The following is a 55991-nucleotide window of genomic DNA, read 5'->3' as shown; positions in this document are numbered from 1 at the left end:
GGCGGTGATGATGTCTTTCCTGCGGCAGATCGGCGTCGATGCGGTGCTGGAAGACAGCTCGGGCAACGGCGGCGCGGCGATTGCAGCGGCCGGCGCGGCGGCGGGCATGCGCGTGAAGGTGCTCGCTCCGAGCTACACGCCCGCGCCGAAGGTGGCGCAGATCCGTGCCTTCGGCGCCGAGGTGCAGCTGGTGCCGGGGCCGCGAGAAGAGTCCGAATACGAGGCGGTGCGCCAGTCGGAATCGATCTTCTATGCGAGCCACAACTGGCATCCGTTCTTCCTGCAGGGCACGAAGACGCTGGCCTACGAGCTGTGGGAAGACCTGGGCTTCACCGCGCCCGACAACGTCGTGATTCCGACCGGCGCGGGCAGCAATGTGCTCGGCTGCTGGATCGGCTTCAAGGAGCTGCTGGCGGCGGGGCAGATCGCGAAGCTGCCCCGCATCTTCGTGGCGCAGCCGCTGAACTGCTCGCCGATCGATGCAAGCTTCATGGCGGGCGCCGACACGCTGGTGGAGCGCATCGTGCAGCCGACGATTGCCGAAGGCACGGCGATCAGGCGGCCCGTGCGGCTGCGGGAAATCCTGCAGGCGCTGCGCGAGACGGATGGCAAGACGGTGGCGCTGACCGAGGAACAGATCGCGGCGGCGGTGCGCCGGCTGGCAGCGAGCGGGCTCTATGCGGAGCCGACGTCCGCCTCGGCCGCGGCGGCCATCGAGGTGCTGGCGCAGCGCGGTGACATCAAAGCCAGCGAGACGACGGTCGCGTTGCTGACCGGCACTGGCCTGAAATCGACGCAGTTCATGACCGAGCTGTTCGGCGGCGCCGTCGCCGCGTAGCCAGCTACCAGGGCCACGCGATGCGTGTGCCCGTTCCTGTTTCGTCAGCGCGCGCGTGCAGCAGGCGCGCAACGGTCAGGTCCTGCAGCGCGAGGCCGGTCATGTCGAAGACGGTGATGTCGGCGGGGGCTCGCACGAAGGGCGTCTTGCCGCTCAGCAGGTCGCCCAGTTCGATGCATGCCGTGTCGGGCGCCCATTGGGTTTCGCCGATCTGCCGTGCCTGCGTCCGGTCGTCGACGAACAGCCGCACGCGCGGCAGCAGGCCGTCGGGAAGTTCGCGCTTGCCCCGGGTGTCCGCGCCGACGCAGTTCAGGTGCGTGCCGGGCTGAACGGCTTCGAGATCGAAGAGCGCGCCGCCGCCTGGGGTGGCGGTGATCACGATGTCGCTCCGGGCGACTGCAGCGTTGCGGTCGGTGGCCGGCGCGATATTGCAGCGGCCGGCGAAATGCGCCTCGAACGCCGCGTTGCGCTGGCCATTCGCGCTCACATAAAGAACCTCGCGCAGCGAGGGCATCAGCCGCAGCGCGAAGTCGAGCTGGATGCGCGCCTGCACGCCGGTGCCGAAGAGGCACAGCCCCGTGCTGTCGGCGCGTGCGAGCTGCTGCAGGCCGAGCCCGCCTGCCGCGCCGGTGCGCACGGTCGTCACCGTGTTGCCGTCGATGACGCACAGCGGCCGGCCGGTCGCGGGGTCGATCAGCAGGATCGTCGCCTGGTGCGGCTCSCCGCCGCGCTGCCGGTTGGCAGGCCAGAAGCCCGCGGCCTTGAAGCCGAGCAGGCCCTGGGCCTGCACGTCGCCGGACTTGATGCCGAACACCCCGCCCGTGCGCAGCGGCTCGCGCACGACCGGAAAGACGCGGCCCTCGCGCTCGCTGTGCAGCACGAAGGCCTCGCGCACGGCCTGCAGCACGTCGTCGGGGGAGAGGAGGGTGTCGACCTGGTGCTTGTCGAGCAGCAGGAGCTGGGCATTGAAAGGCGCGATCGCGGATGTCATCTGGAAATATTATCTACTTCCAGACAAAACATCAAACTTCGACGCATTGGCGGAACTGTCAGCGTCCGGTGTGAACCTTGATCCGGATGGTCGCCACGTCCCATCCCCGGTTCTTGAGCCGCGTCACCAGCATCGGCGACAGCTGGCGCAGCTTGGCGGCCGCGGCGCTGCCCTTGACCAGCAGGCACCAGACGTCGCCCTCTGCCGGGCCGGCCTGGATGGCGCTGCGCATGGCCGGCGGGATCAAACCCTCGACAGCCTTGAGCCGCTCCGCAGCGTCGCGCGCGCGCGCCATCAGGCTGCCCAGGGTGGGCGAGCCTTCCGCTGCGTCCTGCAGCGAGATGGGAGGGGGCGTGCGGCGATACATGGGTAATCCAGGGGTTAGAAACAAGACAGCTAAAATGCCCGGTTTGCCGGCGTTCGCGCCGGAAAAAGGCCGCTTGCTTCAAGCTTGATTTTGAAGCGGGTGCGCCCAACTGCTTTCACCATATCTTAGGGAATCCGGTCGCAGTGCCTGCCGTATCAGGCGCCCGCCCATCTCCACCCAATGGCAACCAACTTCCTGACCCAGATCTTCGGCAGTCGCAACGACCGGCTCCTCAAGCAGTATCGCAAGACGGTGGAACGCATCAATGCGCTCGAACCCGAGTTCGAGAAGCTCAGCGACGATGCGCTGCGCGCCAAGACACAGGAGTTCAAGGACCGCATCGCCAAGGGCGAAACGCTCGACGACCTGCTGCCGGAAGCCTTCGCCACCGTGCGCGAAGGCTCCAAGCGCGTCATGAAGATGCGCCACTTCGACGTCCAGCTGCTCGGCGGCATGGCGCTGCACAACGGCAAGATCTCCGAAATGCGCACCGGCGAAGGCAAGACGCTGACCGCCACGCTGCCGGTGTACCTGAATGCGCTGTCGGGCCAGGGCGTGCACGTGGTCACGGTGAACGACTACCTGGCCAACCGCGACGCGACCTGGATGGGCCGCCTCTACAACTTCCTCGGCCTCTCGGTGGGCATCAACCTGCCGCAGATGCCGCGCGAGGAAAAGCAGGAGGCCTACCGCAGCGACATCACGTACGGCACGAACAACGAATACGGCTTCGACTACCTGCGCGACAACATGGTCTACGAGCCCGGCGACCGGGTTCAGCGCGGGCTGAACTACGCGATCGTCGACGAAGTGGACTCGATCCTGATCGACGAGGCCCGCACGCCGCTGATCATCAGCGGCCAGGCCGAAGACCACACCGACCTCTACCTGGCCATCAACAAGGTGGTGCCGCTGCTCACCAAGCAGGAAGGCGAAGCCGATCCGCGCACGGGCGAGGGCGTCACGGTGCCCGGCGACTTCACGGTCGACGAGAAGACGCACCAGGTGTTCCTGACCGAAGACGGCCACGAGAACGCCGAGCGCATCCTGGGTGAGCTCAAGCTGATTCCCGAGGGCGCATCGCTCTACGACCCGGCCAACATCACGCTGATGCATCACCTGAATGCGGCGCTGCGTGCACGCCACCTGTACCACCGCGACCAGCACTACGTGGTGCAGCAGGGCGAAGTGGTCATCGTCGACGAATTCACCGGCCGCCTGATGACGGGCCGCCGCTGGAGCGACGGCCTGCACCAGGCAGTGGAAGCCAAGGAAGGCGTGGAGATCCAGGCCGAGAACCAGACGCTGGCTTCCATTACCTTCCAGAATTACTTCCGCCTGTACGGCAAGCTGGCCGGCATGACCGGCACGGCCGACACCGAAGCCTACGAGTTCCAGGAAATCTATGGTCTGGAGACCATGATCATTCCGCCGAACCGCATCAGCAAGCGCGACGACCAGCTCGACCGCGTCTACAAGACGACGCGCGAGAAGTACGAGGCGGCCATCCAGGACATCCGCGAGTGCTACGAGCGCGGCCAGCCGGTGCTGGTGGGCACCTCGTCCATCGAGAACTCGGAAATCATCGACGGCCTGCTCGAGAAGGCGGGCCTGCCGCACCAGGTGCTGAACGCCAAGCAGCACGCGCGCGAAGCCGACATCGTGGCGCAGGCCGGCCGCACGAAGATGATCACCATCGCGACCAACATGGCCGGCCGCGGCACCGACATCGTGCTGGGCGGCAACATCGAGAAGATGATCGAGGCGATCGAGGCCGACGAAGGCCGCGATGAAGCCACCAGGCAGGCCGACATCGAGCACGTGCGTGCCGAGTGGACCAAGGACCACGAGTTCGTCAAGTCGCTCGGCGGCCTGCGCATCATCGCGACCGAGCGCCACGAGTCGCGCCGCATCGACAACCAGCTGCGCGGGCGTTCGGGCCGCCAGGGCGATCCGGGCTCCTCGCGCTTCTACCTGAGCCTGGACGATCCGCTGATGCGCATCTTCGCGGGCGACCGCGTGAAGGCGATCATGGACCGCCTGAAGATGCCCGACGGCGAAGCCATCGAGGCCGGCATCGTCACGCGCAGCATCGAGAGCGCGCAGCGCAAGGTCGAGGCGCGCAACTTCGACATCCGCAAGCAGCTGCTCGAATACGACGACGTGTCGAACGACCAGCGCAAGGTGATCTACCAGCAGCGCAACGACATCCTCGACGCGGGCGACCTCACGGCGCAGATCGCGGCGCTGCGCGAAGGCTGCTTCACCGACCTCGTGCGCCAGTACGTGCCGAGCGAATCGGTCGAAGAGCAGTGGGACCTGGACGCGCTCGAGAAGAGCCTGTTCAACGAGTGGGGCATCGACATGCCGCTCAAGAAGGAAGTCGAGGCCTCGGACGCCATCGCCGACGAGGACATCGTCGAGAAGGTGCTCAAGAACGCCAACGAAACCTTCGACGCCAAGGTCGCGCTGATCGGCCAGGAGAACTTCACGCAGTTCGAGCGCATGGTGCTGCTGCAGAGCATCGACACCCACTGGCGCGAACACCTGGCCTCGCTCGACTACCTGCGCCAGGGCATCCACCTGCGCGGCTATGCGCAGAAGCAGCCCAAGCAGGAATACAAGCGCGAAGCCTTCGAGCTCTTCGGCCAGCTGCTCGACTCGGTGAAGAACGAAGTCACGCGCCAGCTGATGACGGTGCGCGTGCAGTCGGGCGAGCAGCTCGAAGAAGCCGCGGAAGCGATGGAAAGCCGTGGCGAGAACGTCTCGAACATCACCTACTCGGCGCCAACCGAGACGGGCGAGGTCGAGATCCGCGTCGACGAGGAAAACCAGCGCCGCATCGCCGCTGCCGGCCTGGGCGCGCTCAGCGTGGAGGCCGCGGCTTTCGCGCGCGTCGGCCGCAACGATCCGTGCCCCTGCGGCAGTGGCAAGAAGTACAAGCAGTGCCACGGCAAGCTCAACTGACCCCGCAACCCATTCGCTAGAGAAATCGCCATGCCCGTGAACCTGTCCGCTCCCGATCCTGCCGCCTTGTTCGCGGTGCCCGGCGTCCGAATCGGCGTGGCCGAAGCGGGCGTGCGAAAGGCCAACCGCAAGGACCTGACGGTCGTGCTGATCGACGAAGGCTCGGCGGTCGGCGGGGTGTTCACCCAGAACCGTTTCTGCGCCGCACCGGTGCAGGTCTGCCGCGACCATCTGGCCGCGAACTACGGCATCCGCGCAATGGTGATCAACACCGGCAATGCGAACGCCGGCACGGGCGAAGACGGCCTGATGCGCACGCGCTCCACCTGCATCGCGCTCGCGCGCCAACTGGAGATCGCGCCCGAGCAGATCCTGCCGTTCTCCACCGGCGTGATCATGGAGCCGCTGCCGGTCGACCGCATCGAGGCGGGCCTGCCGGCCGCGCTGGCCGACGCCGACGCGAACCACTGGGCGCGCGCGGCCGAGGGCATCATGACCACCGACACGATCCCCAAGGCCTTCAGCCAACAGGTGCAGATCGGCGGTGCCACGGTCACCATCACCGGCATCAGCAAGGGCGCCGGCATGATCCGCCCGAACATGGCGACCATGCTGGGCTTCATGGCGACCGACGCGAAGATCGACCCGTCGCTGATCCAGCCGCTGGCCAGGCTGCTGGCCGACGCATCGTTCAACCGCGTGACCATCGACGGCGACACCTCGACCAACGATTCGTTCGTGGTCATCGCCACGCAGAAGGCGGCGCACGCGCCCATCGCCTCGCTCGACTCGGCCGACGGCCGGGCGCTGGTGGCCGCGATGCAGGACGTGGCGCGCCAGCTGGCGCAAGCCATCGTGCGCGACGGCGAAGGCGCGACCAAGTTCATCACCATCCAGGTCGATGGCGGCAAGGACGCTGCCGAGTGCAGGCAGGTGGCGTACGCCGTGGCGCACTCGCCGCTGGTCAAGACGGCTTTCTACGCCAGCGACCCGAACCTGGGCCGCATCCTCGCGGCTGTCGGCTATGCGGGCATTGCCGACCTCGACCAGACCGGCATCGATCTGTTTCTCGACGACGTGCACGTGGCCGTCAAGGGCGGGCGCAACCCGTCGTACCGCGAGGAAGACGGCCAGCGCGTGATGAAGCAGAGCGAGATCACGGTGCGCATCGGCCTGGGCCGTGGCAACGCCAGCGAGACGGTGTGGACCTGCGACTTCAGCCACGAGTACGTGACGATCAACGCCGATTACAGATCCTGATGGCCCCCACGCTCCGCACTTCGTGTCGTCGCTGCCCCCCGAGGGGGGGCTCAACGCCCTTCGGGCGGCCGGGCGGGCGCAGATGAACGAGCAGTTCCAGAAGCTGCTCGAGCGCGCCGAACAACTGATCGGCCGCATCGAGTCGATCCTGCCGCAACCGCTGGCTGCGCCCGCCGACTGGAGCGCGTCGATCGCCTGGCGTTACCGCCGCCGCAGCTCGGGCCATGGCGTGCTCGAGCCCGTGAGGCACGTGGCCGCGATGGCGCTCGACAGCCTGAAGGAAATCGACCTCCAGAAGGAAAAGATCGAGCGCAACACGCGCCAGTTCGTCGAAGGCAAGCCGGCCAACAACGTGCTTCTGACTGGCGCGCGTGGTACGGGCAAGTCGTCGCTGATCCGCGCCTGCCTGCAGGCCTACGCGCCGCAGGGCCTGCGGTTGATCGAGGTCGACAAGGCCGAGCTGACCGACCTGCCCGACATCGTCGAGGTGGTCTCGCAGCGGCCCGAGAAATTCATCGTGTTCAGCGACGACCTGAGCTTCGACGAGGGCGAGCCGGGCTACAAGGCGCTCAAGTCGATCCTCGACGGCTCGATTGCGGCCTCGACGCCCAACGTGCTGATCTACGCGACCAGTAACCGGCGCCACCTGCTGCCCGAGTACATGAAGGACAACCTCTCGTACACCCACACCGAGGATGGCGAGGTGCATCCAGGCGAAGTGATCGAGGAAAAGATCTCCCTGTCGGAGCGCTTCGGCCTCTGGGTGAGTTTCTATCCCTTCAGCCAGAACGAATACCTGGCGATCGTCGCGCAGTGGCTCTCGTCGTTCGGCGTGGACAAGGCTGCCATCGAGGCCGCGCGGCCCGAGGCGCTGGTCTGGGCGCTGGAGCGCGGTTCGCGCAGCGGCCGCGTGGCCTACCAGTTCGCGCGGGACTACGCAGGCCGGAGCAACGCGTGACCGCAGCGCGCAAGCACACCGAGGTCGCGGTTGGCGTGCTGATCCGCCTGTCCGACGACGCACTGCTGCTCTCGACCCGGCCGGAAGGCAAGGCCTATGCGGGCTACTGGGAGTTTCCCGGCGGCAAGATCGAGGCGGGCGAGACGGTCGAGCAGGCATTGCGGCGCGAACTGCACGAAGAACTCGGCATCACCATCGACGGCGCCGAAGTCTGGAAAGTCACGGAGCACGACTACCCACACGCGCTGGTGCGCCTGCACTGGTGCAAGGTCACGGCCTGGAGCGGCGAGTTCGAGATGCGCGAGGGCCAGCAGATGGCCTGGCAACAGCTGCCGCTGGAGGTGACGCCGGTGCTGCCGGGTGCCTTCCCGGTGCTGCAGTGGCTGTGCGAAGAGCGCGGCCTGCCGTTCGTGGCGCCGCCGGCAGTGGCGTCCGTCATTGCGCCGGCCAACTGATTGATGCACCCCAAGTACCGTCCGGACATCGACGGGCTGCGCGCGATCGCGGTGGGCTCCGTGCTGGTCTACCACGCCTTCCCGAAGGCGCTGATGGGCGGCTTCGTCGGGGTCGACATCTTCTTCGTGATCTCGGGCTTCCTGATCACGACCATCATTCTCCAGAGCCTTGCGGCGGGCGATTTCACCTACCGCGACTTCTACGAGCGGCGCATCCGGCGGATCTTTCCGGCGCTGATCGTGGTGCTGCTGGCAACGCTGCTTGCCGGCTGGTACCTGCTGCTGTCCGACGAGTTCGCCGAGCTGGGCAAGCAGACCGTGGGCGGCACGGCGTTCGTCGCCAACCTGGTGTTCTGGGGTGAAGCGGGCTACTTCGACACGGCCGCCGAGACCAAGCCGTTGCTGCACCTGTGGTCGCTGGGCATCGAGGAGCAGTTCTACATCTTCTGGCCGCTGCTGCTCGGGTTCGCATGGCGCAAGCGCTGGCCGATCGTGCGCGTGGTGCTGGCGGTGGCGGCGGTCTCGTTCGTGGTGAACGTGGCGACGGTGCACCCGCTGCCGGCGGCGTCGTTCTACTCGCCGGCCTCCCGTTTCTGGGAGCTGATGGTGGGCGGCATCCTGGCCTGCATGCGGCTGAAGCCGCCAGCGCCGAGCGCATGGCGCAGCCATGTGCAATCGGTGCTGGGCGTCGGGCTGATCGTGCTCGGGCTGGTGATGATCCGCAGCAACAAGGCGTTCCCGGGCTGGTGGGCGCTGTTGCCCACGCTGGGCGCGGTGAGCTGCATCGCCGCGGGGCCGGCCGGGGTGCTGAACAGGTACCTGCTGTCGAACCGCGTGATGGTGTGGGTCGGGCTCATCAGCTATCCGCTGTACCTGTGGCACTGGCCGCTGCTGGCGTTCGTGCGCATCGTGGAGGCCGATCCGCTGCATCCGGTGCCGGCCTACCGTGCCGCCGCGATGGTGGCGAGCGTGCTGCTTGCCTGGGCGACGTACCGCTTCGTGGAGCGCTTCGCGAGGAATCGTCCGGGTGCAGGCACGTTGAAGGCGCTGGGCGCCGGCATGGTGCTGGTGGCCGTGGCGGGCGCCGCGATCTTCCTGGGCGTGCCCGAGCCGCGCAACAGCAGCCCCAAGCTGCAGACAGTGGCCAACGCCACGCTGGACGCCGATTACTACGGGGGCTTCAAGCTCGACCAGATCGGCGAGCAGCTGATCTACAAGGTCGGTGGCGGGCCCAGGCGAGTGCTGTTCCTGGGCGACAGCCACGTGCAGCAGTACGCGCCGCGCGTGATGGAGCTGGCGCGCACGCTGTCGATGGAAGGCACGTCGGCCTGGTTCGCGACCCAGGGCGCCTGCCCGGCGGTGCCCGGTGTGCATGCGGACAAGAACATCGGCTGCGCCGAGCGGCGCGACGCGATGCTGGCCTATGCGCTGGGCCCCGAGGTCGACTCGGTGGTGATCGGCGGCTGCTGGAACTGCTACTTCATCGGCCAGGGCGCCACCGATTACTACTTCCGCGACAGCAGCAACAAGGTCCACCCGTTCCAGAACGGCGACGGCATCGAGCGTTCGCTGGCCTCGATGGAGTTCACGCTGCGCGAGCTGGCGCGCCACAAGAAGGTCTACCTGCTGCTCGACAACCCTGCCGGCGCGGAGTTCTCGCCGAAGCGGCTGATCGAGGGCAGCCGCCTGACGCACATGGAGGTCATGACCTCGACGCCGACGGCGCCGCTGCCGGCTGACCAGAAACAGCTCAATGACCGGCTGCGCGCGATCGCGGCCGCGAGCGGGGCCGAAGCCATCGACGCGATGGCGGTGCTGTGCAAGGACGACCAGTGCCTGCGCACGATGCCCGACGGTTCGCCCGCCTACAAGGACGCCGACCACCTGCGCCCGCGCTACACCCGGGAACAGGCGAGCTACTTCGACCGCACGGTGCGCACCGCGCCCGCCGCCCAGCAGCCGTCGCGCTGAGCGGGCCTTCCAACCATGCATCCCAAGTACCGCCCCGACATCGACGGCCTGCGCGCCATCGCGGTGGGTTCGGTGCTGGCGTACCACGCCTTTCCGAGCCTGCTGCCGGGCGGCTTCATTGGGGTCGACATCTTCTTCGTGATCTCGGGCTTCCTGATCACGACCATTCTTCTGCAGAGCCTGGCCGCGGGCGATTTCAGCTACCGCGACTTCTATGCGCGGCGCATCCGGCGCATCTTTCCGGCGCTGGTGCTCGTGCTGCTCGCCACGCTGGCTTTCGGCTGGTACGTGCTGCTGCCGGGCGAGTTCTCGCAGCTCGGCAAGCAGACCACCGGCGGGGCCGCCTTCTTTGCCAACCTCGTCTTCCTGGGCGAGGCCGGGTACTTCGACGCCACGGCCGAGACCAAGCCGCTGCTGCACCTGTGGTCGCTGGGCATCGAGGAGCAGTTCTACATTTTCTGGCCGCTGCTGCTGGGGCTGGCCTGGCGCAAGCGCTGGCCGATGCTGCGCGTGACGCTCGCGGTGGCGGTGATCTCGTTCCTGGTCAACGTGCTGACCGTGCAGCCGCACCGCGCGGCGGCGTTCTATTCGCCGCTGTCGCGTGCGTGGGAGCTGATGGCCGGCGGCCTGCTGGCGGCGATGCGGCTGCAGGCCGCCGGCAATGGTTCGGCGCAGCCGCGTCCGTGGACGAAGCATGTGCAGTCCGTCGTCGGCATGGGCCTGATCGTGCTCGGCCTCTTCATGACGCGCAGCACCAAGGCGTTTCCGGGCTGGTGGGCGCTGCTGCCGGTGCTGGGCGCGGTGAGCTGCATCGCCGCCGGTCCCAACGGCGTGCTCAACCGGTATCTGCTGTCGAACCGCGTCATGGTGTGGATCGGGCTGATCAGCTATCCGCTGTACCTGTGGCACTGGCCGCTGCTTTCGTATGCACGCATCGTGGCGGGCGGGGAGCCGCCGCTGCAGGTGCGCGTCGTGCTGGTGGCGGCGGCGGTCGTGCTGGCCTGGGCGACCTATCGTTTCCTGGAGCGCTTCGTCAAGCTTCATCTCTCGCAGAGCATGCTGCGCGGACTGGCGGGCAGCGGCGCGGCGCTGGCGCTGGCCGGCGCGCTGGTCTTCCTGGGCACGCCTCCTCCGCGCAACGACAGCCAGGCCCTGCAGGCGGTGGCCGACGCAACGCGCGAAGACAACTACTACGGCGGCTTCGAGGAGACCGCGCTGGGCGGGCAGTTCGTCTACCGCACCGGCAGCGGCAGGCACAACGTGCTGCTGATCGGCGACAGCCACGTCGAGCAATACGCTCCGCGCGCGCTCGAACTGGTGCGCACACAGCCCGGCAAGGCGCGCACGGTGTATTTCGCGACCAAGGGCTCGTGTCCGCCCGTGCCGGGCCTGTTCAGCGGCGCCGACACGGGATGCGAAGAGCGGCGCCAGGCCGTGCTCGACCTGGCGCTCAAGCCGGACATCGATTCGGTGGTGATCGGGGCGTGCTGGAGCTGCTACTTCACCGGCGCCGGCCCCACGGTGAACTACTTCGTGGACAGCGGGAAGGCTGTGCACCCCTTCCTCAACGGGGACGGCATCGAGCTGTCGATGAAGTCGCTGGGCGAGGTGCTGAAGCGCCTGTCGGCGCACAAGACGGTCTACCTCGTCCTCGGCAATCCGGTGGGGATGGATTTCGATCCGCTCAAGCAGATCCAGGGAAGCCGGCTCGGGGGCATGACGGCCGCCAGCGGACAGCTCAAGGCCCCGATGCCGCAGGACCAGGCCATGCTCAACGCGCGGCTGAAACAGGTGGCCGAGGCCAGCGGCGCGCGGGTCATCGAGCCTTTTGCGAGCCTGTGCGCCGATGGCCAGTGCATCCGCAGCATGCCCGACGACGGCTCGCCGGCCTACAAGGACATCGGCCACCTCCGGCCCAGGTACGCACGCAGCTTCGCGACCTACATCGACCCCGCATTGCTCGACGAGAACGCCGGCGGCAAGTAGCCCTGCCGGCCGCCTACTGGATCTTCGGGTCGCCGAAAGGCTCGTCGTCCGGCGGCGCTTCGGCCGGCATGCGGAAGTCTTCGCTGGCCCAGGCGCCCAGGTCGACACCCTTGCAGCGTGCGCTGCAGAAGGGCCTGTAGGCGTTGCTCGGCGCGTAGATGCTGTCGCCGCCGCACGTGGGGCAGCGGACGATCCGCTCGCCCTTGCTGTTCAACCGCGTTGTCATGCGCAGAGGGTCAGCTCGAACGGCGCGTCGTCCGAGCTTTGGTGCAGGCGGTCGTCCGCGTCGTGGCGCATCAGGCGCACCGAGACCATGAGGCGGTTGCCGCTGATTTCAGGGATCAGGCCGAGCTTGGGATCAATGCGCAGGCGCAGCAGCTGGAAGCTGCGGCCCTGCGGCAGGTTCTGTTGGAACTGGCCGTTGCTGGCGATCACCTTGTAGGGCACGTCGGCGTCGCGCAGCAGCTTGAGCAGCAGGTAGATCGACGAGGCCAGCGGAGAGAGGGTATTGGACCAGCGCTCGAGATCGGCTCGGCGGCTGGCGGCGGGGCGGTGCTGCCAGGCGTAGTAGGCGGGCAGGTCGAACTCGCAGGTGCCGCCCGGAATGCCGGCGCGGCTGCGGATGCTCATGAGCCACTCGTTCTCCGTCAGCGCCTGCCCGGCCTTGCCGGCCACGCTGTTGAGGGCAGTGAAGTTGCCCTCGAGCTGGCCGACGACCTGGTCGAGCACGGCCTCGGCGATGGCCGGATTGCCCCGGTAGCTGTTGAAGACGTTCTTGTGCTTGTCGAGGTCGCGCAGCACGTCGGCCTTGAGGTCGGCGCGCGCGGCGACGTCCATGATCTCGAAGATCGTGACCAGGGCGTAGTGATGGGACAGCGGCGATTCAGCGGGCACCAGCTCGCCGAGGCGGCGAAACAGGTGCTCCAGCCGCAGGTACGTGCGGATGCGCTCGTTGAAGGGGTACTCGTAGAGGATCACGCGTATCGTTTTTTCACGTCGGGTTCGGGCTCATTGCGATCTGGCCGCCGGTGCGGGCAGCACCTCGCGCACAGCCTGCAGCATACGCTGGCCGAAAAGAATGTAGCCCCGGGTCGAGACGTGGGTCTCGTTGGCGGGGAAAAGATCCTTCACCTTGAATCGGTTCTGCTCGGCCAGCGCAAACAGGTCCGGCCCGATATTTTGCGGGTTGAATGCGGCGCGGAATGCATCGGCATGGTTTTGTTGCAAATACACGGTGGTCTTGTTGGGCACGACCATCCACACCACCTTGTAGGGGGCGGCGGTGCGCTCGAAGCGCTTCATGAATTGCGCGGACTCGGCCGTAAGCGCCGCGTTGACGCGGTCTTCGGCGGTCATCAGCAGCTTGTCGCAGGCGTGGTGGCTGAACTGCTTGCAGCCATCGGGCACCACCCGCGCGTCGATCAGCGGACCCCAGCGCTCGGGCGTGTTGGTCCAGCTGTCGGAAGCCAGGATGGCCTTGGTGTTGTGGTACGTGAACCAGCCGCTGAGCAGCTGGGCGTCCCAGTTGAGCTGGAAGCCGGGGGCGGGCCTGGCCGGGTTCTCGAACGGCGGCGGCGACGGCTTGAAGGCGTGCTTCATCGTCTTGCAGCTCTCGGACTTGTCGATGCGGTCCTGCAGCAGGCGCTCGATGCTCTCGACGATCACGACCTTGCCCTTGAAGCCCGACTTCTCGAGCCAGCTCGGGAAGTCGTCGCACAGTTTGCCGTCGAGATTGTCCCAGTGGGTGGTCGTCATCTTGTAGCCTGCGCCCACGAGGGACGCCTGCCAGGCGTAGCGCACGGAGAAGCTGTCTCCGATCACCAGGATGTCGGATTCGTTGATGGGCCAGGTCTTGACGTCGGCATCGGGGATCGGCGGCGGCGGCGCGTGCCAACCGAACTCGCGCTCCGAGATGCGCCCGATGCGGGTCAGGTCGCCGTAGGGAACCGGGGTGAAGAGGCTGGCGACCAGCAGCGCGCAGCACACCAGGTAGCCCGCGGCGAAGATGCGAAGCCAGATCCTGGCCGATTTCGTGTCTTCCATGTCAGCTCTCCACTGCACTCCGAATGGTCTCCAGCGCATGAACCGGGCGTGCTCCATTCGCGGGACGCCGTGGAACCGGCTTTGCCGGGCCACCGGCGTCGCCCCCGGCGAGGGGGTAGGAGAAGCGACACGGAGTGCGCGAAGCCTGGGGGAGATTCATTTCAGAACTGGAAATAGAGGAACGGGCTGTAGCTGCCGAACTTCGACACGCACAGGCCAAAAAGATAGATGCAGCCCAGCCCCGTGACCCAGGTGGCCAGGCGCTGGAGGTGGGGGCGTCCGGCCAGGCCCGCGACGTTGGGAATCCAGCGGTCGAGCGTGATGGTGGGCGGCAGCGCGAGGCAGATCACCAGGCCGGCGAAGACGGTCTGGAAGAACTCCGGCTTGCGGAACGGCACGCGGAATTCGCTGAAGGCCGACACGGGCGCGCCGTGCAGGCCCAGCATGCCCTTGTAGATTTCGACGGCGGCCGTCATGCTGTCGGCCCGGAACACCACCCAGGCGATCATCACGCACAGGAAGGTGATGAACCAGCCGATCACGCGGCCGTACCAAGTGGTCTTGGTGTTGCCGCGGCGCACCTTGGCGTTCCAGAAGTGGTTGACCATCAGGTACGCGCCGTGCAGCGCGCCCCAGATGACGAAGGTCCAGGCCGCGCCGTGCCACAGGCCGCCCAGCAGCATCGTGAGAAACAGGTTGATGTAGCGCCGCGCCGGGCCCTTGCGGTTGCCGCCGAGCGGCACGTAGAGATAGTCGCGCAGGAAAGTCGACAGCGAGATGTGCCAGCGCCGCCAGAACTCGATCATGTTGGTCGACTTGTAGGGCGACCTGAAGTTGAGCGGCAGCTGCACGCCCACGCACAGCGACAGGCCCACCGCCATGTCGGAGTAGCCCGAGAAGTCGAAGTAGATCTGCAGCGTGTAGGCCAGCACCCCGAACCAGGCCGTGTACAGCGAGGGCATCACGCCTTCGTGCACGCCCTTGAACATCATGTCGGCATATTGCCCCAGCGGGTCGGCGATCAGCATCTTCTTGGCCAGGCCGAAGACGAAGATGCCCAGTCCGAGCGCCACGTTGTTGGCGTTGAACCGGTAGGTGGCCGGATTGTTGAACTGCGGCATCATCTGCGCGTGATGCAGCACCGGGCCCGCGATCAGGTGCGGGAAGTAGGTTACGAACAGCGCGTAGTGGATGAAGCTGCGCTCGTGCACCTTGCCCTGCCAGCAGTCGACCAGGAAGGCGATCTGCGTGAATGTGTAGAACGAGATGCCGATCGGCAGCACGATGTGCACCAGATCGATCTGCGAGAAGCCCGCGGCCGCCAGCCCGGCATCGACGTTTTCCAGGAAGAAGTTGGCGTACTTGAAGACGGCCAGCACCCCGAGGTTGACCACCAGGGCAATGATCAGCAGGGTCTTGCGATGCTTGTCCTCACGGCCCGGGGAAGGCGTCAGCCGCAGCCCGAACCAGTAGTTGATGCAGATCGACCCCAGCAGGAGGGGCAGCGCCTTGACGCTCCACCACCCGTAGAAGAAGAGTGACGCCAGTGCCAGGAAACCCGCCGCCGACCGGGGGCTGCGCGTACCGATCAGGAAGAAGCCGATCAGGACCAGCGGGAAGAAAACGAAGATGAAGGGATACGAATTGAAAAGCATCGTGAGGGGCGCTGAGGCGTGCGCCGTTTGACGTGGTCGTCGTGCAGCCGTCGCGGCGTCAACCCCAAATTATCGCGTGCCTGCCCGAACCCACCGTTCCCAGAGACCCCAGACCTGCTGGCCGAGTTCCTCCAGCGTCAGTGACTCGTTGAAAATGACTGCATCGGCGGCGGCCCGACGTGCCCGGCGCGTGGCTTGCTGGGCAATCACCGCCTTGACTGCTTCGGGTGTCCAGCCCGAGCGGGCGACGACGCGTTTCAACTGCGTTTCCTCGGTGGCGTCGACCACCAGCACGCGGTCGACGAGGGCGCGCCAGCGGCCGGATTCGACGAGCAGGGGAACATCGAATACGACGACCGCATCCTTGCCGGCCGCCGCGGCCAGCCGCCGGGTTTCGGCGCCGATCAAGGGGTGGAGGATGGATTCGAGGCGGGCCTTGGCTCCTGCATCCGCGAACACGATCTGCCGCATGGCGGCCCTGTCCAGGCCGCCGTCCGCGTCGATGACACCGGTCCCGAAAGCGGCTTCGAGGGCCGGCATGGCGATGCCGCCCGGGAGCGCGATGGCCCGCGCGATGGCGTCGGTGTCCACCAGCACCGCCCCTTGGGCCACCAGCAGGCCGGCGACGGTGCTCTTGCCGCTGCCGATGCCGCCCGTCAGGCCGATGCGCCGCACCATGCGGTGTGTCAATGGATCAGTGCGCCGAGGGGAAAGGCGAACGGAATCCATTGCCTCACGATTTCGGGGCCTGCCACGAGGCAGACGAGGCCCGCGCCGGCCAGGAAGGGGCCGAAGGCGATGGGAATGTCCTTGTGCGCCAGCTTGCCGGCGACGCGCAGCGTCACGCCGATCACCGCGCCCACCAGCGAGGAGACGAGGATGATCGCGATGAGATAGTCGGCGCCGAGCCAGGCGCCCAGCGCGGCGAGCAGTTTGAAGTCTCCATAGCCCATGCCTTCCTTGCCCGTGACCAGGCGAAAGCCATGGTACACAAGCCAGAGGCTCAGGTAGCCGAACACGGCACCCCAGACGGCCGAGCTCAGCGGCACGCCGGTCCAGCCCATGGCCGCGCCGACCAGGCCGAGCCAGAGCAGGGGGTAATTGAGCGAATCGGGCAGGAACTGGGTGTCGAAATCGATCAGGAACTGGCAGATCAGCAGGGCGCCGAATGCGGCCCAGAGCACACCGGCCGGCGTGATGCCGAAACGCCAGGCGCAGAGTGCGAACAGCGCGCCCGTGATCAGCTCGACCAGCGGGTAGCGCGGACTGATCGAAGTCTTGCAAGACGCGCAGCGCCCGCGCAGCACCACATAGCTCAGCACGGGGATGTTCTCGTACCAGCGGATCTTGTGCCCACAGTTTCCGCAGCGCGATGCGGGACGGGTCAGGTCGAATGCGGGCTGCGCTTCGAGGACCGCGGCGGCCTTGTCGGCGGCCGCTTCCAGCCCCGCGGGAGGCGACACCTTCGGACCGAAGGCCAGCGACCACAGCGAAGGCGCATCCTTCGAGGGCATGAGGTTGGCAACGGCATCGGCGAGCCAGTCGCGGTACATCATCACCGGCGTGCGGTAGATCACGACGTTCATGAAACTGCCGATCAATAGCCCCAGCACACCGGCGAACGCGGTGTCGAACTCCCTCGAAACGAGCATCAGACGACCTGGCCGAGCTTGAAGATGGGCAGGTACATCGACACCACGATGCCGCCGATGATGGTGCCGAGGAACACGATGATGATAGGTTCCATCAGGCTGGAGAGGCCCGCGACCATGTCGTCCACTTCGGATTCGTAGAAGTCGGCGGCCTTGCCCAGCATGTGGTCGATGGAACCCGATTCCTCGCCGATCGCGGTCATCTGGATCACCATCGATGGGAACAGGTTGGCGTTGGTCATGGCCGAGGTGAGGCTGGTGCCCGTGGACACCTCCTGCTGGATCTTCGCCGTGGCGTCGCCATAGACGCTGTTGCCCGAGGCGCCGCCCACCGAGTCGAGGGCTTCGACGAGGGGGACGCCTGCCGCGAACATCGTCGCAAGCGTTCGTGTCCAGCGCGCAACGCAGGATTTCTCGATCAAGGTGCCGAAGATGGGAATGCGCAGCAGAACGCGATCCATGACTTTCTGGAAACGCTCGTTGCGTTTCCAGGCCTGCATGAAGAAGTAGAGGCCGCCGCCGATGCCGCCGAAGATCAGCCACCAGTACGAGACGAAGAATTCGCTCATGGCCATCACGAACAGCGTTGGCGCAGGAAGGTCGGCCCCGAACGAAGTGAACACCTGCTTGAACGCAGGAATCACGAAGATCATGATGATCGCGACCACCACAAAGGCCACGACCACCACCGAGGTCGGGTACATCAACGCCGACTTGATCTTGGACTTGATCGCCTCGGTCTTCTCCATGTACGTGGCAAGGCGGTCCAGCAGGTCTTCCAGAATACCGGCCGCTTCGCCGGCTTCCACCAGGTTGCAGTAGAGGTTGTCGAAGTACTTCGGGAACTTGCGGAAGGCGGCCGACAGCGAGGTGCCGGTTTCCACGTCGCTGCGGATGTCGTTGAGCAGCTTGGCCACGCTCGCGTTCGCATTGCCGCGCCCGACGATGTCGAAGGACTGCATCAGGGGCACGCCGGCCTTCATCATGGTCGCCAACTGGCGCGTGAAGATCGCGATGTCCTTGGGCTTGATTGCCTTGCCGGAGCGCATGCGGCGCTTCTTGATCTTGGAGGCGAGCACGCCCTGGCGGCGCAGGGCGGCCTGCACCTGGTTTTCGCCGGCGGCCCGAAGTTCGCCGCGCACCGCCTTGCCGTTGCGGTCCTTGCCTTCCCATTCGAAGACAAATTCCTTGTGCGTGGGCTGGGAGCGGTTGGATGCCACTGTTGCCATTCGATCTCCGGTTCTCGGTGTGTGTTCGTTATTCGTTGGTGCAGGCCACCACTTCTTCCAGCGAAGTGAGACCTTGCATGACTTTTCGCAGACCCGACTGGCGCAGCGAACGCACGCCTTCTTTTTCGGACTGCTGAGCGATGTCGAGCGCGCTGCCGTCGCGCAGGATGATTTCCTGGATGGCTTCGGTGATCGGCATCACCTGGTAGATGCCCACGCGGCCCTTGTAGCCGCCGCTGCAGGCGGAGCAGCCGACGGGGCGGTAGGGCTTCCAGGTGCCGTCCAGGTCTTCTTCCCTGAACCCAGCGTCGAGCAGCGTTTCGCGCGGAACGTCGGCCGGCACGCGGCAGACGGTGCACAGCCGCCGGGTCAGGCGCTGCGCGGTGATCAGGATCACGCTCGATGCGATGTTGAACGGCGCGATACCCATGTTGCGCATCCGCGTGAGCGTCGTCGGCGCGTCGTTGGTGTGCAGCGTGGAGAGCACCAGGTGGCCCGTTTGCGCGGCCTTGATCGAGATGTCGGCGGTTTCGAGGTCGCGGATTTCGCCGACCATGATGATGTCCGGATCCTGCCGCAGGAAGGCGCGCAGTGCGGCCGCGAAGGTCAGGCCGGCCCGTTCGTTGACGTTGACCTGGTTGACGCCGGGCAGGTTGATTTCCGACGGATCTTCCGCCGTCGCGATGTTCACGCCCGGCTGGTTCAGCAGGTTCAGGCAGGTGTAGAGCGACACGGTCTTGCCCGAGCCCGTGGGGCCGGTGACGAGCACCATGCCGTACGGTCGGCCGATGGCATGGAGAAGCCGCGCCTTTTCATCCGCGTCGTAACCCAGGGCGTCGATGCCCAGGCGCGCGCTGCTGGGGTCGAGAACACGTATGACGATCTTCTCGCCGAACAGCGTGGGCAAGGTGCTCACGCGGAAGTCGATGACGCGATCGGGCCCGATCTTGAGTTTCATGCGGCCGTCCTGCGGCACGCGCTTTTCCGAGATGTCGAGCCGCGAGATGACCTTGATGCGCGATGCCAGCTTGTCCTTGATGACGGTGGGCGGGCTGGCGATTTCGCGCAGTTCGCCGTCGATCCGGAACCGTACGCGGTACTGGTGCTCGTAGGGCTCGAAATGAATGTCCGATGCGCGCATGCCGATCGCGTCGAGCAGCATCTTGTGGAGAAAACGCACGACCGGTGCGTCTTCGACTTCGGCGACCGCCTGCTCGTTGCTGTCGCCCGAGGTGTCGGCCGTGACGTCGTCGAACTCGAACTCGCTGCCTACGATGTTGTTGATCGTTTCCGCCGCGCTGACGGCGGCGGCTTCGATCATTCGCGACAGCTTGTCGTATTCCGCGATGACCCAGTCGACGCCCATCTGGGAAGCGAACTTGATCTTCTCCGCCGCCTGTTGGTCCGAGGGGTCGGCTGTTGCAACAATCAGACGGTTGTTGCGCTTGCTGAGGACGACGATACGGTACGCGTGGCACAGCTTCGCATCGAGCAGGTCCTTGGGCAGACGCTGGGGATCGATGGCGTCGAGGTCGAGCAGCGGGGCGCCGAAGGCGGTGGAAAGGGTGTGGGCGAGATCGGCGGCCGAGACGGCGCCAGAGCCGGTCAGCTCCGCGATGAAGCTGGTGCGGCCGCTCAGGGACTTCTGGTAGATGTCCTCGGCCGCCCTGGCAGGAAGCTTGCCCGCCGACACCAGGGCGCGGGCGAGCCCTGGGAGGGCAATCTGCGAGGTTTCTTTAACTGGAAGTTCGGCAGCGGCCATTCAACGAATGAAAAAGATGTGAAAAAATGCTTCACGATCATCGCTGAACAGTGCTTTGCTGTAAATCGCTACACAGCAACAGGCATGGCCATTTATTTATGCCAGCCAATGGCTGGTCGGGGTGAGAGGATTCGAACCTCCGGCCTCTACGTCCCGAACGTAGCGCTCTACCAGGCTAAGCTACACCCCGATGGTTGCAAGAAAAAAGTATTCGTCCTAGATGCCAACTCAGGTGAGGTGTTCAGGCACGTCGCTCAAGCAACTGAGCCGCCAATTGTAGCAAACCTGAAGCGTGCAAATTGGACGGGAAGCCCTTCAGCGCATGAATTGCGCGTTGTGCCTCGGCGGCAGCCGCGGCGCGCGAGGCGGCTAGGGCGCCGGTTTCGCGCACGATCTCGACGACCTTGCCCAACTGGGTGGTGTCGCCTGCCTCGATGGCGGCGCGCACCAGTTCGCTTTGCACCGAGGTGCCGCGCTGCATCGCGAAGATGAGCGGCAGCGTGGTCTTGCCTTCGCGCAGGTCGTCGCCGACATTCTTTCCCGTCTCGCTGGCATCGCCCGCGTAATCCAGTACGTCGTCGATCACCTGGAAGGCGGTGCCGAGCGCCTGTCCGTAGGTGGCGCAGGCTTCTTCCACTTCGGGGGGGGCGCCTGCCAGCACGGCCGCCAGGCGGGTGCTGGCTTCGAACAGCTTCGCGGTCTTGGAGCGGATCACGCGCAGATAGGCGGCTTCATCCAGCGATGCGTCGTGCATGTTCATGAGCTGGAGCACCTCGCCCTCGGCGATCACATTGGTTGCTTCGGCCAGGATCTGCATGACGCGCATGTTGTTGGCATCCAACATCATCTGGAACGCGCGCGAATAGAGAAAGTCGCCGACCAGCACACTGGCCGGGTTGCCGAACGATTCGTTGGCGGTCGCCCGGCCGCGCCGAAGGGTCGATTCATCGACCACGTCGTCATGCAGCAGGGTGGCCGTGTGAATGAATTCCACGACGGCCGCCAGATTGAAGCGCTGTTCGCCCGTATAGCCCAAGGCGCCCGACATCAGCAGCAGGAGCGCCGGCCGCAGGCGCTTGCCGCCAGCCGAGATGATGTATTTTGAAACTTGGCTGACCAGCGGCACGCCCGTGTCGAGGCGGCGGGCGATCACACGGTCGACTTCGACCATGTCGCCGGCAATCAGGTCCAGCACGGTGGCGGTGGGGGAGGTGTCGGCGGCGGGAACTGGCAAAGCGGAGGCGCGGAGCGCTGCGGAGGATGAGGGTGACCCAGGCTGGGGAAGGGCCGGAAGGCGCAAATTATAGGGAGCCGCCACGGTTTTCCGGGAGCGCTCCGGGCCGGGAGTGGTTAGCAGGCGCAAACCGCGCTATAATCTTGGGCTCTGCGGAATTCGCTGCGGAGACTCATTTCTAAGAGGTTTACATGTACGCGGTCATAAAAACCGGCGGCAAGCAGTATCGCGTTGCTTCCGGCGAAAAAATTAAAGTAGAACAGATTGCTGCGGACGTAGGCCAGGAAATCGTGATCGACCAGGTTCTGGCCGTCGGAAACGGCGCTGAAATCAAGGTTGGCACGCCCCTGGTGTCCGGCGCAACGGTGACAGTCACGGTACTGTCGCACGGCAAGCACGACAAGGTCGGCATCTTCAAGATGCGCCGTCGCAAGCACTATCAGAAACGTCAAGGCCATCGCCAGCAGTTCACTGAGCTGCAAATCGGCGCGATCGCTGGCTAAGGGGCACATTCCATGGCACAGAAAAAAGGCGGCGGCTCAACGCGAAACGGGCGCGATTCCAAGCCCAAGATGCTCGGCGTGAAGGCCTTCGGCGGCGAACTGATCAGCGCAGGCTCGATCATCGTACGCCAGCGCGGCACCCAGTTCCACCCCGGCGTGAACGTCGGCGTGGGCAAGGACCACACGCTGTTTGCCCTGGTCGACGGCCACGTGTCGTTCGGTCACAAGGGTGCACTCAACAAGCACACGGTCAACGTGACCCCCGCGGCGTAAGCCTCGAGTCACTTCGACCTGCCCGAGGCCCCGCATTGCCGGGGCTTCTTCATTTGTAAACTGGACATCCCATGAAGTTCGTCGACGAAGCCTTCATCGACATCGCCGCCGGCGATGGCGGCAACGGCTGCGTGTCGTTCCGTCATGAGAAGTACAAGGAATTCGGCGGCCCCAACGGCGGCGACGGTGGCCGCGGCGGTCACGTCTTCGCGGTGGCCGATTCGAACCTCAACACCTTGGTCGACTTTCGCTACTCGCGCCGGCATGAAGCCAAGCGTGGCGAGCACGGAATGGGCTCCGACATGTTCGGCGCCGCGGGCGACGACATCACGCTCAGGATGCCCGTCGGCACGATCATCTCCGACGCCGAAACGGGTGAGGTGCTGTTCGAACTGCTGAAGGAAGGCGACGTCATCACCATCGCCAAGGGCGGCGACGGCGGCTTCGGCAACATGCGCTTCAAGAGCGCGATCAACCGTGCGCCGCGCCAGAAGACGCCCGGCTGGCCCGGCGAGAAGCGCAGCCTCAAGCTCGAACTCAAGGTACTGGCCGACGTCGGCCTGCTCGGCATGCCGAACGCCGGCAAGTCGACGCTGATCAGCGCGATCTCGAACGCCCGCCCGCGCATTGCGGACTATCCCTTCACCACGCTGCACCCGAACCTGGGCGTCGTGCGCGTCGGCCCGGAGCAGAGCTTCGTGGTGGCCGACCTTCCCGGCCTGATCGAAGGTGCCTCCGAAGGCGCTGGCCTGGGCCATCTCTTCCTGCGGCACCTGCAGCGCACTCGCCTACTGCTGCATGTGATCGACATGGCGCCGTTCGACGACAACATCGACCCCGTCGCGCAGGCCAAGGCCATCGTCGGCGAGCTCAAGAAGTACGACGCCGCACTCTACGAAAAGCCGCGCTGGCTCGTGCTCAACAAGCTCGACATGGTGCCGGCCGAAGAACGCGCAGCACGCGTCAAGGACTTCGTGAAGCGCTTGCGCTTCAAGGGGCCCGTGTTCGAAATCTCGGCGCTCACGCGCGAAGGCTGCGAACATCTGGTGCAGGCCATCTACCAGCAGGTCAAGGCGCAGCAGGTGGCCGAGCATGCACCGGTCGTGGTCGATCCGCGCTTCACGCCGCTGCCTCCCGAGGGCGCCTGAGCGGCACCGCAGCATCGCCCGTGATGCTGCCAACAGACAGATAGATAGACAGACAAAAGCAACCTCGCAGCATTCAAGACCGCACCGCCCCAAAATGACCTCGAACTCCGGATCCACTGCCTTGCGGGATGCCCGCCGTATCGTCGTCAAGGTGGGCTCCAGCCTCGTGACCAACGAGGGACGCGGCCTCGACGAGGCAGCCATCGGCGAATGGTGCCGGCAACTGGCCGCGCTGGTGCGCGAGGGCCGCGAGGTCGTCATGGTGTCGAGCGGGGCGATTGCCGAGGGCATGAAGCGCCTCGGCTGGCGCACCCGGCCCCACGAAGTTCATGAATTGCAGGCCGCCGCGGCCGTCGGCCAGATGGGCCTGGCCCAGATGTACGAAACCAAATTGCGCGAAAACGAGATCGGCAGCGCGCAGGTGCTGCTGACCCATGCCGACCTGGCCGATCGCGAGCGCTACCTCAATGCCCGTTCGACGCTGGTCACGTTGCTCAAGCTGGGCGTGGTGCCGGTCATCAACGAGAACGACACCGTCGTCAACGACGAGATCAAGTTCGGCGACAACGACACGCTCGGCGCTCTTGTGGCCAACCTCGTCGAGGCCGACGCACTGGTCATCCTCACGGACCAGAAGGGCCTGTACACGGCCGACCCGCGCAAGGACCCGGAGGCGAAGTTCGTGCACGAAGCCGCCGCGGGCGACCCGGCGCTCGAGGCCATGGCGGGCGGCGCCGGCTCCAGCATCGGCCGCGGCGGAATGATCACCAAGATTCTTGCGGCCAAGCGCGCGGCCGGCTCGGGCGCCTCCACCGTCATCGCCTGGGGGCGCGAGTCCGATGCCCTGCTGCGCCTGGCGCAAGGCGAATCCATCGGCACGCTGCTGGTGGCGCAGACTGCCAAGCACCAGGCCCGCAAGCGCTGGATGGCCGATCACCTGCAGCTGCGCGGCGCCGTCGTCGTCGACGCGGGCGCTGCCGCCAAGGTGCGTGCCGAAGGCAAGAGCCTGCTGCCGATCGGCATGACCAGCGTCTCGGGCGAGTTCTCGCGCGGCGACGTGATCGCGGTGCGCGACGTCGATGGCGTCGAGCTGGCCCGGGGCCTGGCCAACTATTCGAGCGTGGAAGCACGCCTGCTGTGCCGCAAGCCCTCGAGCGAATTCGAGCGCCTGCTGGGCTATGTCGCGGAACCGGAGATGGTCCATCGCGACAACATGGTGCTGATGCCCAACTGATGAAAACAACAACGGGGCGCAGGGCCCCGTTGATGGATTGATTACTGCACTTCCCGTATCGGGTTGCGTATGTTCTGGACCATTTCCCCGATCGAGGCGCGCGGCGCATTGCCGCGGCACAGGGCCTGGCGCGACAGCGCCCGGGTGTAGCTCGAATTCAGGTCGTTCAGGCGCTTCCACTCGGGTTTGGCGACGTCTTGCCAAGTGCCGTTGTTGTAGCGCGCATAGCTTTTCATTTCCGCGGTCGAGCAGCGTACGCCTTCGTAGAAGGCATTGACGGCGCCGCCATTGCGGTTGTGTGCCACCACCACGTAGCGCACGATGCCGTCGCCCGTGATCGCAATCGTGTTCGGGTCGATGCCGAACTTCAGGCTCATGTACGGTGGCATTTCGATCGGCAGCAGGCGGCTTTCGCTGAAGGCCGGCGGCGGCGGCGTCGCGGTTTCCTCCCACTCCTTGTCCGTCTCGTAGCGCTTGGGCGGCGGCGGCATGCCTGCCTGAGCCCAATCGGCGTTGTCCGTGTCGTGCGGGCCCGAGGCGCATCCTGCGAGGATGCCGAAGCAGGCCAGAAGAAAGATGTGTTCAGCGTTGCGTCGGAAGGAACGGCGCTTTGTTGTCGTGGACAGGAGGTTCATCGCTCGCAGAAGGAATGTCGGGATGCGGATCGAAACTGCCGCCGGGCGGCAGGTCCAGTCCGGGAGGTGCCCCGGCGTCCAGCGAATGGCGCTCGAATTCTCGGGCGCGCACGTTGCTGCGCAGGAAGCGATTGCGGAAATCCTGCCGTGGCAGGTAGCGAGCAAGCTCGGTAAGCGCCATCTCATAGACGCCGCGCTTGAACTCGACGACCACGTCGAGCGGCACCCAGTAGTCATGCCAGCGCCAGGCGTCGAATTCGGGATGGTCGGTGGCACGCAGGTTGAGATCCCAGTCGTGGCCGGTGAGTTGCAGCAAATACCAGATTTGTTTCTGGCCCTTGTAGTGGCCCCGTGCGTCACGGCGGATGAACCGATCCGGCACCTCGTAGCGCAACCAGTCGCGGGTACGGGCCACGATGCGCACATGCTCCGGATGGAGCCCGACTTCCTCATGCAGTTCCCGGAACATGGCTTGCTCGGGACTTTCGCCGCGGTCTATGCCGCCTTGCGGAAACTGCCAGGAATGCGTGCGTATGCGTTTGCCCCAGAAAACCTGGTTTCTCTGGTTGAGCAGGATGATGCCGACGTTGGGCCTGAAGCCGTCCCGGTCGAGCATAATCAAACCCCAATTTTTGAACTGAGTCGATTATGCATGCCGGGTTGTCCTCGGCAAGCAGCCGATGCCAGGCTCTCAGGGTCTCTCCGGGGGAGCAGTCCCCCACTTCCAAACTTCGAATCCAGCGAATCCATCACCGCAATCCCGATGAAAGCTTCCCGATTTTTTGTCTCCACCCTCAAGGAAGCGCCCGCTGACGCCGAGGTCGCGAGCCACCGGCTCATGATGCGCGCCGGCATGATCAAGAAGCTCGGCACGGGCATCTACACCTACATGCCCATGGGGCTGCGCGTGATCCGCAAGGTCGAAGCCATCGTGCGCGAGGAGATGAACCGCGCCGGCGCCGTCGAGATGGCGATGCCCGTGGTGCAGCCGGCCGAGTTCTGGCAGGAGACCGGCCGCTTCGAGAAGATGGGCCCCGAGCTGCTGCGCATCAAGGACCGGCACGACCGCGACTTCGTGATCCAGCCGACCAGCGAAGAGGTCGTGACGGACATCGCGCGCCAGGAAATTCGCAGCTACAAGCAGCTGCCGAAGAGTTTCTACCAGATCCAGACCAAGTTCCGCGACGAGCGCCGTCCGCGCTTCGGCCTGATGCGCGGGCGCGAATTCATCATGAAGGACGCCTACAGCTTCGACCGCGACCTCGACGCGGCCAAGGCCAGCTACCAGGTCATGGCGCAGGCCTACCGCAACATCTTCGACCGCTTCGGCCTGCGCTATCGCGCCGTGGCGGCCGACAGCGGCGCCATCGGCGGCGACCTGAGCGAAGAGTTCCAGGTGATCGCCGCCACGGGTGAAGACGCCATCGTCTATTGCCCCGACAGCAATTACGCCGCCAACATGGAAAAGGCCGAGGCCCTGGCCCCGGCCGGCCCGCGCGCCGCCGCTGTCAAGGCGCTCGAGAAGACGCCCACTCCGGGCAAGGCCACCTGCGAAGACGTCGCAGTGCTGCTCGGCGTGCCGCTGTCGACCACGGTGAAGTCGCTCGTGCTGGCCACCGACATCGTCGACGACGCGGGCAACCCCAAGGGCTCGCAGGTCTGGCTGCTGCTGCTGCGCGGCGACCACGAGATGAACGAGATCAAGGTCGGCAAGCTGCCGGGCCTGGACAAGGGCTTCCGCTTCGCGACCCTGGCCGAGATCGACGAGCACTTCGGCTGCAAGCCAGGCTACCTTGGCCCGCTGAACCTCAAGAAGCCCGTCAGGACGGTGGCCGACCGCGAGGTGGCCGTGATGGCCGACTGGATCACGGGTGCCAACGAAGCCGACTTCCACATGACCGGCGTCAATTGGGGCCGCGACCTGCCCGAGCCCGACCTGATCGCCGACATCCGCAATGTGGTCGCCGGCGACGCCTCGCCCGATGGCAAGGGCGTGCTGGCCATCGAGCGCGGCATCGAGGTGGGCCATGTCTTCGTGCTGGGCACCAAGTACAGCAAGGACATGAACGCCACCTACCTCGACGAAGGCGGCAAGCCGCAGTTCCTCGAAATGGGCTGCTACGGCATCGGCATCACGCGCCTGCCGGCGGCGGCCATCGAACAGAACCACGACGAGCGCGGCATCATCTGGCCCGACGCGCTGGCCCCGTTCACGGTGGTGGTCTGCCCGATCGGCATGGACCGCAGCCCCGAGGTCAAGGTGGCGGCCGAAGCTCTGTATGAGCAACTGCTCGCCGCCGGCGTCGACGTGCTGCTCGACGACCGCGGCGAGCGCCCCGGCGCGATGTTCGCCGACTGGGAGCTCATCGGCGTGCCGCACCGCGTGGTGATCTCGGACCGCGGCCTGAAGGAAGGCCAGCTTGAATACCAGCACCGCCGCGACACGGCGGCCACCAAGGTGCCGGCGGCCGGCATCGCGGAGTTCATCACCGGCAAGCTCGCCAAATGAGCGTGGAGGGCGGCCTCTCGCGACGCCAGTGCCTGGGCGGCGCCGTGACGGCAAGCGCCCTCGCCATGCTGTCGTTGCCGCAGACCGCCCTGGCCGGCGCGCAGATCGAGGAGCCACTGATCGACTCGGTGCGCACCGCGCTCAGTTCGGCCATCCACAACAAGGCGCCGCCGGTGCCCCAGTTCGCGAACACCGAGGCCCGGCTCGCCTACCTGCGCTGGCTGGGCGAGATGAGCGAGCGGCTGCGCAAGAAGGTTGCCGATGCGCCGTCGCGCATCGAATTCCTGCAGACCGCCTGGTACGAAGCCAAGCGCTCGGGGCTCGACGTGAGCCTGGTGCTCGGGCTGGTCCAGGTCGAGAGCAATTTCCGCAAGTTCGCGGTGTCGAGCGCCGGTGCGCGTGGCTACATGCAGGTCATGCCGTTCTGGACGCGCGTGATCGGCGACGCCGACCCGGCCAAGCTGTTCCACATGCAGACCAACCTGCGCTTCGGCTGCGTGATCCTGCGCCACTACCTCGACCGCGAGAACGGCGATCTGTACATGACGCTGGGCCGCTACAACGGCAGCCGGGGCAAGTCGCCATACCCGAACGCGGTGTTCGCCAACCAGCGGCTCTGGGTGTTCAACGACAGGGAGCGCGAGCGCGAGAAGGATCCCGCCGCCGCGGGCTGAATTCCGTCAGTTGGCCGGCACCTTGGCGGTGGCCGAGCCCTTCGTGACCATCACCTGGTCGATGCGGTAGCTGTCCACGTCCATCACCTCGAAGGTGTAGCCGCCCCAGGTCACGTTGTCGGTGCGCTTGGGCACGCGGCGCAGCATCACCATGAGGAAGCCGGCCAGCGTCTCGTACTCCTCCGAGTGAGGCAGTTCGTCGATGTGCAGCGCGCGCTGCACGTCCTGGATGGGCGTGACGCCGTCGATCAGCCACGAGTTCTCGTCGCGCCGCACGATCTGCTCTTCGTCGAGGGGCGACACAAGGTCGCCCATCACCGTGCTCATCACGTCGTTGAGCGTGATCACGCCCACCACCAGGCTGTATTCGTTGACGATGATGGCGAAGTCCTCATGCGCCTGCTGGAATTGCTCGAGCACCTCGGTGAGCGATAGCCGGTCGGGGACGACCAGCGCCTTGTGCAGCGTCAGGCCCTGGTCGAAAGCCAGCGGCTGGCCGCTCAGCACGCGCTGGAACATTTCCTTGGCGTCTACATAGCCGAGCACATGGTCGATGTCGCCGTCGCATACCGGATAGGCCGAAAAAGGCTCGGCCACGATGCGCGCGCGCAGCACCGACTCCGGGTCGTCGTGCAGGAACCAGGCGATGTTGTCGCGCGCGGTCATCACGCTGCTGACCACCCGTGTGTCGAGTTCGAACACATTGGCGATCACCTGCTGCTCGCGCACTGCGAGCACGCCGGCCCGCGCACCGGCTTCGGTCATCGCGAGGATGTCGGCCGAGGTGATCTTGTCGTCGCGCGCCATCGGCATGCCGAGCAGCTTGAACAGCAGGTCGGTGCAACGCATGAAGAACCACACCAGCGGCTTGAAGGTGGTGATCAGCAGCAGCATCGGCCCGACCATGCGCACCGCCAGCTGCTCGGGGTTGCTCATGCCCAGCCGCTTGGGGAACAGGTCGGCGAACACCAGGAACACCGCGATGATGATGACGAACGAGCACAGGAAGGCCGCGCTGGCCGAAGCCTCCACGCTCAGCCATTTCTCGAAGAAGACCGCAAAGTACGGGCTGAGCGAACCTTCGCCCACCACGCCGCCGAGGATCGCCACCGCGTTCAGGCCGATCTGCACCACGGTGAAGTAATGGCCGGGCTGCTCCTGCACGCGCAGCACCTTCTCGGCCCGAGGATCGCCTTCGTCGGCCATCTGGCGCAGGCGCAGGCGGCGCGAGGCGGCCAAAGTTATTTCGGCGAGGGAGAAGAACGCGCTCATCGCGATCAGCAAGGCGATGACGAGCAGGCTTTGGGTAAGGGTCATGGTGGCACGTCGAAGACGAGCACCATGGTGCCATGACTCGGCACCGGAAAAACGCTCAGACGCCGCCGTGCGGATGGGTCGGGTCGACCCAGAGTACCGATTCGGGTTTTTCGACCGGCTCGATGTCGAGGTTCACAGCCACCGCTTCGCCGTCGCTGCGGCACAGCACGCATTCGAGCGTTTCGGTGGCGCTGGCGTTGATTTCCTGGTGCGGCACGTAGGGCGGCACGTAGATGAAGTCGCCCGGTCCGGCCTCGGCCGTGAACTCGAGCTTCTCGCCCCAGCGCATGCGGGCCCGGCCGCGCACGACGTAGATTACCGATTCGAGGTGCCCGTGATGATGGGCGCCGGTCTTGGCGTCGGCGTGGATGGTCACGGTGCCGGCCCAGAGCTTCTGCGCGCCCACACGGGCGAAGTTGATGGCCGCTGCCCGGTTCATGCCGGGCGTCTGGGCGGTGTTGGCGTCGAGTTGGTTGGCCGCGATCACGCGCACGCCGTCGTGCTTCCAGGCCGGGTCGCCTTCTTTATGCGAATGGCCGTGATCCGCGTGATCGTGGCTCATTGCGGGCCCCGTGGAATCAGGCCGCGGCGGCGCCGCCGCCGATGACTTGCTGCAGTTCGCCCGATTCGTACATCTCCATCATGATGTCCGAGCCGCCGACGAACTCGCCCTTCACGTAGAGCTGCGGGATCGTGGGCCAGTTGCTGTATTCCTTGATGCCCTGGCGGATGCCGTCGTCTTCGAGCACGTTGACGGTCTTGAGCGTCTTGGTGTCGACACCGACCGCCTTCAGGATCTGGATCGCGCGGCCCGAGAAACCGCACATCGGAAAGCTTGCGTTGCCCTTCATGAAGAGCACGAGGTCGTTGGTTTTGACGAGGTCGTCGATGCGTTGCTGGGCGTCGGACATGGGGACTCCTGAAAAGTGGGCTGGGGGGATTATTTCACCGTGCGCCAGATTCCGCCGGAGCAGCGCTGGATGCCGGCGAGGTCGTCGCGGCTTTGCACTTCGGCGAAACCGCGCGCGGTGAGCAACTGGCGTACGGATGCGGCTTGGTCGTGGCCGTGTTCGAGCAGCAGCCAGCCGCCTTCGGCGAGGTGGTCGGGAGCGTTCTGCACGATCTGGCGGATGTCGTCGAGCCCATCGGCGCCCGCGACCAGCGCGGAAGAAGGCTCATGGCGCAGGGCGGGCAGGTGCGGATCGCCGGCGGCGATGTACGGCGGGTTGCTGGCGATCACCGTGTAGCCGCTGCCGGCGCCGTCGAGCCAGCTCGCTTCGGTGAAGCACACCGGCAGGCCGAGGCGCTGCGCGTTGGCCTGGGCGACCGCCAATGCGTCGGCGCTGGCGTCGACCGCATCGACTTGCGCATCGCGGCGGGCATGTTGCAGGGCCAGTGCGATCGCACCGCTGCCCGTGCCGAGATCGAGCACGCGCGGAGCGGCATGGCCTTCGAGGCACTGCAGCGCCCATTCGACCAGCGTCTCGGTGTCGGGCCGCGGCACCAGCACGCGTGGATCGACGTGCAGGGCGAGACCGTGGAACTCCTTCTCGCCGAGCAGGTAGGCGACCGGCTCGCCCGCGAGGCGGCGCGACAACTGCGCGGAGAGCGCGGACCACGCCGCGTCGGGCATCGCATCGGTGTCGTGTGCCAGCAGCCAGGCGCGGTCATGCGGCGCCCGGCCCAGCGCGTGCAGAAGCAGCGACTGCGCGTCGAGCCGCTCCACGCCCAGCGCGACGGCCGCGGCCAGCGCCTGCGCCACGGTGGACGGCTTCGGGTCGTCGGCGGTCATCACGCTGGCAGGCTCGATTCCAGCTCGGCCAGCTGTTCGGCCTCACGCGCGGCGCGCAACGCGTCGAGCACGTCGCCAAGGTCGCCTTCCATGATCGCGAGCAGCTTGTAGAGCGTGAGGTTGATGCGGTGGTCGGTGAGCCGGCCCTGCGGAAAGTTGTAGGTGCGGATGCGGTCCGAGCGGTCGCCGCTGCCGATCAGGCCCTTGCGCATGGCGGCGTCCTTGGCCGCCCGCTCGCTGCGGTCCTTCTCCTGGATGCGCGCCGACAGCACCTGCAGCGCCTTCGCCTTGTTGCGGTGCTGGCTGCGGTCGTCCTGGCACTCGGCCACGATGCCGGTCGGGATGTGCGTGATGCGCACGGCCGAGTCGGTCTTGTTGATGTGCTGTCCGCCCGCGCCGCTGGCGCGGTAGGTGTCGATGCGCAGGTCGGCCGGGTTGATCTGCACGGCCACGGTCTCGTCGGGCTCGGCCAGCACGGCGACCGTGCAGGCGCTGGTGTGGATGCGGCCTTGCGTTTCGGTCGCCGGCACGCGCTGAACGCGGTGGCCGCCCGACTCGAAGCGCAGGTGGCCGAACACCTCGTCGCCGACGATGCGGATCACCACTTCCTTGTAGCCACCGAGTTCGCTTTCGCTTTCGCTCACCACCTCGCAGCGCCAGCCGGCACGCTCGCAGTAGCGCGTGTACATGCGCAGCAGGTCGCCCGCGAACAGGGCCGATTCGTCGCCGCCGGTGCCGGCGCGGATTTCGAGGAAGGCGTTGCGCGCGTCGTCGGGGTCCTTGGGCAGCAGCAATCGCTGCAGTTCTTCTTCGAGCTGCACCAGCTCGGCTTCGGCGCCCGCGATTTCTTCCTTTGCCATCTCGGCCATGTCGGGGTCGTCGAGCATTTCCGTCGCACCGGCGATGTCGGCCTCGCGCTGCCTGTAGCGCTCGTAGCGGCCGGCGATCTGCGTGACCTCGGCATGCTCGCGCGAGATGGTGCGGTACTGCGCCATGTCGCTCATGATGTCTTCGCGCGAGAGCAGGAAGTCGAGCTCGCCCAAACGTTGGGCGTAGCGTTCGAGTTGGTGGCGCAGAAAGGATTTCACGGAGGAACGGGGCTCGAAAAAATGTGGAGATGCTGCCGCAAGAGGGCAGCGCGCATGAAGACCGCGGCCGATCGGGCCTGGCGACGACGAGCGTCGCTAACGCTCTTTGCGCAGGAACAGGCGCGAGATGGCCTGCGCCGTCTGTTCGCGCGAGGCGGCATCGCCCGCGTGCAGCTCGGCCATGGCGCCATGCATCATCTTCTGCGTAAGCCCGCGCGACATGGCTTCGAGCACGGCATCGACCGATTCGCCCCTGGCCAGCAGCTTGCGGGCGCGCGCCATTTCGGCGGCGCGCCATTCATCGGCCTGCGCGTTGAGCTGCTGGATCAGCGGCACGGTGCCGCGCTGGCCCAGCCAGTGCATGAAGCTCTGCACGCCGGCGTCGATGATGACTTCGGCCTGCGCGACGGCTGCCTGGCGGTTGGCCTGGCCCTGTTGCACGACCTGGGCGAGGTCGTCGACGGTGTAGAGGTAGATGTCCTCGAGCGCCTTCACTTCGGGCTCGATGTCGCGCGGCACGGCCAGGTCGACCATGAACATCGGGCGGTGCTTGCGCGCCTTGAGCGCACGCTCAACGGCGCCCAGGCCGATGATCGGCAGCGTGCTCGCCGTGCAGCTCACGACGATGTCGAACTCGGCGAGCCGCGCCGGCAGGTCGGCCAGGCGCATCGCCTCGCCGCCGAAGCGCGAAGCCAGCTTCTCGCCGCGCTCGAGCGTGCGGTTGGCAATAGCGATCGATTTGGGTTCCCTGGCCGCGAAGTGCGTGGCCGCGAGGTCGATCATTTCGCCCGCGCCGACGAACAGCACGCGTGTCTGATGAAGGTCTTCGAAGAGCTGGCTGGCCAACCGGACCGCCGCGGCGGCCATGCTGATGGAGTGCGCGCCGATCTCGGTGGCCGTGCGGACTTCCTTGGCCACCGCAAAGGAGCGCTGGAACAGCTGGTTCAGCGTGCTGCCGAGCGCGCCGGCCGTTTCGGCAGCGCGCACCGCGTCCTTCATCTGGCCGAGGATCTGGGCTTCGCCGAGCACCATCGAGTCGAGCCCGCTGGCCACGCGGAAGGCATGGCGCGCGGCTTCGTCGTCGTGCAGGGTGTAGGCATGCGAGCGCAGCAGGGCAGGGGCCACGCCGCCGCTTTGCGCCAGCCAGCCGAAGGTGTGGTCGAGCGCGGCGTGTTCCGAGGCGCAATAGATCTCGGTGCGGTTGCAGGTGGAGATGATCGCGGCCTCGACCTGGGGGTGGCGGCCGGAGGCAAAGGAACTGCGCAGGCTCTGCAGCGTGGGGGCGATCTGATCGAGCGCGAACGCGAAACGACCGCGCAGATCGAGCGGCGCGGTCGTGTGGTTCAAGCCGAGAGCCCAGACTGACATGGCCGTGATTATAAAATCAGCAGCCGCACGAGGCTTGCGGAGGGACAAATGGCTTTCCCTATGACAGCCATAACCTTCGCCGCATGTTCCGGCGCACGCGCAATCCCCTCCCGATGGACCTGCTGGCCCTCCTCGACCACCTGCTCAATTTCGTCGCTCCGGCGGCCTTTCTGGCCCTTGTGCTGGTTCTTGCCGGGCGGTTCCTGGGCGGCGGGCGTGCCGGCGCTGCGCGCTGGTGGGTGCAGTGGGCACTGACCTTTGCCGCGGGCGTCGGCGTGTCGGTGATCGGCCTCGTGGTGTTCGGGCGCGACGGGATGATGGCAACCTACGCCGCGCTCGTGGTGGCCTGCGGCGCCATCCAGTGGCTGGCGATGCGCGGCTGGCGCCGCTGAGGGCCGGCCAGCTCCGAACCTGGAAGCCTGGCCTGCGCGCTGCCGCCGGAACGAGGCTCAGGTCGGCATGCCGGGGATCGGCGAGTTGGACGTCGCGGGCGCCGGCGCCGCCGCGGCCGGCTCGGAGGGCGCCATCATGAACGTGGTCGGCGTCGCCATCGGCAGCGCGGCCTTCCTGAGCTCGTCGAGGATCACGAACAGCAGGTCGCTGCGCACGCCGCCCGCGAGCCGGGGGCTCGCCACGTAGGCGATCGCCTGGAAGATCAGCAGCCCGTTCTCGATGCCCTCGAGCGTGAGCGATGGCGCCGGCGTTTCCAGCACGCCTTCGTGCGCCTTGCAGGCCGCAAGGATCAGGTCGCGCACGCGCTGCGCGTCGGTGGTCAGCGGCATCGGCAAGCGGATCAGCACACGGCCCTCGGCGTTGGCCAGCGTCATGTTGCGAACCGTCTTGGTAATGAACTCCGAGTTCGGCACGATGAGCGTCGAACGGTCGCCCAGCTGGATCTCGGTGGCGCGCACGTTGATGCGCCGCACGTCGCCCTCGGCCGTGCCCAGCACCACCCAGTCGCCCACCTTCACCGGCTGCTCCGCCAGCAGGATCAGCCCGGAGATGAAGTTCTGCACGATCGCCTGCAGCCCGAAGCCGATACCCACCGACAGCGCGCTCGCCACCCACGCGATGCGCTCGATGCCGATGCCCAGCGCCGACAGAGAGAACGCGATCACCAGAATGCCGCCCACGTAGCCCAGCAGCGTGGTGATCGAACTCTGCATGCCCGGCTCGAACTGCGTGTTCGGCAGGTAGCTGCGCGTGAGCCAGCGCTTGAAGATGCGCAGCACGATGAAGCCCACCACCGCCACCGCGATCGCGCTCAGGATCGCGCCCGGCACCAGCTGGAATTCGCCCACCTTCACGCCGGTGCCGAGCTTGCCGCTGCGCTGGAACACTTCGCTCGGAGATGTGCCCAGCGGCGCGGCCAGCGCGATCAGCATGTAGACGAACAGCGCCACGCGGCTGATGCCCGACAGCACCGTGGCCGCTTGGTCCAGTGTCTGCGGTGCGAGGCCGAAGCTCTTCTGCAGCTTCTGGCCGAAGGTGCTGCGCGAGGCCACGCCGGCCATGAACACGTCGTCGGCGAACTTGAACAGCACGTAGAAGGCCGCGGCCACGATGCCGCTCCAGGTCAGCTGCGAGGCCAGGAAGCTGCCCAGCGCCACGTAGCCCAGCGCCACCAGCACCCAGATGGCGATCATCAGCATGCCGATCAGCGCCACCAGCAGGCCGACCCACATCGGCCGCTCGGGCAGGCCGGCCTCGGGCGCGTCGGCGCGCAACGCCTTGAGCCGATAGATCACCGTGCCCACCAGGGCGGTCAGCACCAGCGCCGTCAGCACGTGCGTGGTCACCACGGCGGCGAAGCTGGCGTCGATCAGCGCGTTGATCTCGGCCGGTGTCCAGGCCAGTGCCGCCACCAGCGCCACCAGCCAGGGCAGTGCCGCAAGCCGGCTGGCCGTGGCGTCGGGGATCGGCGGCAGCCGCCACGAGGGGCGGGAAGTGGCCAGCAGCGCGCGGCCCAGGCCGATGACGAAGGCCATGAAGGTCAGCGCCTGCGCCGCCGATTGCAGCGCCTTGCGCGCCTGCGGGTCCCAGGTGGCGTAGGTCTTGAGCACCTCCACGAAGCCGTGCGCGGCCACCGCCACCAACAGCACGTGGCTCGCGACGATGGCGATCACCAGCAGCGAGCGGCGCAGCCGGCCGGCCGGCAGCACCCGCATGGAGAGCCGCGCCAGCAGGTGCTCGGCGCCCCAGACGCCCAGGAAGGCCAGCAGCAGCGCGCCGATCAGCGCGGCGATCACAGCCGTGCGCGACGCGGGTGCCAACGCCTGTTCGATGCCGTCGCCGAGGGCCGTGCCCATGGACTGCAGCCGCTCCAGGTCGTCGGGCCAGGCCTCCTGCAGATCGTTCCAGAAGGCGTCGGTGAGTGGCGAGGCCGCGCGCTCGGTGAGCTGGGCCTCGAACAGCGCGCGCCGCTGCGTCACCAAGTCGGCGCCGCGCTGGCGCACGTCGATAGACAGCAGCTTCGCGAGCCGGATGTCGGCGTCGAGCGCGTTGCGCTCCTTCGTCAGCTGCGCGCGCTGGCGCGTGATGCCGGGGTCTTCGGTGGTGCCGGCAGCGGGCGGGTTACCGAGCTCGCCCAGCCGAGCGTTGAGGTCTGCGAGGTCGCCGGTGCGCGCGGCGACGAATTTGTCCGCCTGCGCGCCGATGTCGTTGATTTGCCCGATTTGCTTGCGCGGGTCGTCCTCGGCGTTGCTGCCCTTGCCCGGGTCGGCGGTGAGCTTGTTGAATTGCGCCCGCAATTCGGCCACGGTGGGCGCGGGGGCTGCTGCGGCGGCGCTGGCGCTGTTGTTGGGATTGCCGTTGCCGGCGTTGATGCTGGCATCGGGCTGCGCGAATGCGCAGTACATCGACAGGGCCAGCAGGATGGCGAGGCCGCAGCCCGCCAGGCGAGAGGTCCGATTCATGGCCGCATCATAGAAGCGGCGATGAGGTAAATGCCTGTAAGAAACGTGCGCCTCAGCCGGCCGGGCTGAACAGGTCGACCCGGTCGGTGATGATGCCGTCGGTACCCAGGCCGATCAGCCGCTGCGCCGCCCATTCGTCGTTCACCGTGTAGCTCAGCGCGCGCATGCCGGCGCCGTGCACCTGCGCCACCACTGCGGCGTCCCACAGCGCGTGGTTGCAGACGATGGCCACGCAACCCAACTGCTGCGCGGCTTCGAGCCAGCCGTGCCGCAGCGTGTCGAGCAGCAGGCCGCGCGGCAGTTCCGGCTGCACCGCTTGCGCGCCTTTCAGCGATTCGACCTGGAAGGACGTGAGCAGCGGCGGCACGGCTGCGCCTTGCCACAGGCGCGCAGCCTCGCGCGCCACCACCTCGCCGGTTTCGCGCTCGGCGCCCGGCGTGGGCTTGATCTCGATGTTCAGCAGATGGCCGTTCGCCAGGCAGTAGCGCGCGAGGTTCTCCAGCGTGGGCAGCGGCTCSCCCGCGTGGGCGCGCGAGTGCCAACTGCCCGCATCGAGCCGCGCCAGCGCGCTCCAGGGCTGCGCGCCGCCGGTGCCGTGGCCGCTGGTGGTGCGGTCCAGCGTGGCGTCGTGCATCAGGAAGGGCACGCCGTCCGCACTGAGCTTGGCGTCGCACTCGAACATGCGGTAGCCGTATGCCGCGCCGAGCCGGAACGCGGCAAGGGTGTTCTCGGGAGCCAGCTTGCCGGCGCCGCGGTGAGCGACCCAGCGGGGGTAGGGCCAGGAATTCATGAGCATTTCCTGAGTTGGCTTTCGGCTTCTTCGTGGGACACCGCGGAACCGGCTTTGCCGGGCCGCTGGTGTCGCCCCCGGTAGGGGGTAGGAGAAGCGACACGAAGTGCGCGAAGCCTGGGGGCGAGCATTAGTCTGCGCGCTTGCCGGAGCCGGCGTCGAACCAGTGCAGCTTGTCTTCGCGTGCCGCGATCTTCACCGTGTCGCCGGCCACCGGCGGATGGTCGCCCTCGTCGGTGCGCATGATGATCTGCTCGTCGCCGATGCGGCCATACACCAGGCGCTCGGCGCCCAGCAGCTCGACCTGCTCGACCTGCACCGTCCAGCCGCTCTCGTCCAGCTTCAGATGCTCGGGGCGGATGCCCAGGATCTGGCCCGGGCGCACGCCCGGCGCGTGCTTCAGCAGGTTCATCGGCGGCGAGCCGATGAAGCTGGCCACGAAGGTGGTGGCCGGACGCGAGTACACCTCTTCGGGCGTCGCGAACTGGTCCATCACGCCGCCGTTCATCACGATGATGCGCTGCGCCAGCGTCATCGCCTCGACCTGGTCGTGCGTGACGAACAGCGAGGTGATGCCGAGTTCGCGGTGCAGCTTCTGGATTTCGAGGCGGGTCTGCGCGCGCAGCTTGGCGTCGAGGTTCGACAGCGGTTCGTCGAACAGGAAAACCTGCGGCTGGCGCACGATGGCGCGGCCCATGGCCACGCGCTGGCGCTGGCCGCCGGAGAGTTCACGCGGCTTGCGCTCCAGCAGGTGGCCCAACTCGAGGATCTTCGCGGCCTTGTCGACGCGCACCTTGATCTCGTCGACCGGTACCTTGGCGATCTTCAGGCCGTAGGCCATGTTCGCGAACACGCTCATGTGCGGGTACAACGCGTAGTTCTGGAACACCATGGCGATGTCGCGCTCGGACGGCTCGAGCTGGTTCACCACCTTGCCGCCGATGGCGATCTCGCCGGCCGAGATTTCCTCCAGGCCCGCCACCATGCGCAGCAGCGTGGACTTGCCGCAGCCCGAGGGGCCGACGATCACGATGAATTCATGGTTGGCGATTTCGGCGCTCACGCCGTGGATGACCTGGTTGGCTTTCGGCCCGTGGCCGTAGCGCTTGATGACGTTGCGAAAGGAAAGTGCAGCCATGTTCTTCTCGATTTCGGCCTCGACCACGAGGCGCTGTTATTTCCAGAACCACCGCGGAACCGGCTTTGCCGGGCCGCTGGTGGTGCCCCCGGTAGGGGGAAGGCGTAGCGACACGAAGTGCGCGAAGCCTGGGGGCGAGCCTATTTCTCAGTGTCCACGAGGCCCTTGACGAACCACTTTTGCATCAGCACAACCACCAGCGCGGGCGGCAGCATGGCGAGGATGGCGGTGGCCATCACGACGTTCCATTCGTTCTGTCCGTCGCCGCCGGCAATCATTCGCTTGATGCCGACCACCACGGGGTACATGTCTTCGCTCGTGGTCGCCAGCAGCGGCCATAGGTACTGGTTCCAGCCGTAGATGAACTGGATCACGAACAGCGCCGCGATCGAGGTCTTCGACAGCGGCAGCAGCACGTCGAAGAAGAAGCGCATCGGGCTCGCGCCGTCCATGCGCGAGGCCTCGGTGAGCTCGTCGGGCACGGTCAGGAAGAACTGGCGGAACAGGAAGGTTGCCGTGGCCGACGCGATCAGCGGCACCGTGAGGCCCGCGTACGTGTTGAGCATGTTCAGATCCGACAGCACCTTGTAGGTGGGCAGGATGCGCACCTCCACCGGCAGCATCAGCGTCACGAAGATGGCCCAGAAGCAGATCTTCTTGAACGGGAAGCGGAAGTAGACGATGGCGAAGGCCGACAGCAGCGAGATCGAGATCTTGCCGATGGCGATCACCATCGCCGTCACGAAGCTCACCCACATCATGTGCGCCACCGGTGCGTTGGAGCCCGCGCTGTTCTCGCGACCGAAGAGCGCGCCCTTGTAACTGTCGACGATGTTCGAGCCGGGCAGGAGCGGCATCGGCGCCTGCACGATTTCCTGTGCCGTGTGGGTGGAGGCCACGAACGCCAGGTAGAGCGGGAAGGCGACGATCAAGACGCCGAGGATCATGACGACGTGGGCCAGGATGCCGTGGGTGCCGCGTTTCTCAACCATGCTGGGCTCCGCCGAGTCGGTGTTTCTGTTGTTGCTTCATCTTCAGTACTGAACTTTCTTCTCGACGTAGCGGAACTGGATGACCGTGAGCGCCACCACGATCACCATCAGCACCACCGACTGTGCGGCCGAACCGCCCAGGTCCAGGCCCTTGAAGCCGTCGTGGTAGACCTTGTAGACCAGGATGGTGGTGTCCTTGCCCGGGCCGCCCTGGGTGGCCGCATCGACGATCGCGAAGGTGTCGAAGAAGGCGTAGACCACGTTGATCACCAGCAGGAAGAAGGTGGTGGGCGACAGCAGCGGGAACTGCACGGTCCAGAAGCGGCGCCACGGGCGCGCGCCGTCGATGGCGGCTGCCTCGATCAGCGACTTCGGAATGGACTGCAGGCCGGCCAGGAAGAACAGGAAGTTGTAGGAAATCTGCTTCCACACCGAGGCCATCACGATCAGCGTCATGGCGTGGCCCGAGTCGAGCAGGTGGTTCCAGTTGATGCCAATCTTGCCGAGCGCATAGGCTACGACGCCCAGCGACGGCGAGAACATGAAGACCCACAGCACGGCCGCTACAGCGGGCGCCACGGCGTAGGGCAGGATCAGCATGGTCTTGTAGAACATGCCGCCGCTCACGATGCGATCGGCAAAGACGGCCAGCGTCAGCGACAGGCTCAGGCCGATGGTGGCCACCAGCACCGAGAAGACGGCGGTGGTCTTGAACGACTCGCCGTAGGCCGGGTCGTCGAACAGGTCCTTGAAGTTCTGCAGTCCGACGAAGTCGACGGATGTGCCGAATGCGTCCTGCTGCTGGAGCGATTGCAGGATGGCCTGCCCCGCCGGCCAGAAGAAAAACACGAGGATCACCGCCATCTGCGGTGTCAGCAGCAGCCAGGGTAGCCAGCCCGAGCGAAAGAAGACGCGTTTTTCCATGAACCCCTCGTAACCCTCTACGTAAAAAATCCCGCCGCGGCCACTCTTGTAGAAGAGTGGCCGGGGGGCGGGCGATATTAGCCGGACGCCGGGGTCCGAGCTTCAATCGTCAGCTTTTGTTTGCTTTCTGGAAGCGTTCCAGTTGCTCGTTGCCGCGGGTCACGATGGCGTCGAGCGCTTCCTTGGCGGTCTTCTTGCCGTTCCAGACCTGTTCGAGCTCTTCGTCCTCGATGGCGCGGATCTGCACGTAGTTGCCCAGGCGGATGCCGCGGCTCTTGTCGGTGACCTTGCGGATCATCTGCGTCACGGCCACGTCGGTGCCCGGGTTCTGCTTGTAGAAGCCCGATTCTTCGGTGAGCTTGTACGAGGCGGTGGTCACCGGCAGGTAGCCGGTGCGCTTGTGGCTGGCGGACTGCACTTCAGGCGTCGAGATGAAGCTGAAGAACTTGGCCACGCCCTTGTACTCGGCGGCCTTCTTGCCCGACATGACCCACAGGCTGGCGCCGCCGATCACGGTGTTCTGCGGTGCGCCCGGCACGTCCGGGTAGTAGGGCAGGGGGGCGAGGCCGTAGGCGAACTTGGCGTTCTTGGCCACGTTGCCGTAGAAGCCGGAAGACGTGTTGATCATGGCGCACTCGCCCGAGACGAACGACGCTTCAGGCACGTTGCCGCGGCCCTTGTAGATGAACAGGCCCTGCTTGGCCATGCTGGCCAGGTTCTCGATGTGGCGCTGGTGCAGCGGCGAATTCACCTTCAGGCGCGCGTCCAGGCCCTGCAGGCCGTTGGACTTGCTCGCGAACTCCACGTTGTGCCAGGCCGAGAAGCTCTCGACCTGCGTCCAGTTCTGCCAGGCCGTGGTGAACGGGCACTTGTGGCCGCTGGCCTTGAGCTTGGCGGCGGCTGCCACCACTTCGGGCCAGGTCGACGGGGCCTTGTCGGTGGGCAGCCCGGCGGCCTTGAAGGCGTCCTTGTTGAAATAGAAGATGGTGGTCGAGCTGTTGAACGGGAAGCTCAGCATCTGGCCGTTGGGAGCGGTGTAGTAGCCGGCCACAGCGGGGATGTAGGCGGCCGGGTCGAACTTCTCGCCCGCGTCCTTCATGACCTGGCCGACCGGGATGATCGCCCCCTTGCTGGCCATCATGGTGGCGGTGCCCACTTCGAACACCTGCAGGATGTGCGGGGCGTTGCCGGCGCGGAAGGCCGCGATGGACGCCGTCATCGATTCGTCGTACGTGCCCTTGAAGGTCGGCACGACCTTGTATTCCTTCTGGCTCTCGTTGAACTGCTTGGCCAGGTCGTTGACCCACTCGTTGTTGACGGCGGTCATCGAGTGCCACCACTGGATCTCGGTCTGGGCCTGTGCCACGTTGAACAGCGTGGCGGCCAACGCCGATGCCAGCGCGAGCGTCTTGAATCGCATGAAGACTCCTGAAGGGAAAAATGGAAAGCGCGGATGCTAGGGCATGTGCATGACACAGCCGCGTCACATTGGCGCACGGAGCGCCGCCTTCTTCCAATCAGGGAAACCCCTTTGGCCTCATGCCCGGCGCGGGTGGTGGCCCTGCATGCTGCGCTGCACCATGCTAGCATCGCCCTCCCTTTTCCTGGCCTGGCTTGTCGCCATGGCCGGGGCTTCCGCGAGACCGCCATGAGCAGCAAAACCTCCCTCGACAAAAGCAGGATCAAGTTCCTCTTGCTCGAAGGCATCCACCCCTCGGCCGTAGAGGTGCTGCGCGCCGCCGGCTACACCAACATCGAGTCGCTGCCGGGCGCACTGCCCGACGCCGAGCTCAAGGCCAAGATCGCCGACGTTCACTTCCTGGGCATCCGTTCGCGCACCCAGCTGACGGCCGAGGTGTTCGCCGCCGCCCACAAGCTGGTGGCGGCCGGGTGCTTCTGCATCGGCACCAACCAGGTCGACCTCGAGGCGGCGCGCGAGCACGGCGTGGCCGTGTTCAATGCCCCTTACTCCAACACCCGCTCCGTGGCCGAGCTGGTGCTGGCCGAAGCCATCCTGCTGCTGCGCGGCGTGCCCGAGAAGAGCGCGGTGGCGCACCGCGGCGGCTGGCTCAAGTCGGCCGACAACGCGTTTGAAATCCGCGGCAAGACGCTGGGCATCGTCGGCTACGGCTCGATCGGCGCGCAGCTGTCGGTGCTGGCCGAGGCGCTGGGCATGCACGTGGCCTTCTACGACGTGGTCACCAAGCTGCCGCTGGGCAACGCCCGCCAGGTGCGCGAGCTGCATCAGCTGCTGGCCCAGAGCGACATCGTGACCCTGCACGTGCCCGAGACCCAGGCCACCCAGTGGATGATCGGTGCGGCCGAGATCGCCGCGATGAAGCCGGGCGCCATCTTGCTGAACGCGTCGCGCGGCACGGTGGTCGAGATCGAACCGCTGGCCGAGGCCCTGAAGAGCAAGAAGCTGCTGGGCGCCGCCGTCGACGTGTTCCCGGTGGAGCCGCGTACCAACAAGGACGAGTTCCAGTCGCCGCTGCGGGGGCTGGACAACGTGATCCTGACGCCGCACATCGGCGGCTCGACGATGGAGGCGCAGGCCAACATCGGGCTGGAGGTGGCCGAGAAGCTGGTCAAGTACAGCGACAACGGCACCTCGACTTCTTCCGTCAACTTTCCGGAGGTGGCGCTGCCTGCTCACCCCGGCAAGCACCGCCTGCTGCACATCCACCGCAACGTGCCGGGCGTGCTGTCCGAGATCAACAAGATCTTCTCGGACAACAACATCAACATCTCGTCCCAGTTCCTGCAGACCAACGAGAAGATCGGTTACGTCGTGATGGACATCGACGCCGCCTCGTCCGATCTGGCGCTGGAAAAGTTGGCGAAGGTGAGTGGGACGATCCGCAGCCGGGTGCTGTTCTAAGCCCCGGTTTTTCTCCCTTTCCCTCTGGCAGAGGGCAGGGGTGAGGGCCGGCGGCCTCCACGCCGCGGCAGGCATCGGGCCCGCCACAGGGAATAGCGGCAGGGCAAGGCAAAGCCCCCAAGGCCTGCCCTAAAATCGACCCCCCGGCTACATGGGCGCGCAGCGCCTGGCCAAGGGCCCCACCCGATGAATGCTCCGACCGCGTTGAATACGCTGTTGTCACAGGCCGCAGAGCCCGTACGACTGCGCGAGATCCCGTACAACTACACCAGCTTCTCCGACCGAGAGATCGTGATTCGCCTGCTGGGCGAGCGCGGCTGGGAATTGCTCCAGACCCTGCGCGCCGAGCGCCGCACCGGCCGATCGGCGCGCATGCTCTACGAAGTGCTCGGCGACATCTGGGTGGTGCAGCGCAACCCCTACCTCGTCGATGACCTGCTCGACAACCCGCGACGCCGCGGCCAGCTGGTCGATGCCCTGCGGCACCGCCTGGCCGAGGTGCAGAAGCGCCGCACCCCCGACAGCGACCTGCCGCGCGACCAGCTCGTGGGTGAACTCACCGGCCTCGTGGGCGAGGCGGTGGCGGCCTTCGACACCAAGTTCCGCGACGTCGCCGCCCTGCGCCGCAAGGCCACGCGCGCACTGCGCCGGCTCACGGCCAAGGACAACATCAAGTTCGACGGCCTGTCGCGCGTCTCGCACGTCACCGACGCCACTGACTGGCGCGTGGAATACCCGTTCGTCGTGCTGTGCCCCGACACCGAGGCCGAGATGGCGCTGCTGGTGAAGGGCTGCATCGAGCTGGGCCTGACCATCATCCCGCGCGGCGGCGGCACCGGCTACACCGGCGGCGCCATCCCGCTGACATGGAAAAGCGTGGTCATCAACACCGAGAAGCTCGAGGCGATGACCGAGGTCGAGCACGTCTCGCTGCCCGGCCTCGAAGCCCGGGTGCCCACCATCTGGACCGAAGCCGGCGTGGTCACCCAGCGCGTGGCCGATGCGGCCGAGCGCGCTGGCTTCGTGTTCGCGGTCGACCCGACCTCGGCCGAGGCCTCGTGCGTCGGCGGCAATGTGGCCATGAACGCGGGCGGCAAGAAGGCCGTGCTCTGGGGCACCGCGCTCGACAACCTCGCCTCGTGGCGCATGGTGACGCCGCAGGCCGAATGGCTCGAAATCACGCGCATCGGCCACAACCTCGGCAAGATCCATGACGCCGAGAGCGCCGTGTTCGAGCTGCAGTACTACGCGGCCGACGGCAAGACGAAGCTGCGCACCGAGCGCCTCGACATTCCCGGCCGCACCTTCCGCAAGGAAGGCCTCGGCAAGGACGTGACCGACAAGTTCCTCTCGGGCCTGCCGGGCATCCAGAAGGAGGGCTGCGACGGCCTCATTACCAGTTGCCGCTGGGTGGTGCACAAGATGCCCGCGCACACGCGCACCGTGTGCCTGGAGTTCTTCGGCAACGCCAAGGACGCCGTGCCCAGCATCGTCGAGATCAAGGACTTCATGTTCGCCGAGCAGAAGCGATCGGGGGTCCTGCTGGCCGGCCTGGAGCACCTGGACGACCGCTACCTGAAGGCCGTGGGTTACGCCACCAAATCGAAGAAGCACGGCGGCCTGCCGAAGATGGTGCTGTTCGGCGACATCGCCGGCGACGACGCCGATGACGTGGCCCGCGTCACCTCCGAGGTGGTGCGCATCGCCAACTCGCGCAGCGGCGAAGGCTTCATCGCCATCAGCCCCGAGGCGCGCAAGAAGTTCTGGCTCGACCGCAAGCGCACGGCCGCCATCAGCAAGCACACCAACGCCTTCAAGATCAACGAAGACGTGGTGATCCCGCTGCCGCGCATGGCCGAGTACAGCGACGGCATCGAGCGCATCAACATCGAGCTCTCGCTGCAGAACAAGCTTGCGCTCACCGACGCGCTCGAAGCCTTCCTGCTGCGCGGCAACCTGCCGCTGGGCAAGACCGACGATGCGCATGAAATCCCGGCGGCCGAGCTGCTCGAAGACCGCGTGGCGCAGGCCGTGGCGATGGTGCAGAGCGTGCGTGCGCTCTGGGCCGAATGGCTGCGCGACGTCGACACGCTGTTCCCGCAGCTGCAGGACCACACCCTGCGCGCCAGCTGGAAGACCCAGCTGCGCCAGCCGCTGCAGGAAATCTTCAGCGGCGTGGAGTTCGCACCCATCGTTGCCGAATGCGTGGCCATCCACAAGCAGGTGCTCAAGGGCCGCGTGTGGGTCGCGCTGCACATGCATGCGGGCGACGGCAACGTGCACACCAACATTCCCGTCAACAGCGACAACTACGACATGCTGCAGACCGCGCATGCCGCGGTGGTGCGCATCATGGCGCTGGCGCGCAGCCTCGACGGCGTGATCTCGGGCGAGCACGGCATCGGCATCACCAAGCTCGAGTTCCTGAGCGACGAAGAGTTGCGTCCGTTCACCGAATACAAGGCCAAAGTCGACCCCGAAGGCCGCTTCAACAAGGGCAAGCTGCTGCGCGCACCGGCAGGCCAGGTCCAGGAACTGCATGCCGACCTGACCAACGCCTACACGCCGAGCTTCGGCCTCATGGGGCACGAGTCGCTGATCATGCAGCAGAGCGACATCGGCGCCATTGCCGACAGCGTGAAGGACTGCCTGCGCTGCGGCAAGTGCAAGCCGGTGTGCGCCACGCACGTGCCGCGCGCCAACCTGCTCTACAGCCCGCGCAACAAGATCCTCGCGACCTCGCTGCTGGTGGAGGCCTTCCTCTACGAAGAGCAGACGCGGCGCGGCATCAGCATCAAGCACTGGGAAGAGTTCGAGGACGTGGCCGACCACTGCACCGTGTGCCACAAGTGCCTCACGCCGTGCCCGGTGAAGATCGATTTCGGCGACGTGTCGATGAACATGCGCAACCTGCTGCGCAAGATGGGGCAGAAGAGCTTCCGTCCCGGCAACGCGGCCGCGATGTTCTTCCTCAACGCGACCAATCCGCAGACCATCAAGGCGGTGCGCGCGGGCATGGTGGGCGTGGGCTTCAAGGCGCAGCGCCTGGCCAACGACCTGCTGCGCGGCTTGGCGAAGAAGCAGACCTCGGCGCCGCCGGCCACGCTCGGCCCGGCACCCGTCAAGGAACAGGTGATCCACTTCATCAACAAGAAGATGCCGGGCAACCTGCCGAAGAAGACGGCGCGCGCGCTGCTCGACATCGAGGACGCCGACTACGTGCCGATCATCCGCAACCCGAAGGCGACCACCTCGGAAACCGAGGCGGTCTTCTACTTCCCGGGGTGCGGGTCGGAGCGGTTGTTCTCGCAGGTCGGCCTCGCCACGCAGGCCATGCTGTGGCATGCGGGTGTGCAGACCGTGCTGCCGCCGGGCTACCTGTGCTGCGGCTATCCGCAACGCGGCAGCGGGCAGTACGACAAGGCCGAGAAGATGATCACGGACAACCGTGTGCTCTTCCACCGTGTGGCCAACACGCTCAACTACCTCGACATCAAGACGGTGGTGGTGAGCTGCGGCACCTGCTACGACCAGCTGCAGGGCTACCAGTTCGACAAGATCTTCCCGGGCTGCCGCATCATCGACATCCACGAGTACCTGCTGGAGAAGGGCATCACGCTGGCCGATGCCGGCGGTGGCGGCTACCTCTATCACGACCCGTGCCATTCGCCGATGAAGCAGCAGGACCCGATGAAGACCGTGAAGGCGCTGGTCGGCGACAACGTGCTCAAGAACGACCGCTGCTGCGGCGAGTCGGGCACGCTGGGCGTGTCGCGGCCGGACATCTCGACGCAGATCCGCTTCCGCAAGGAAGAGGAGCTGAAGAAGGGCGAAGCCGCGCTGCGCGACAGCGGCAAGGTCGGCGAGAAGGACAACGTGAAGATCCTCACCAGCTGCCCGAGCTGCCTGCAAGGCCTCTCGCGCTACGGCAACGACCTGAACAACGGCCTGCTCGAAGCCGACTACATCGTGGTCGAGATGGCCAACAAACTCCTCGGCAAGGACTGGATGCCCGAATACGTGGCCGCGGCCAACCAGGGCGGCATCGAGCGGGTGCTGGTATGACGGCGCAAGGCTGCCCGCTCTGCGAAGGCCCTGGCGGACGCGTCGTGTTCGAGGGCGTGAAGCTGCGCGTCGTCCACGCGGAAGAGGCGGGTTTCCCGGCCTTCTATCGCGTGGTCTGGCGCGCGCATGCGCCGGAGTTCTCGGACCTCGACGCCGCCGACCGCGCGCTGTGCATGGATGCGGTGGTGGCGGTGGAGCAGTGCCTGCGCGAGCACCTGCATCCCGCCAAGATGAACATCGCCGCGCTCGGCAACATGGTGCCGCACCTGCATTGGCACGTGATCGCGCGTTTCGCCGATGACAGCCATTTCCCGGGCTCGGTATGGGCACCCGTGCAGCGCGAGCGGAATATCGCGCACGAGGCGCATGTCGCTGCGCGCCTGCCGGCCGTCGAGGCCGCGATGATCGAACGCCTGGGTACAAGGAGCTTCTGATGGCAGGCTTGAAACAGGGCGCACCGACGCCGCAGTCGATTACCGTGCACGGCCAGTCGCGCGTGCTCGAAGTGGGCTTCTCGGATGGCGCGACCTTCCGCATTCCCTTCGAGCTGATGCGCATCTACTCGCCGTCGGCCGAGGTACAGGGCCACGGTCCGGGCCAGGAAATCCTGCAGACGGGCAAGCGCGACGTCGAACTCGTCGACCTCGAAGCGGTCGGCAACTACGCCGTGCAGCCGACCTTCAGCGACGGCCACAGCACCGGCATCTACTCGTGGGATCTGCTCTACGAACTGGGCGCGAAGCAGGCCGAGCTGTGGGCTGCCTACGAGCGCCGGCTGGCCGAAGCGGGCGTCGAGCGCGACACGCCGATGCTCGACAAGGGCGGCCACGCCTGCGGCAGCCACTGAGCCGCGAATCCGCGCGGTGCTCTTGAAAAGATAGCCCTGCGCCCAGGAAGGACGGGCGGAAAAAGCAACAAATGTCCGCCGTGCGCGCGGGGTCGTCGGCTTGATGTGAGGGCTTCCGGCCTAACATCGGTTGCATGAGTACCACACACTTCGGCTTTGAAACGGTCGACGAAAGCGAGAAGGCACGCCGCGTGCGCGGCGTCTTCGATTCGGTCGCCTCGCGCTACGACGTCATGAACGACCTGATGTCGGCCGGCCTGCACCGCGCCTGGAAGGCATACACCGTGATGGTCGCGAACGTGGGCGAAGGCTCGCGCGTGCTCGACATCGCGGGCGGCACCGGCGACCTCGCGCTCGCCTTTGCCAAGAAGGTCGGCGCCACCGGCCAGGTGGTCCACACCGACATCAACGAAGCCATGCTGCGCACCGGCCGCGACCGTCTGCTCGACGCCGGCGTGTTGCTGCCCACCATGGTCTGCGACGCCGAGAAGCTGCCCTTTCCCGACGATCACTTCGACGTGGTGACGGTGGCCTTCGGCCTGCGCAACATGACGCACAAGGACGCCGCGCTGAAGGAAATGAACCGCGTGCTCAAGCCGCGCGGCAAGCTGCTCGTGCTCGAGTTCTCGAAGGTCGCGAAGCCGCTCGCCAAGGCCTACGACTGGTACTCCTTCAACGTGCTGCCGCGCCTGGGCAAGCTCGTGGCCGGCGACGACGCGAGCTATCGATACCTCGCCGAATCGATCCGGATGCATCCCTCGCAGGAGGAACTCAAGACCCTCATGAAAGAGGGCGGTTTCGGACATGTGGACTATCACAACATGACAGGGGGAATCGCCGCCCTCCATGTTGGAATCAAGTGTTGATGAAGCGAATCTTTCGCTCAAGAGGAGACGACATGAAGAGTTTGGGTTCTTTGTTTTTGGCAGCTGCATTGGTGCTGGTCAGTGTCCAGGCCGAGGCTGCGCGCATGGGCGGCGGCAAGTCGTTCGGACGCCAGTCGTCCAACGTGACGCAGCGCCAGGCCACGCCTCCGGCAGCGCCGGGCGCGCCCGCGCAGCAGAACGCGACCAATGCGGCAGCGGCGAAGCCCGCAACGCCCGCACCCGCGGCGGCCGCGCCGAAGCGCCCGTGGGGTGCGATGCTCGGCGGCCTTGCCGCCGGCCTGGGTCTCGCATGGCTCGCGCACTCACTCGGCCTTGGCGCGGGCTTCGGCAACATCCTGCTGATCGGCCTGCTCGTTCTGGCAGCGGTAGTGGTGTGGCGCATGATCAAGTCGCGCTCGCAGCCTGCCGGCAACCGCCAGGGCGGCTTCGCCTTCCAGGGCGCGGGCGCCAGCCCGAGCAACGCCAGCGCGCCGGCGCAGTACAGCCCGGCCAACGTGGGCAACGACGCATCGGCACGTCCATGGGAGCGCAATGCCGCCGCCTTCGACGCAACCCCGTCGAACGACGCGCCGCACGGCAGCAGCCTCTCGGCTGCGGGCGCTGCGGCCGGTGGCAGCATGATCGGCTCGGCACTTGGCGGTTCGCAGTCCTGGGGCATCCCTGCGGGCTTCGACGTCGACGGCTTCCTCAGCGCCGCCAAGCGCAACTTCGTGACGCTGCAGGATGCCTGGGACCGCGCCGACGTGTCGATGCTGCGTTCGATGATGACCGACGGCATGATCGACGAGATCCGTACCCAGCTGGCCGACCGCGCCAGCCACACGGGCGGTGCCTCGAACAAGACTGAGGTCGTGATGCTCGACGCCAAGCTGCTCGGCATCGAGGAACTGCCCGATGCCTACATGGCCAGCGTGGAGTTCTCCGGCATGATCCGCGAAGACGCCTCGGCCGGCCCGGGCCCGTTCCGCGAAGTCTGGAACATGACCAAGCCGACCAGCGGCAACAGCGGCTGGCTGGTCGCTGGAGTGCAAGCACTGCAGTAAAAAAGCTGAAACGCGGTCCTCACGGGGCCGCGGCACAGACGAGATAATGGGGACATGGCCACACCATCGTCCCCATTTTCTTTTCTCGGCGACCTCTTCAACCGCATCGGCGAGCGTCTGCAGCCGCCGGACTGGGCGGTCCACGAGATCCAGCATCGCGCGGTCCTGTTCCTGAACCACGTGCTGCAGCAGGAGCCCGAGGCCCAGCAGCGGCTGCTGCGCCAGCAGGGGCGGGTGGTGCGTTTCCAGTGGCGCTTCGTGACGATGGAGCTGGTGGCCACGCCGGCCGGCCTGCTCGACCTGGCGCCTGAGGGCTCGGTGCCCGAACTGACGCTCACCGTCATCGACGAATCCCCCTTCGACATCGCCCGCGCTACGCTGCGCGGCGACAAACCCACCGTGCAGATCATCGGCGACGTGCAGCTGGCGGCCGAGGTCAACTGGCTGGTCGACCACGTGCGCTGGGACGTCGAGGACGACCTGGCCCGCCTGATCGGCGACGTGCCCGCTCACACGCTCGGCAATGGCGTGCGGCGCGTCGTGGGCGCGCTGCGCCAGTTCGTCGGCGATCGCACGGCCAAGGCCGGCGGCTCGGCGAGCGCGGCCGAATGAGGCGCTTCTACCGCGGCCTGTACATCGTCTGGGTCGCACTGCGCTACGGCCTCGACGAGCTCGTGCTCACGAGCTTTCAGAAGCCCTGGCTGCGCGTGGTGGCGCGTGTGGTCTCGTTCGGGCGCAACCTCGATGCGCCGCGCGGCCAGCGCCTGCGCGAGGCGCTCGAACGGCTTGGCCCCATCTTCGTGAAGTTCGGCCAGGTGCTGTCGACCCGGCGCGACCTGCTGCCGCCCGACATCGCCGACGAACTGGCCTTCCTGCAGGACCGCGTGCCGCCGTTCCCGTCGGCGGTGGCCATCGCCACCATTGAGCGTGCGTTCCGCCGTCCGGTGGGCGACGTGTTCGTGCAGTTCGACGAAACGCCCATTGCCAGCGCGTCGATCGCGCAGGTGCATTTCGCAACCATCCGCACCAACCAGGGCGAGGTGCGCGAAGTGGCGGTCAAGGTGCTGCGTCCCAACATGCGCGGCGTGATCGAGAAAGACCTGGCGCTGATGGCCATGATGGCCGGCTGGATCGAGAGCCTCTCGGCCGACGGCAAGCGCCTGAAGCCGCGTGAGGTGGTCGGCGAGTTCGACAAATACCTGCACGACGAGCTCGACCTGGTGCGCGAGGCCGCCAACGCGGCCCAGTTGCGCCGCAACATGGCCGAACTCGACCTGGTGCTGATCCCCGAGATGTTCTGGGACTTCTGCCATCCCGAGGTCATCGTGATGGAGCGCATGAAGGGCGTGCCCATTGCGCAGATGGACCGCCTGCGCGCGGCCGGCGTCGACATTCCCAAGCTGGCGCGCGACGGCGTCACCATCTTCTTCACGCAGGTGTTCCGCGACGGCTTCTTCCATGCCGACATGCACCCCGGCAACATCCAGGTGAGCCTGGCGCCCGAAACCTTCGGGCGCTACATCTCGCTGGACTTCGGAATCATCGGCACGCTGACCGAGTCGGACAAGGAGTACCTCGCGCAGAACTTCGTGGCCTTCTTCCGGCGCGACTACAAGCGCGTGGCCGAGCTGCACCTCGAAAGCGGCTGGGTGCCGGTGGGCACCCGCATCGACGAACTGGAGGCGGCCATCCGCACCGTCTGCGAGCCGTACTTCGATCGTCCGCTGAAGGAAATCTCGCTGGGCATGGTGCTGATGCGCCTGTTCCAGACCTCGCGCCGCTTCCACGTCGAGATCCAGCCGCAGTTGGTGCTGCTGCAGAAGACGCTGCTCAACATCGAGGGGCTGGGCCGCAACATCGACCCCGAACTCGATCTCTGGGCCACGGCCAAGCCCTTCCTCGAGAAATGGATGGTCGACCAGATCGGCCCCAAGAAGCTGTTCCAGCAGCTCAAGGCCGAGGCGCCCAGGTACGCCAAATTGCTGCCCCAGCTTCCTCGATTGCTGCACGATTTCCTGGAGAATCGCCCCGCCGACAACCGCCGCGAGCTGCTCGAACTGCTGGCCGAGCAGAAGCGCACCAACCGGTTGCTGCAGACCATCGTCTACGGTGGCATAGGTTTTGTATTGGGGTTGCTCGCCATGCAGTTGTTGGTGCGCGTGCGCCTGTTCTAGGCGCCGGCTCCTCTCTCGCGCTCAATTTTTTCCGGAGGATAAGTCCCATGAAATCGATGTCGCTGCGTCCCGGCCGGGTCCTCGGTGCGCTTGCCGTAGCCGCCGCCGTGCTGGGTACGACCGCTGTCCGTGCCGAGGAAGAGAAAGTCCTTAACATCTACAACTGGGGCGACTACATCGCCGCCGACACCGTCGCCAACTTCGAGAAGGAAACGGGCATCAAGGTCCGCTACGACCTGTTCGACAGCAACGAGGCGCTGCACGCCAAGTTGGTCGCCGGCATGAGCGGCTACGACATCGTCGTGCCCGGTTCGCACTTCGCCAAGATGCAGATCCAGGCCGGCCTGCTGCAGAAGCTGGACAAGTCGAAGATCCCCAATCTCGCCAACCTCGACCCCGCGATCCAGGCTCAACTGGCCAAGATGGATCCGGGCAACGACTACATCGTCGACTGGCTCTGGGGCTACACCACGGTGGGCATCAACGCCGACAAGGTCAAGGCGGCGCTGGGCAGCACGCCCATGCCCGACAACGCCTGGGACCTGGTGTTCAAGCCCGAGTACGCCTCGAAGCTCAAGGGCTGCGGCGTCTCGTTCCTCGACACGGCTTCCGAGATCCTGCCGATCGCGCTGAAGTACATCGGCAAGGACCCGCGCAGCAAGGACCCGGCCGACTACAAGGCCGCCGGCGACATGCTCAAGGCCGTGCGGCCCAGCGTGACGCGCTTCTCCGGCTCGGGGTCCGACTACATCGACCAGATGGCCAAGGGCCAGCTCTGCGCCGTGATCGGCTGGTCGGGCGACATCATGATCGCCAAGGACAAGTCGGCCAAGGCGAAGAATCCGCAGAACCTCGAGGCGCTGGTGCCCAAGAGCGGCGCGCTCCTGTTCTTCGACACCATGGCCATTCCCAAGGACGCCAAGCATCCGGAAAACGCCTACAAGTGGATCAACTACATCCTGCGGCCCGAGGTGCATGCATCGCTCACCAACAAGGTGTTCTATGCGAACCCCAACAAGGCGGCGATGAAGTTCGTCAACCCGGCGCTGGCCAAGGACAAGGCGGTGTTTCCACCGGCGTCCGCGCTGGAGGGGATGATCCCGCCGGACACGCCCGACCAGGCTACGCTGCGGCTGGTCACGCGCACCTTCACCAATTTCAAGGCCAACCGCTGAGCGCGCTGATTAAGAGTCGTCATGAGTGTTCCCAACGAGGCAGGCGCTTTCCTGCGCATCGAGGCCGTCACCAAGGACTTCGGTGACTTTCGCGCGGTCAACGAGGTCAGCCTGGACGTCGCGCGCGGCGAGATCTTCGCCTTGCTCGGTTCGTCGGGCTGCGGCAAGAGCACCTTGCTGCGCATGCTGGCCGGCTTCGAGCTGCCTTCGGCGGGGCGTGTGCTGCTCGACGGCAACGACCTCGCGGGCCTGCCGCCGTACAAGCGGCCGGTGAACATGATGTTCCAGTCGTACGCGCTGTTTCCGCACCTCACGGTCTGGGACAACATCGCCTTCGGCCTGCGCCGCGACAAGCTGCCCAAGGCCGAGATTGCCGCCCGCGTCGACGAGATGCTGCGCCTGGTGCAGCTCACGAGCTTCGCCAAGCGCAAGCCGCACCAGCTCTCGGGCGGGCAGCAGCAGCGCGTGGCGCTGGCGCGCAGCCTGGCCAAGCGGCCGAAGCTGCTGCTGCTCGACGAGCCGCTGGGCGCGCTCGACAAGAAGCTGCGCGAGGCCACGCAGATCGAGCTGGTCAACATCATCCGGCAGGTCGGTGTGACCTGCGTGATGGTCACGCACGACCAGGAGGAGGCCATGACCATGGCCTCGCGCATTGCGGTCATGAGCGAAGGGCGCTTCCTGCAGGTCGGTGCGCCGGCCGACGTCTACGAAACCCCGGCCACGCGCTTCGTGGCCGACTTCATCGGCAACGTGAACCTCATGGAGGGCAGCGTGGTGGCCGACGAAGCCGATCATGTCGACATCCAGTGCGCCGACGTGCTGCATCGCGTCGGCCACGGGATCACCGGCTACCAAGGCCAGACCGTCACGGTGGCAGTGCGGCCCGAAAAGATCCACCTGAGCCCGGGCGAGCCCGAGGGCGCGCACAACAAGGTCCGGGGCACCGTCGAGGCCTCGTCCTATTTCGGTCTCTACACCGTCTACCACCTGCGGCTGGCGAGCGGCGGCGTGCTCAAGGTCAACGTCGAGAACGAGACCCGGCACCGCGACGGCCTGCCCGCGCAGGGCGATGCCGTCTGGGCCCGTTGGCTGCCGACCTCGCAGGTCGTGCTGACCCAGTGAGCAAGGAGGCGAGCATGGCTTCCATCACCGACAGCAAGGACCGGCCTCGCCGCCTGCAGGGCCGGCAGCTCGTGTTCGGCGTGCCCTACCTGTGGCTGCTGGTGTTCTTCCTGCTGCCTTTTCTTATCGTCTTGCGCATCAGCTTCTCCGAGATGGACGGCGCGAAGATCAGCGACCTGATCGGATGGGCCGACCAGCAGCTGTCGATTACGCTGAAGCTGCAGAACTACATCACGCTGTTCCAGGACGACCTGTACTTCGCGACCTACGGCCACTCGCTGGTCTACGCGGCGATCACCACCCTGATCTGCCTGTGCATCGGCTATCCCTTCGCCTACTTCATGGCGCGCGCGGCGGCCGCTCTGCAGCCGCTGCTGCTGATGGGCGTGATGCTGCCGTTCTGGACCAGCTTCCTGCTGCGCGTCTATGCTTGGAAGGGCCTGCTCGACGCCCAGACCGGCTGGGTCGGGCGGGCGCTGGCGTTCCTGCACGTCGACCAGGTGCTGCTGCCGCTGGGCCTTATTTCTTCGCCCGGGCAGTTCATGTACAGCCCGTTCTCGCTGGTGCTGGGCATGGTCTACACCTACCTGCCGTTCATGGTGCTGCCGCTGTACGCCACGCTCTCCAAGATGGACCTGCGGCTGCTGGAGGCGGCGCAGGACCTCGGCGCGACCGCCTGGCAGGCCTTCTGGCGCATCACCGTGCCGCTTTCGCGCAGTGGCATCGTGGCGGGCGCCATGCTGGTCTTCATTCCCTGCGTGGGCGAGTACGTCATTCCGGAACTGCTGGGCGGCCCGCAGACGCTGATGATCGGGCGCGTGCTGTGGGACGAGTTCTTCTCCAACAACGACTGGCCGATGGCCTCCAGCGTGGCCGTGGTGATGGTGCTGCTCATCATCGTGCCGCTGGCGCTGCTCAACAGCAGCCAGGCCAAGGCCAGATCGAAGGGGCTGGGCACATGATCGCCACGCCTGCCGGCCGCTGGACCAGCCGCATCTGGCTGTTGCTGGGCTTCGCGTTCCTCTACCTCCCGATCGTCGCGCTGATCGTCTTCAGCTTCACCGATTCGCCGGTGCCCAACGTCTGGGCCGGCTTCAGCCTGCGCTGGTACCACAAGCTGGTGGGCGAC

General features: G+C 66.3%; 51 protein-coding genes and 1 tRNA gene (2 of these 52 cut by a window edge). 26 read left to right on the top strand and 26 right to left on the bottom strand.

The genetic code is table 11. The features are described 5' to 3' along the window. On the top strand, positions 1–838 hold the 3' portion of the coding sequence (locus tag ASC92_RS07715) for a threonine synthase (protein ID WP_056512735.1). 314 nt of this gene lie to the left of the window's left edge; 838 of the gene's 1152 nt are visible here — the last part of the coding sequence; its start codon lies off the left edge, out of view; its stop codon occupies positions 836–838. Between the two features lie 4 nt (positions 839–842). On the opposite strand, the gene ASC92_RS07710 is transcribed toward ASC92_RS07715, so the two are convergent. Together ASC92_RS07710 and ASC92_RS07705 are read right to left on the bottom strand one after the other, a co-directional pair. Continuing rightward, positions 843–1829, bottom strand: coding sequence for an ornithine cyclodeaminase family protein (locus ASC92_RS07710; protein ID WP_056512730.1), 987 nt, complete (start codon positions 1827–1829; stop codon positions 843–845). Between the two features lie 58 nt (positions 1830–1887). Next, on the bottom strand, positions 1888–2196 hold the full coding sequence (locus ASC92_RS07705; protein WP_007833220.1) for a hypothetical protein: 309 nt from the start codon (positions 2194–2196) through the stop codon (positions 1888–1890). Between the two features lie 180 nt (positions 2197–2376). On the opposite strand from ASC92_RS07705, the gene secA reads away from it, so the two are divergent. The 6 genes from secA to ASC92_RS07675 all read left to right on the top strand — a co-directional run bounded on the left by secA (position 2377) and on the right by ASC92_RS07675 (position 11793). After that, entirely contained in the window at positions 2377–5163 is a 2787-nt protein-coding gene (gene secA, locus ASC92_RS07700; protein WP_056512728.1) for a preprotein translocase subunit SecA, read from the top strand. A 30-nt stretch (positions 5164–5193) separates the two neighbouring features. After that, entirely contained in the window at positions 5194–6423 is a 1230-nt protein-coding gene (argJ, locus tag ASC92_RS07695) for a bifunctional glutamate N-acetyltransferase/amino-acid acetyltransferase ArgJ (protein WP_056512726.1), read from the top strand. An 82-nt stretch (positions 6424–6505) separates the two neighbouring features. Next, a complete protein-coding gene (locus ASC92_RS07690) occupies positions 6506–7381 on the top strand; it encodes an ATP-binding protein (protein ID WP_056512724.1) in 876 nt (291 codons plus the stop codon). Continuing rightward, a complete protein-coding gene (locus ASC92_RS07685) occupies positions 7378–7836 on the top strand; it encodes an NUDIX domain-containing protein (RefSeq protein ID WP_056512721.1) in 459 nt (152 codons plus the stop codon). The genes ASC92_RS07690 and ASC92_RS07685 overlap by 4 nt, the downstream gene beginning before the upstream one ends. Positions 7837–7839: 3 nt before the next feature. Continuing rightward, positions 7840–9807 (top strand): acyltransferase family protein, encoded by a 1968-nt coding sequence (locus tag ASC92_RS07680; RefSeq protein ID WP_082519521.1) that lies wholly within the window; start codon positions 7840–7842, stop codon positions 9805–9807. Positions 9808–9822: 15 nt separating this feature from the next. Continuing rightward, positions 9823–11793 (top strand): acyltransferase family protein, encoded by a 1971-nt coding sequence (locus ASC92_RS07675; protein WP_056512713.1) that lies wholly within the window; start codon positions 9823–9825, stop codon positions 11791–11793. A gap of 13 nt (positions 11794–11806) precedes the next feature. Here the strand turns inward: ASC92_RS07675 and ASC92_RS07670 are convergent, their stop codons facing one another. The 10 genes from ASC92_RS07670 to ASC92_RS07625 all read right to left on the bottom strand — a co-directional run bounded on the left by ASC92_RS07670 (position 11807) and on the right by ASC92_RS07625 (position 21368). Then, positions 11807–12019, bottom strand: coding sequence for a DNA gyrase inhibitor YacG (locus ASC92_RS07670; protein ID WP_056512710.1), 213 nt, complete (start codon positions 12017–12019; stop codon positions 11807–11809). Next, on the bottom strand, positions 12016–12771 hold the full coding sequence (zapD, locus tag ASC92_RS07665; protein WP_056512709.1) for a cell division protein ZapD: 756 nt from the start codon (positions 12769–12771) through the stop codon (positions 12016–12018). Before zapD ends, ASC92_RS07670 begins: the two co-directional genes overlap by 4 nt. Before the next feature lie 30 nt (positions 12772–12801). Then, entirely contained in the window at positions 12802–13836 is a 1035-nt protein-coding gene (locus tag ASC92_RS07660) for a hypothetical protein (protein WP_056512705.1), read from the bottom strand. A gap of 161 nt (positions 13837–13997) precedes the next feature. Then, the gene (locus ASC92_RS07655) at positions 13998–15491 is read right to left on the bottom strand and encodes an MBOAT family O-acyltransferase (protein WP_056512702.1); all 1494 of its coding nucleotides are present in this window, start codon (positions 15489–15491) and stop codon (positions 13998–14000) included. A gap of 69 nt (positions 15492–15560) precedes the next feature. Further along, positions 15561–16169, bottom strand: a complete 609-nt coding sequence (gene coaE / locus ASC92_RS07650) for a dephospho-CoA kinase (protein WP_200935945.1) — start codon at positions 16167–16169, stop codon at positions 15561–15563. Between the two features lie 8 nt (positions 16170–16177). Further along, positions 16178–17143: a prepilin peptidase gene (locus tag ASC92_RS07645; protein WP_056512696.1), complete on the bottom strand. Its 966-nt coding sequence runs from the start codon at positions 17141–17143 to the stop codon at positions 16178–16180. After that, positions 17143–18372, bottom strand: coding sequence for a type II secretion system F family protein (locus tag ASC92_RS07640; RefSeq protein ID WP_056512693.1), 1230 nt, complete (start codon positions 18370–18372; stop codon positions 17143–17145). Before ASC92_RS07640 ends, ASC92_RS07645 begins: the two co-directional genes overlap by 1 nt. 28 nt (positions 18373–18400) lie before the next feature. Continuing rightward, entirely contained in the window at positions 18401–20134 is a 1734-nt protein-coding gene (gene pilB / locus ASC92_RS07635; protein ID WP_056512690.1) for a type IV-A pilus assembly ATPase PilB, read from the bottom strand. Between the two features lie 113 nt (positions 20135–20247). Next, positions 20248–20324: transfer RNA gene (locus ASC92_RS07630), tRNA-Pro, on the bottom strand. Between the two features lie 51 nt (positions 20325–20375). Then, positions 20376–21368, bottom strand: a complete 993-nt coding sequence (locus tag ASC92_RS07625) for a polyprenyl synthetase family protein (RefSeq protein WP_056512687.1) — start codon at positions 21366–21368, stop codon at positions 20376–20378. 191 nt (positions 21369–21559) lie between these two features. On the opposite strand from ASC92_RS07625, the gene rplU reads away from it, so the two are divergent. The 4 genes from rplU to proB all read left to right on the top strand — a co-directional run bounded on the left by rplU (position 21560) and on the right by proB (position 24526). Continuing rightward, the gene (gene rplU, locus ASC92_RS07620) at positions 21560–21871 is read left to right on the top strand and encodes a 50S ribosomal protein L21 (RefSeq protein ID WP_042578903.1); all 312 of its coding nucleotides are present in this window, start codon (positions 21560–21562) and stop codon (positions 21869–21871) included. Positions 21872–21883: 12 nt separating this feature from the next. After that, a complete protein-coding gene (rpmA, locus tag ASC92_RS07615; RefSeq protein ID WP_007833244.1) occupies positions 21884–22144 on the top strand; it encodes a 50S ribosomal protein L27 in 261 nt (86 codons plus the stop codon). A 71-nt stretch (positions 22145–22215) separates the two neighbouring features. Further along, complete coding sequence (gene cgtA, locus ASC92_RS07610; RefSeq protein WP_056512683.1) at positions 22216–23292, top strand: Obg family GTPase CgtA; 1077 nt, start codon at positions 22216–22218, stop codon at positions 23290–23292. A 94-nt stretch (positions 23293–23386) separates the two neighbouring features. Then, a complete protein-coding gene (gene proB, locus ASC92_RS07605) occupies positions 23387–24526 on the top strand; it encodes a glutamate 5-kinase (protein ID WP_056512679.1) in 1140 nt (379 codons plus the stop codon). A gap of 41 nt (positions 24527–24567) precedes the next feature. Here proB and ASC92_RS07600 read toward each other — a convergent pair whose 3' ends face one another. Together ASC92_RS07600 and ASC92_RS07595 are read right to left on the bottom strand one after the other, a co-directional pair. After that, positions 24568–25017 (bottom strand): CNP1-like family protein, encoded by a 450-nt coding sequence (locus tag ASC92_RS07600; RefSeq protein WP_235505720.1) that lies wholly within the window; start codon positions 25015–25017, stop codon positions 24568–24570. A gap of 91 nt (positions 25018–25108) precedes the next feature. Further along, entirely contained in the window at positions 25109–25777 is a 669-nt protein-coding gene (locus ASC92_RS07595) for an RNA pyrophosphohydrolase (protein WP_007833253.1), read from the bottom strand. Positions 25778–25924: 147 nt separating this feature from the next. Between ASC92_RS07595 and ASC92_RS07590 the strand changes: the two genes are divergently transcribed. Then, entirely contained in the window at positions 25925–27670 is a 1746-nt protein-coding gene (locus ASC92_RS07590) for a proline--tRNA ligase (protein WP_056512676.1), read from the top strand. Continuing rightward, on the top strand, positions 27667–28344 hold the full coding sequence (locus ASC92_RS07585; RefSeq protein ID WP_056512671.1) for a lytic transglycosylase domain-containing protein: 678 nt from the start codon (positions 27667–27669) through the stop codon (positions 28342–28344). Before ASC92_RS07590 ends, ASC92_RS07585 begins: the two co-directional genes overlap by 4 nt. 6 nt (positions 28345–28350) lie before the next feature. On the opposite strand, the gene ASC92_RS07580 is transcribed toward ASC92_RS07585, so the two are convergent. The 6 genes from ASC92_RS07580 to hemA all read right to left on the bottom strand — a co-directional run bounded on the left by ASC92_RS07580 (position 28351) and on the right by hemA (position 33909). Further along, a complete protein-coding gene (locus ASC92_RS07580) occupies positions 28351–29661 on the bottom strand; it encodes a hemolysin family protein (protein ID WP_056512668.1) in 1311 nt (436 codons plus the stop codon). Positions 29662–29716: 55 nt separating this feature from the next. Beyond that, on the bottom strand, positions 29717–30223 hold the full coding sequence (locus ASC92_RS07575) for a cupin domain-containing protein (protein WP_056512665.1): 507 nt from the start codon (positions 30221–30223) through the stop codon (positions 29717–29719). A 16-nt stretch (positions 30224–30239) separates the two neighbouring features. Beyond that, complete coding sequence (gene grxD, locus ASC92_RS07570) at positions 30240–30572, bottom strand: Grx4 family monothiol glutaredoxin (protein ID WP_056512662.1); 333 nt, start codon at positions 30570–30572, stop codon at positions 30240–30242. Positions 30573–30601: 29 nt separating this feature from the next. Beyond that, complete coding sequence (gene prmC, locus ASC92_RS07565) at positions 30602–31453, bottom strand: peptide chain release factor N(5)-glutamine methyltransferase (RefSeq protein ID WP_056512658.1); 852 nt, start codon at positions 31451–31453, stop codon at positions 30602–30604. Continuing rightward, the gene (prfA, locus tag ASC92_RS07560) at positions 31453–32541 is read right to left on the bottom strand and encodes a peptide chain release factor 1 (protein WP_056512655.1); all 1089 of its coding nucleotides are present in this window, start codon (positions 32539–32541) and stop codon (positions 31453–31455) included. The genes prmC and prfA overlap by 1 nt, the downstream gene beginning before the upstream one ends. A 96-nt stretch (positions 32542–32637) precedes the next feature. Beyond that, the gene (gene hemA, locus ASC92_RS07555; RefSeq protein ID WP_056512653.1) at positions 32638–33909 is read right to left on the bottom strand and encodes a glutamyl-tRNA reductase; all 1272 of its coding nucleotides are present in this window, start codon (positions 33907–33909) and stop codon (positions 32638–32640) included. 113 nt (positions 33910–34022) lie between these two features. On the opposite strand from hemA, the gene ASC92_RS07550 reads away from it, so the two are divergent. After that, entirely contained in the window at positions 34023–34301 is a 279-nt protein-coding gene (locus ASC92_RS07550) for a hypothetical protein (protein WP_056512866.1), read from the top strand. Between the two features lie 57 nt (positions 34302–34358). Here the strand turns inward: ASC92_RS07550 and ASC92_RS07545 are convergent, their stop codons facing one another. From ASC92_RS07545 to ugpB, 6 genes are all read right to left on the bottom strand, one after another. After that, positions 34359–36824, bottom strand: coding sequence for a DUF3772 domain-containing protein (locus ASC92_RS07545; RefSeq protein WP_056512650.1), 2466 nt, complete (start codon positions 36822–36824; stop codon positions 34359–34361). 52 nt (positions 36825–36876) lie between these two features. Next, positions 36877–37620: a glycerophosphodiester phosphodiesterase gene (gene ugpQ, locus ASC92_RS07540; protein WP_056512646.1), complete on the bottom strand. Its 744-nt coding sequence runs from the start codon at positions 37618–37620 to the stop codon at positions 36877–36879. Between the two features lie 124 nt (positions 37621–37744). Continuing rightward, the gene (ugpC, locus tag ASC92_RS07535; RefSeq protein WP_056512863.1) at positions 37745–38752 is read right to left on the bottom strand and encodes a sn-glycerol-3-phosphate ABC transporter ATP-binding protein UgpC; all 1008 of its coding nucleotides are present in this window, start codon (positions 38750–38752) and stop codon (positions 37745–37747) included. A 140-nt stretch (positions 38753–38892) separates the two neighbouring features. Continuing rightward, positions 38893–39744 (bottom strand): sn-glycerol-3-phosphate ABC transporter permease UgpE, encoded by an 852-nt coding sequence (gene ugpE / locus ASC92_RS07530; RefSeq protein ID WP_056512642.1) that lies wholly within the window; start codon positions 39742–39744, stop codon positions 38893–38895. 42 nt (positions 39745–39786) lie between these two features. Next, positions 39787–40668: a sn-glycerol-3-phosphate ABC transporter permease UgpA gene (gene ugpA / locus ASC92_RS07525; protein WP_056512639.1), complete on the bottom strand. Its 882-nt coding sequence runs from the start codon at positions 40666–40668 to the stop codon at positions 39787–39789. Between the two features lie 109 nt (positions 40669–40777). Beyond that, the gene (gene ugpB, locus ASC92_RS07520; RefSeq protein ID WP_056512637.1) at positions 40778–42088 is read right to left on the bottom strand and encodes a sn-glycerol-3-phosphate ABC transporter substrate-binding protein UgpB; all 1311 of its coding nucleotides are present in this window, start codon (positions 42086–42088) and stop codon (positions 40778–40780) included. 228 nt (positions 42089–42316) lie between these two features. Between ugpB and serA the strand changes: the two genes are divergently transcribed. From serA to ASC92_RS07460, 12 genes are all read left to right on the top strand, one after another. After that, on the top strand, positions 42317–43549 hold the full coding sequence (serA, locus tag ASC92_RS07515) for a phosphoglycerate dehydrogenase (RefSeq protein WP_056512634.1): 1233 nt from the start codon (positions 42317–42319) through the stop codon (positions 43547–43549). 186 nt (positions 43550–43735) lie between these two features. Beyond that, positions 43736–47614: a DUF3683 domain-containing protein gene (locus tag ASC92_RS07510; protein ID WP_056512632.1), complete on the top strand. Its 3879-nt coding sequence runs from the start codon at positions 43736–43738 to the stop codon at positions 47612–47614. Next, the gene (locus ASC92_RS07505; protein WP_056512629.1) at positions 47611–48048 is read left to right on the top strand and encodes an HIT family protein; all 438 of its coding nucleotides are present in this window, start codon (positions 47611–47613) and stop codon (positions 48046–48048) included. The genes ASC92_RS07510 and ASC92_RS07505 overlap by 4 nt, the downstream gene beginning before the upstream one ends. Next, entirely contained in the window at positions 48048–48461 is a 414-nt protein-coding gene (locus tag ASC92_RS07500; RefSeq protein ID WP_056512626.1) for a gamma-butyrobetaine hydroxylase-like domain-containing protein, read from the top strand. Before ASC92_RS07505 ends, ASC92_RS07500 begins: the two co-directional genes overlap by 1 nt. A 134-nt stretch (positions 48462–48595) precedes the next feature. Continuing rightward, complete coding sequence (ubiE, locus tag ASC92_RS07495) at positions 48596–49327, top strand: bifunctional demethylmenaquinone methyltransferase/2-methoxy-6-polyprenyl-1,4-benzoquinol methylase UbiE (protein ID WP_056512622.1); 732 nt, start codon at positions 48596–48598, stop codon at positions 49325–49327. Between the two features lie 32 nt (positions 49328–49359). Further along, positions 49360–50391: a Tim44 domain-containing protein gene (locus tag ASC92_RS07490; protein ID WP_056512619.1), complete on the top strand. Its 1032-nt coding sequence runs from the start codon at positions 49360–49362 to the stop codon at positions 50389–50391. A 54-nt stretch (positions 50392–50445) separates the two neighbouring features. After that, on the top strand, positions 50446–51003 hold the full coding sequence (locus tag ASC92_RS07485) for an SCP2 domain-containing protein (RefSeq protein WP_056512616.1): 558 nt from the start codon (positions 50446–50448) through the stop codon (positions 51001–51003). After that, positions 51000–52565, top strand: coding sequence for a ubiquinone biosynthesis regulatory protein kinase UbiB (ubiB, locus tag ASC92_RS07480; protein ID WP_056512614.1), 1566 nt, complete (start codon positions 51000–51002; stop codon positions 52563–52565). The genes ASC92_RS07485 and ubiB overlap by 4 nt, the downstream gene beginning before the upstream one ends. A gap of 47 nt (positions 52566–52612) precedes the next feature. Beyond that, positions 52613–53740: a polyamine ABC transporter substrate-binding protein gene (locus tag ASC92_RS07475; protein WP_056512610.1), complete on the top strand. Its 1128-nt coding sequence runs from the start codon at positions 52613–52615 to the stop codon at positions 53738–53740. A gap of 21 nt (positions 53741–53761) precedes the next feature. Then, entirely contained in the window at positions 53762–54862 is a 1101-nt protein-coding gene (locus tag ASC92_RS07470; protein WP_056512606.1) for an ABC transporter ATP-binding protein, read from the top strand. 14 nt (positions 54863–54876) lie between these two features. Beyond that, the gene (locus ASC92_RS07465; RefSeq protein WP_056512603.1) at positions 54877–55824 is read left to right on the top strand and encodes an ABC transporter permease; all 948 of its coding nucleotides are present in this window, start codon (positions 54877–54879) and stop codon (positions 55822–55824) included. Continuing rightward, positions 55821–55991: the start of an ABC transporter permease gene (locus tag ASC92_RS07460; RefSeq protein WP_056512601.1), read on the top strand. It continues 672 nt past the right edge of the window; only the first 171 of its 843 coding nucleotides appear in the window; it begins with the start codon at positions 55821–55823; its stop codon lies beyond the right edge, outside the window. The genes ASC92_RS07465 and ASC92_RS07460 overlap by 4 nt, the downstream gene beginning before the upstream one ends.

Origin of the sequence: Variovorax sp. Root411, assembly GCF_001425205.1 — a bacterium.
Classification (GTDB): Bacteria; Pseudomonadota; Gammaproteobacteria; order Burkholderiales; family Burkholderiaceae_C; genus Variovorax.
This window is presented reverse-complemented; position numbering and strand designations above follow the sequence as displayed.

What these genes read in the sequence shown, in the direction of transcription:
- ASC92_RS07585 (WP_056512671.1), top strand. Translation starts at nt 27,667, where the DNA reads ATGAGCGTGGAGGGCGGCCTCTCGCGACGCCAGTGCCTGGGCGGCGCC.
- ubiB (WP_056512614.1), top strand. Translation starts at nt 51,000, where the DNA reads ATGAGGCGCTTCTACCGCGGCCTGTACATCGTCTGGGTCGCACTGCGC.
- ASC92_RS07575 (WP_056512665.1), bottom strand. Translation starts at nt 30,223, where the DNA reads ATGAGCCACGATCACGCGGATCACGGCCATTCGCATAAAGAAGGCGAC.
- ASC92_RS07645 (WP_056512696.1), bottom strand. Translation starts at nt 17,143, where the DNA reads ATGCTCGTTTCGAGGGAGTTCGACACCGCGTTCGCCGGTGTGCTGGGG.
- ugpA (WP_056512639.1), bottom strand. Translation starts at nt 40,668, where the DNA reads ATGGAAAAACGCGTCTTCTTTCGCTCGGGCTGGCTACCCTGGCTGCTG.
- ASC92_RS07690 (WP_056512724.1), top strand. Translation starts at nt 6,506, where the DNA reads ATGAACGAGCAGTTCCAGAAGCTGCTCGAGCGCGCCGAACAACTGATC.
- ugpE (WP_056512642.1), bottom strand. Translation starts at nt 39,744, where the DNA reads ATGGTTGAGAAACGCGGCACCCACGGCATCCTGGCCCACGTCGTCATG.
- ASC92_RS07705 (WP_007833220.1), bottom strand. Translation starts at nt 2,196, where the DNA reads ATGTATCGCCGCACGCCCCCTCCCATCTCGCTGCAGGACGCAGCGGAA.
- ASC92_RS07675 (WP_056512713.1), top strand. Translation starts at nt 9,823, where the DNA reads ATGCATCCCAAGTACCGCCCCGACATCGACGGCCTGCGCGCCATCGCG.
- ASC92_RS07590 (WP_056512676.1), top strand. Translation starts at nt 25,925, where the DNA reads ATGAAAGCTTCCCGATTTTTTGTCTCCACCCTCAAGGAAGCGCCCGCT.
- proB (WP_056512679.1), top strand. Translation starts at nt 23,387, where the DNA reads ATGACCTCGAACTCCGGATCCACTGCCTTGCGGGATGCCCGCCGTATC.
- ASC92_RS07545 (WP_056512650.1), bottom strand. Translation starts at nt 36,824, where the DNA reads ATGAATCGGACCTCTCGCCTGGCGGGCTGCGGCCTCGCCATCCTGCTG.
- ASC92_RS07680 (WP_082519521.1), top strand. Translation starts at nt 7,840, where the DNA reads ATGCACCCCAAGTACCGTCCGGACATCGACGGGCTGCGCGCGATCGCG.
- serA (WP_056512634.1), top strand. Translation starts at nt 42,317, where the DNA reads ATGAGCAGCAAAACCTCCCTCGACAAAAGCAGGATCAAGTTCCTCTTG.
- ASC92_RS07500 (WP_056512626.1), top strand. Translation starts at nt 48,048, where the DNA reads ATGGCAGGCTTGAAACAGGGCGCACCGACGCCGCAGTCGATTACCGTG.
- ASC92_RS07550 (WP_056512866.1), top strand. Translation starts at nt 34,023, where the DNA reads ATGGACCTGCTGGCCCTCCTCGACCACCTGCTCAATTTCGTCGCTCCG.
- hemA (WP_056512653.1), bottom strand. Translation starts at nt 33,909, where the DNA reads ATGTCAGTCTGGGCTCTCGGCTTGAACCACACGACCGCGCCGCTCGAT.
- ASC92_RS07490 (WP_056512619.1), top strand. Translation starts at nt 49,360, where the DNA reads ATGAAGAGTTTGGGTTCTTTGTTTTTGGCAGCTGCATTGGTGCTGGTC.
- coaE (WP_200935945.1), bottom strand. Translation starts at nt 16,169, where the DNA reads ATGGTGCGGCGCATCGGCCTGACGGGCGGCATCGGCAGCGGCAAGAGC.
- secA (WP_056512728.1), top strand. Translation starts at nt 2,377, where the DNA reads ATGGCAACCAACTTCCTGACCCAGATCTTCGGCAGTCGCAACGACCGG.
- ASC92_RS07485 (WP_056512616.1), top strand. Translation starts at nt 50,446, where the DNA reads ATGGCCACACCATCGTCCCCATTTTCTTTTCTCGGCGACCTCTTCAAC.
- ASC92_RS07505 (WP_056512629.1), top strand. Translation starts at nt 47,611, where the DNA reads ATGACGGCGCAAGGCTGCCCGCTCTGCGAAGGCCCTGGCGGACGCGTC.
- argJ (WP_056512726.1), top strand. Translation starts at nt 5,194, where the DNA reads ATGCCCGTGAACCTGTCCGCTCCCGATCCTGCCGCCTTGTTCGCGGTG.
- ASC92_RS07465 (WP_056512603.1), top strand. Translation starts at nt 54,877, where the DNA reads ATGGCTTCCATCACCGACAGCAAGGACCGGCCTCGCCGCCTGCAGGGC.
- prmC (WP_056512658.1), bottom strand. Translation starts at nt 31,453, where the DNA reads ATGACCGCCGACGACCCGAAGCCGTCCACCGTGGCGCAGGCGCTGGCC.
- ASC92_RS07475 (WP_056512610.1), top strand. Translation starts at nt 52,613, where the DNA reads ATGAAATCGATGTCGCTGCGTCCCGGCCGGGTCCTCGGTGCGCTTGCC.
- ASC92_RS07640 (WP_056512693.1), bottom strand. Translation starts at nt 18,372, where the DNA reads ATGGCAACAGTGGCATCCAACCGCTCCCAGCCCACGCACAAGGAATTT.
- ASC92_RS07580 (WP_056512668.1), bottom strand. Translation starts at nt 29,661, where the DNA reads ATGACCCTTACCCAAAGCCTGCTCGTCATCGCCTTGCTGATCGCGATG.
- ASC92_RS07600 (WP_235505720.1), bottom strand. Translation starts at nt 25,017, where the DNA reads ATGCCGCCGCCGCCCAAGCGCTACGAGACGGACAAGGAGTGGGAGGAA.
- grxD (WP_056512662.1), bottom strand. Translation starts at nt 30,572, where the DNA reads ATGTCCGACGCCCAGCAACGCATCGACGACCTCGTCAAAACCAACGAC.
- rplU (WP_042578903.1), top strand. Translation starts at nt 21,560, where the DNA reads ATGTACGCGGTCATAAAAACCGGCGGCAAGCAGTATCGCGTTGCTTCC.
- ASC92_RS07470 (WP_056512606.1), top strand. Translation starts at nt 53,762, where the DNA reads ATGAGTGTTCCCAACGAGGCAGGCGCTTTCCTGCGCATCGAGGCCGTC.
- ASC92_RS07660 (WP_056512705.1), bottom strand. Translation starts at nt 13,836, where the DNA reads ATGGAAGACACGAAATCGGCCAGGATCTGGCTTCGCATCTTCGCCGCG.
- pilB (WP_056512690.1), bottom strand. Translation starts at nt 20,134, where the DNA reads ATGGCCGCTGCCGAACTTCCAGTTAAAGAAACCTCGCAGATTGCCCTC.
- ugpC (WP_056512863.1), bottom strand. Translation starts at nt 38,752, where the DNA reads ATGGCTGCACTTTCCTTTCGCAACGTCATCAAGCGCTACGGCCACGGG.
- ASC92_RS07510 (WP_056512632.1), top strand. Translation starts at nt 43,736, where the DNA reads ATGAATGCTCCGACCGCGTTGAATACGCTGTTGTCACAGGCCGCAGAG.
- ugpB (WP_056512637.1), bottom strand. Translation starts at nt 42,088, where the DNA reads ATGCGATTCAAGACGCTCGCGCTGGCATCGGCGTTGGCCGCCACGCTG.
- ubiE (WP_056512622.1), top strand. Translation starts at nt 48,596, where the DNA reads ATGAGTACCACACACTTCGGCTTTGAAACGGTCGACGAAAGCGAGAAG.
- ASC92_RS07670 (WP_056512710.1), bottom strand. Translation starts at nt 12,019, where the DNA reads ATGACAACGCGGTTGAACAGCAAGGGCGAGCGGATCGTCCGCTGCCCC.
- rpmA (WP_007833244.1), top strand. Translation starts at nt 21,884, where the DNA reads ATGGCACAGAAAAAAGGCGGCGGCTCAACGCGAAACGGGCGCGATTCC.
- ASC92_RS07655 (WP_056512702.1), bottom strand. Translation starts at nt 15,491, where the DNA reads ATGCTTTTCAATTCGTATCCCTTCATCTTCGTTTTCTTCCCGCTGGTC.
- cgtA (WP_056512683.1), top strand. Translation starts at nt 22,216, where the DNA reads ATGAAGTTCGTCGACGAAGCCTTCATCGACATCGCCGCCGGCGATGGC.
- ASC92_RS07595 (WP_007833253.1), bottom strand. Translation starts at nt 25,777, where the DNA reads ATGCTCGACCGGGACGGCTTCAGGCCCAACGTCGGCATCATCCTGCTC.